Below are 54,612 nucleotides of genomic sequence, written 5' to 3' on the forward strand. Positions count from 1 at the left end.
CGCCGCCCTCGACAATGACGGCGTGAACACGGACTTTTCCTTCGCCGACACGGACATTCCCTTCGCCGGCCGCGAGGTCGTCGTCGCCCTGGACTTCGACGACCGGCGGGCCGCCGAGGAGCTCGTCGAGCGCCTCGGCGACGCGTGCGGTTTCTACAAGATCGGTCTGGAGCTGCTGACCGCGGCGGGGCCCGGACTCGCACGGGACCTCGTCGAGCGCGGGCACGAGGTCTTCCTCGACCTGAAGCTCTTCGAGATTCCGAACTCCGTCGCGGGCGCCGTCCGGGCCGCCGGCGCCCTGGGCGCGTCCATGGTGACCGTGCACGGCATGGGCGGTACGGGGATCATGGCGGCGGCGGTGGAGGCGGCGCGGGAGTTCCCGCGGCTGCGGGTGCTCGCGCTGACGGTGGTCACCAGCATGACCGCCGGCGACCTCGCCGACATCGGCGTCGAGGCGGACATGGAGGAGCAGGTGCTGCGGCTGGCCCGGCTGGCGGTCGGCGCCGGCTGCGACGGGGTCGTCGCCGCGCCGGGCGAGGCCGGGGTGCTGCGTGCGCTGCTGGGGCCGGAGCGGCTGATCGTCACGCCGGGCGTGACCCTGGGACCGGACGAGGGACTGGGCGAAGGACCGGGCGGCGGGGCGGGCGGCGGGGCGGGCGGCGGGGCGGGCGGGCACGCGCGGCCGGGGACTGCGCAGGCCGCCTTCGCGGCCGGGGCGTCGCACGTCGTGGTGGGCCGGTCGATCGCCCGGGCCGCGGACCCGGTGGCCGCGCTGAGGCGGGCCCGGGCCGCCTGGTAACCCTTGCGGGTGAGGGGGTTGTCCACAGGCTGGGGATCGTCCACAGGCTCCGGCGGGATTCCGCGCGAGGCCGGATCGTGAGGGGTGTCCGGGCGGTGGGTCCGGGCCACAGCAACTCACTCGGTCTGGTGGTGTTCGTCATGTCCCCTTGTTCCACGGCCTCTACGGCTTCCAGGGCTTCCACGGCCTCTTCGACGTCCTCCGCGTGTCCCCCCGCACGTCCGGTCCCGCCGTTCCCGCCGCTTCGTGTGGGGCGGGGCGGGGACCGGCTGCGCCGGGCCGTGCGGCGCAGGCGGCGGGTGGCCTCGGCCGGACTGGCCGTCGTGGCGGCGGCCCTGGCGGTGGGCGGTACGGAGGCGCAGGCCTCCCGGGGCGCCGCGCCACCGCCGGCCCGGGCCGCGCAGGGTGCCGCAGCTCCCGCGGCGGTGCGGATGGTGTCGGCCCCGGTGCGCATCGCGGACGCCGCGACGGTGCGGCTGCTGCGGCCCGGGGACCGGGTGGACGTGGTCGCGGCGGAGCGCGCCGGACCGACCAGGGTGGTGGCCGCGGGAGCCCGGGTCGCCGAAGTCCCGCGTGCCGAGGAGGGGGTCGGGGACGGTGGGGCGCTGGTGGTCCTGTCCGTGCCCCGGGACACCGCGCGGGATCTCGTGGGGGCGGGCGCAGTGACGCGACTGGCGGTGACGTTGTGTTGATTCGCACACGAGGCCGGTCAATTCACCTTGACCTGGGGGGCGATTGGACACGGCGTGCCCGGACTGCCGTAGCTTTCGGAACCGTTGGCTCCGTGTTCGGCAGATGTGAAGAGAGGCTCAGTCGTGAGCGAGAAGAAGGAGAGCGTGCTGGCAGGCTTCAAGGCCTTCCTGATGCGCGGCAACGTGGTCGACCTGGCGGTGGCCGTGGTCATCGGCGCCGCGTTCACGAACATCGTGAACTCGGTGGTCAAGGGGCTCATCAGCCCGATCATCGGCGCGGTGGGCACGCAGAGCCTGGACGGTTACAAGTCCTGCCTCAAGAGCCCGTGCGGCGTCGGCCCGAACGGCCAGCCGACGGGTGTCGAGATCCTCTGGGGCTCGGTGCTGAATGCCACGCTGACCTTCGTGATCACGGCGGCGGTCGTCTACTTCCTCATGGTCCTGCCCATGGCGAAGTACCTCGCGCGGCAGGAGGCCCGCCGCAAGGCGCGGGAGGGCGTGCAGGAGGTCGTCGAGATCACCGAGCTGGAGGTCCTCAAGGAGATCCGGGACGAGCTGGTCGCGCAGCGCGCCAATGGCGGCGGCAGCCGGTCGGGGTCGCGCGACGGGTTCTGACCGGTCCGGCCGGTGCGACGGCACCGGCGGCCCGGGCCGGTCAGATGTGGTGCGGGGGCTTCTCGTCGAGGAAGCGGGCCAGGTCGGCCGCGCTTCCGCCGGCGGGCGGCCGCTCGCCCCAGCCCCGGTCGGTGTCGTCCGAGGACTGCCGGTCCAGCGGGTCGTCGAAGTCCAGCTTCGGCCTCGGCCGGGGCCGGTCGGCGCCGGTGGCGGGGGCGGGACGCGAGGACTGCGGGTCGGAGGCGGGGGCGCTGCTCATGCCTCCAGGGTACGGCCGCCCCTGGCCGGGGCCCCGCTCAGCTGGGGGCCCCGGCGCCCTTGCGGGCGTAGAACCACCAGCACACCGCGAGGCAGCCGGCATAGAAGCCGATGAACAGCCACATCACGCTGGTGACGGCCATCGCGGCGAACATCGCCGGGATGAAGAAGAAGCCGTAGGCGGCGATGGCGGAGGAGAAGCCGGTGACGGCGCCCGCCTCCGTCTCCGACTGCTTCAGGGCCGCGGCCCGCGCCTCGGGCCCCTTGCCCTCGGCCTCCCGCATGTGCGGGTCCCGGAAGATCACCGGGATCTGCCGGAAGGTCGCCGTGATGCTCCCGACCTGCCCCACCACGAAGGCCGCCGGCAGGGCCGGCACCGCGATCCACAGGTTGCGGGTCGCGACCCTCTCGCCGGTGGAGCGCCGGAAGGCCGGATCCTCCGGCGACCACCGCGTGATGGCGCGGCCCGGCCGGTACTGCGCCGGATCGGCGATCGGCAGCTGGCTCGCTGCGTCCGGCGTGAGTTCCGGCGTGGCGGATCTCATGGCGTGGTCCTGGTCCTGAACTGCGAGAAGGGGGCTGACCCGTCCAGACTCCGGTCCCGGGGGCACCCGGCGGCAGAGGAGAGGGCACCGTCGGACCACGGGACAAGGTCCCGGGACACCCGGTGCGTTGGTCGCTGCCCCGGCCGCTCGCGCCGGCCGCCGCCCGGGGCACAGCGGCGCCGCAGGCAGCGCGTCCGGCCTGCCCCAGGGCGGTCCCTCTGGTCTCCTGGCCGGTATGGCCTACTCCCCCATGACCGCCCGCAGCCGCGACGAGGACCACCGCGCGGCCACCCCGCTGGAGCTGTTCTTCGACCTCTGCTTCGTCGTGGCGATCGCGCAGTGCGGGCAGCGGCTGGTGCACTCGCTGGCCGAGGGGCATCCCGTCACCGGGGTGATCGGCTACTTCTTCGTGTTCTTCGGCGTGTGGTGGGCGTGGATGAACTTCACGTGGTTCGCCTCCGCCTACGACTGCGACGACGTGCCGTACCGGATCGCGACCCTCGTGCAGATCGCCGGCGTCCTCGTCTACGCGGCCGGCGTGAGCCGCGCCTTCGACGAGAACGACTGGACCGTCGCCGTCGTCGGCTACATCATCATGCGCGTCGCGCTGACGGCGCAGTGGCTGCGGGCGGCCGCCGGGGAGACCGGCCCGGCCCGCACGGCGGCGCTGAAGTACGCGACCGGACTGGTGCTCTGCCAGCTCGGCTGGGTGGGGCTGCTGTTCGCCCCGACCGACTGGAAGCGGTGGCTGTTCCTGGTCGTGGCCGCCTGCGAGCTGCTCGTTCCGGTGATCGCCGAACGCGGCCACCAGACGCCCTGGCACGCCCACCACATCGTGGAGCGGTACGGCCTGTTCACCATCATCGTGCTCGGCGAGACGATCGCCGCGAGCACGGTCGCGGTCAAGTCCGCGCTCGACGAACACGAGGCCCTCGACCTGCTGCTGCCCATCGCCGCGGGCGGGCTGCTGATCGTGTTCGCCGCGTGGTGGATCTACTTCGCCGTACCGATGCACGAGCACCTGACCTCGAACCGCGAGGCGATCCCCTGGGGGTACGGCCACCTGCTGATCTTCGCCTCGGGTGCGGCGATCGGCGCGGGCATCGAGGTCGCGGTGGAGCACGCGGTCCACAAGGCGCACATCTCCCAGCTCGCCGCCAACGCGGCCGTGACCGTGCCGGCCGCGCTGTTCCTGCTGATGGTGTGGCTGCTGCACTCCCGCCACTTCAAGCGCGGCCTGACCGAGCAGCTCGTGCTGCCGGTCGCCGCCGTGGTGACGCTCGCGTGCGCGTGGACGGGTCCGTACGCGGTGCTGTGGGCGGGGCTGGTGTCGGCTGCCACGGTCGCCGTGGGCGTGATGCTGTCGACGCGCACGCACCTGTGACACCTGCGGCGCCGTTGCCGGGCCCCGCGCGGGTCCGGTGGCGCAGCCCCCGCAACCCCCGCGCCCCCGCCACCGTTTCCAGGCCATGACACTCCCCCCGCAACGCCCCGGCGAGGACCCCGGCAGGGAACTGGCCGAGCCCGGTTTCTGGCAGCAGCCCCCCGCCCATCGACTCGCCGCGTTCGCCCGCCTGCGGGCCGTCGGCCCGCCCGTCTTCGTCCCCGAAGGGAGCGGGCACTGGGCCCTCGTACGGCACTCCCAGGTGCAGGAGGCCAGTCGCCTCCCCAAGGTCTTCGCCAGTGCCCCCGGTGTGACCACCCCCGAGCCGGCCCGCTGGGTCCGTGCGCTGTTCGGCGACTCGATGGTCAATCTGGACGGCCCCGACCACGCCCAGCTCCGCAAGATCGTCCAGCGGGCGTTCACGCCCCGCCTGCTGGCCGCGGCCGAGGAGGACATCCACGCGGTGGCGGCCCGCATCGTGGACGACGTGCTCGCCGACGAACCGGACGAGTTCGTCTCGGCGGTGGCCTCCCGGCTCCCCCTGGACGTCATCTGCAACATGATGGGCATCCCGGAGCGCTACCGCGCGGAGATCGCCGACCGCGTCAACCACGCCTCGGAGAACATCGGCGTCGAAAGGGGCCTGACGGCCCGTCTGCGGATGCCCGGGCGCGGGCTGCGCGCGCTCGCCCGCATGCAGCGGATGGTGGCGGGCATCGGCCGGGAGCGGCGCAAGAACCCCACCGACGACCTGATCTCGGCGCTGGTCTGCGCGAACGTGGACGGCCAGGCCCTCGGGGCCCGGCAACTCGGTGCGTTCTTCTCCCTCTTGATGGTCGCCGGGGTGGAGACCACCCGCAATGCGATCACCCACGGGCTGACGCTGCTCACCGACCACCCGGACCAGCGGGACCTGCTGCTCTCGGACTTCGAGAAGTACGCGGACGGCGCGGTGGACGAGATGATCCGCCACTCGACGCCGATCATCCAGTTCCGCCGGACGGTGGCCGCCGAGCACACCATGGACGGGCACGTGTTCCGGCCGGGCGACAAGGTGGTGCTGTACTACGCGTCCGCCAACCGCGACGAGGCGGTCTTCCCCGATCCGGACGCCTTCGACATCACCCGCTCGCCCAATCCGCACCTGGGGTTCGGCGGCGGCGGCCCGCACTTCTGCCTGGGCGCGCACCTGGCCCGGGTGGAGATGAAGGCGCTCTTCCGCGAGCTGCTCACCCGGCCGGTCGGGCTGCGCGCGGTGGGTCTGCCGGATCTGGCGGGGTCGAACTTCGACAACCGGGTCCGTTCGCTCAAGTTCGCCTTCGAACGCCCCTGACGCCGCCCGGGACGGAGCGGGACCGGCCACCGGGCAGGCTGGGGGCCCGGCGGCCGGAGCGGGTGGTGGCGGCACCCGGGGTGCGGCTACTTCTGCAGGCGCCGCACGGCGAGGACGCAGTGGGCGCTGCCCGTGAGCACGGACTCGTCGCCCGCGAACGCCTGCAGGGTCTGCGCGTCGACCGGCTGCCCGGGGACCGCCTCGGGCCAGGCGCGCGTGGCGAAGAGGAAGTAGGCCTGCCCGCTCTCGTCCGCGGCGGCGACCCACTCGTCGGGGGCGGTGCACTGCGCGTTCATCCCCGGGAGGGTGAGCGCGATCTGGTTGCCCTCCAGCAGGATCTGCACCGGGAAGGCGGCCGGGTTGCGGGTGCCGTCCATGACGACGTCGCCGATGGGCAGGCCGATCTCCTCCAGCAGCCCGCGCGCCGCCGCCTCGCCGGCCTCCCGGCCCCCCGGGCCGTCGCCGAGGGTGTAGGCGAGGAGGTACGGGATGTCGTGCGCCTCGGAGGGGTCGCCGATCCAGGCGAGCACCGAAAGGGTGCCGAGCTGGGACCTGTCGATTTCGGCTTGAGTAGAAGTCATGCGCCGCACCCTAGTGGTCCTGCCCCCGGGCCTTTCACGGCCTTTCACCCGGGCGGGCTAGACCTCCCAGGATCCCCCTCCGGAATTCGCCTGCATGTTCGCGTCCTGGTACTGGAGACGCACAATGCGCGCGTTTTCCGGGATTTCGAACACCACCCATCCCTCGGCCCGCTCACCCACCTCGAGGGAATCGAAGACGAGTGGTTTGCCGGTGGTCAGCTCGCCGGTGGGCACCACCGGGTGGCGCCCGCCCGCGCTGTCGTGCGCCCACACGCGTCCGAGCGCCCCGTACGAGGCCCCGCCCACGTTGACGAAGGACATCCGGGCGGCCACCCAGCGCTTGCCCGCGGGCGGGGCGTAGTTCTTCTCGACGCTGATCGCCGGGTCCACGTACGCGGCGAGCTCGGCCTGGAGGTGCCGCCCGACCTGCGTACCGTCCACCCGTACGGAGTCACCCACATGGGCGGCCTTCGCAGCGGGCCCTGCGGGTGCCTCCCCGCCCGGCGCCCCGTCGTCGACCGGGACGGCGGGCGCCACGGCCGGGGCGAGCGCGGCTTCCCCGGGAGCGCTCTGGCAGGCCGTGGCACCGAAGAGGAGGAACGGGAGGAGGGTGGCGGCGAGGACGGGGATGTGGCGACGGACGGCGGACTGACGCATTCGGGATCCCTTCGGGGATGTATTTCGGTCAGTCTCACGCGCCCGAGCGGGCAATTGCACTCACCGACACGAGTGCGCCCGGGGGGTGCGTGCGTCCGGTTGCGGCCAACTGCCAGCACAATGCGTTCCGGCGGATTCCCGTCACCCCGATCCATCTGGAGGAAGAATGCGCATGTCCGGCCGCCGAATGACACTGGCAGCCCTCTCCGCACTGGCCGCCACGACGGTATTCACCGTCCCGGCCGGGGCCACCGTTTTCGATCAGGGCATTTCCGTGTACCCCGAGGCCCGCCTCACGCAGGACGGCGGCGTCGTCCTTTCCGGCACCTACCACTGCGAGCAGGCGTCACCCAGGGGGGCGATGCAGATCAAGGCGACCCTCGTACAGGACGGCACCCGGCTCAGCCTCGGTGCGGAAGAGGTCGTCTGCGACGGCGCGGAGCGCAGGTGGGTCGCCCACGCGCCGGGCTCCTTCGTGCACGTGCGCCCGGGTCACGCGACGGTCACCGGGGAGCTCCAGGAGATCCGGCTCTCCGGCCTCATGCCGCGGTCGGTCACCACCGTCGCCGAGGACAGTGCGGACGTCGACGTCCGCGAGGGGCACTGAGCGACCGCACGCCAGCGGGCCCGTCGCACGGCCCGCCCTCCGGTGGCCGCCGCTGCCGGGACCGGCCTCCCGGCCCGGCAGCGGCGGCCACCGTCAGCGGCACTCGCGTGCGACGTCCGTCATCGACATGAAGGCCACCGACCGGCACTCGGCGTCCGCGTGCGGACGCCCTGTCGTCCAGTCCACGACGGTCGGCGCTCCCGCCGCCAGCAGGACCAGCGCCAGGACTCCCGTCACGGCGGCCCTGCTCAGCCCGCGCACCACACGATCCGTTCCATGGACCGCATCATCCCCCCGCCCCCGGCACCCCACAACCCGGGGTGATCGGACGGTCACTCGGCGCTCCGGGGGCTGCCGCCGACGGAGAACTCGCACCACACCGCCTTGCCGTCGCCCCGCGACTCCACACCCCAGTGCGTGGCCAGCGCGTCCACCAGCAGCAGTCCCCGTCCCGTGGTGGCCGCCTCGCCCGGGGTGCGCCGGCGCGGCCACACGCTGGAGCGGTCCTTGACCCACAGCCGGATCCGCCGGACCGGCTCCGGCAGCACCTCCATGGTCAGCACCGCCCCGCCGTCGGTGTGCAGGAGGGCGTTGACCAGCAGCTCCCCGGCGGCCAGCTCCACGTCGTCGGCGAGCTCGGGCATCCCCCAGTCGCGCAGCGCCTGGCGCAGGGCGTACCGGGCCTCCGAGAGGCCTTCCGGGTCGGCCTGGTGGACGTACTGGTGGATGCGCGGCGCCCGGTGGGTGCCCGGGTCGGGGGCCCGGCGCAGCACCAGCAGGGCCACGTCGTCGCCGGAGCCCCAGCGCTCCCAGAGCCGGTCCGAGAGGTGGTCGGCGAGTGCCTCGGGCGCCTGCGGGCCGCTGCGCACCGCCTGCGCGAGGGCTTCCATGCCCTGGGTGATGGTCGTGCCCGGCTCCTCCACCAGGCCGTCCGTGCACAGCACGAGGGTCTCCCCGGGGACCAGGTCGAGCCGGGTCTCGGGGAACTCCTCCTGCGCGAAGGCCGAGGCCACCCCGAGCGGCAGGCCGCCGCGCACGTTGGGCCAGCCGGTTCGCCCGTCCGTGTGCCGGATCAGCGGTCCGAGATGGCCCGCGCGGACCGCCCGTACGCCTCCGGTCTCCAGGTCCACCTGCGCGTACATGCAGGTGGCGAAGCGCTCGGTGTCCAGCTCGGCGAGGAAGCGCGAGGCCCGGGCCAGCACCGTGGACGGCGGATGGCCCTCCCCCGCGTACGCCCGCAGCGCGATCCGCAGCTGGCCCATGATGGCCGCCGCGTGCGTGTCGTGGCCCTGTACGTCGCCCACCACGATGCCGACGCGGTCGCGGGGCAGCGCGATCACGTCGTACCAGTCGCCGCCGACCTCCCGCCCGCTCCAGGCGGCGTGGTAACGGACCGCGATCTCGCCGCCGGTGATGTCCGGGATCCGGCGGGGCAGCATGGCGGCCTGCAGGCCCGTGGCGAACTCCCGCTCCTGGTCGAAGAGGAGCGCCCGCTGGAGGGACTGGGCCACGATGCCGGCCAGGCCCAGGCAGAGGTTGCGCTCCTCCGGACTGAACTCGCTGCGCCGCCGGTAGAACAGGACCAGCCCGCCGATGGCCTTGGCCTGCGCGATCAGCGGCAGGTAGGCGGCCGCGTCGAACCGGATCCGGTTCAGGTAGTCCGCGAGGAGCGGGAACTCGGCGCCGAGCTCGGCCAGCGAGGTGACGAAACGTGCCTGCCGGGTGAGTACCGCGTGTGACAGCGGCAGCGAGCCGTCCAGCCGGGTGAACCGGCGCTCGCCGAGGATCTCCAGCGACTCCCCGCTCAACGCGATGATCTTGATGGTGCCGCCCTCGACCAGTCCCAGGGCCAGCCCGTCCGCACCCAGCCGCTCCAGCGCGCCCGCGCCCGTCAGCGCGGCCGTGACGTCGTCCACCGTCACCGCCCTCGACAGGGCCTCCGTGGTCCGCTGCACGATCGTCGTCTGCTGGGCGCGCGCCGCCTCCAGCTTGCGCAGCAGCGTCGCGTGGGCCAGCTCCGCCGTCGCGTCCCGGACGATCCCGACGATGCACTGCGGCTGCCCGTCGCCGTCCCGCAGGACCCGGCCCGAGGTGTGCGTCCACTGGTCGAGGCCGTCGCGCCGTTGCACCGTGAAGTACGCGCCGTACGTGTCCCCACCGCTCTCCAGGACCCCCGCGATGGCCTCGGTCAGCCGCACCCCGTCCTCGGGCCGGATGTGCAGCCCGACCCCCTCCGGGGTGCCGTCGAACTCCCCCGGCCCCAGGTCGAAGACGGCCATCGCGGCCTCGTCCAGCACCACCGTCCCGGAGTCGAGGTCCCACTCGAAGCTGCCCATGCCGTTCAGCGCGAGCCGCTCCCCCGGCGCGGTCACGGGGGGCCGCCGGACCGGCTCCGGTCCCTCGCGCTCCGCCGCTGCCACCTTCCCCACCACCTAACGGCCGGGCCAGCACGGCTGCGAGATCAGCCGCTCCCACTCCTCGTCAGGATGCCCCGGAAGGGTGCGCCCGGCCTCCCGCCAGCGCTTGACGACCGACAGGTAGATCGTGGCCGGGTCGGCGGCCGGGGCACTCGCGTACGGGCCCCCGTACGGGCCCGCGTACGGAGCCGCGTGGGGGGCGCGCTCGAACCCGCCGGCCCTGGCCGTCGTGGCGGGCTGTTCCGCGCGGCTGGCGGGAATGCGTACCCAGCCGCGGCCCTGTGCTCGCTCCGCGCTCATCACGGACCCCTCTCACCGCGGATCTCACCGCAGATATGTCGTCGGATGCCCTGGGGGTACCCCCGGAGGACGCCCGGGGTAAGCAGCCCTGTCGAACCGGGCGACACCGGTGGAGCCCGGCCGCGGACCCCGGGCGCCGAGGCGCTTGCGGACTCCTCTCACCAGTCTCCCCGCCGTGAAGCCCGCGCCGTGCACGAATCGCATGGAAGGGCCGAATGAGGGAGCCGTCAGCAGCCCCGCGAAGAACAGCCCGGGCCACGAGGACTCGAAGCAGGGGCTCAGCTCCGGCGCCCCGCTGTTCCCCACGGTCTCCAGGCCCGCCCGCAGCCCCGCGTCGAGCAGCTCCAGCCGGGCCAGGTCCGGCACGAAACCGGTGGCCGCGATGACGTGCGCGACGTCCAGGACCACGGACTCCCCCGCCCGGGTGGACAGCCCGAGCCGGGTGCGCTCGCCCACCGCGACCGCCCGGTGCAGCCGGTGCCCGAGCAGCGCGGGGACGCGCCGCTCGAAGCGGTCCCGCAGCCACCAGGCGCCGGCCGGGCCCAGCGCGGTCGCCGCGATCCGCTCCCGGGTGGCCGCGGGCAGCCGGCGCACCGCCCAGGGCAGCTCCGACCACACCCAGCTGCGCCAGCCGGTGCCGAGGCCGCTGTGCGGATCGCGCAGGGCGCGCAGCGCGGGCCGCTCCAGGGGCTGCGGGACGGTGTTCCAGTTCAGCCGGGAGCGCCGGGCGACCAGGCACGGCCGGGCGCCCTGCTCGGCCAGCAGGGCGGCGGTCTCCAGGGCGGCCTGCCCGGCGCCGAGCACGGCGACCTCGCGGCCGGCGAAGCGGGTCAGGTCGCGGTGGCCGCTGCTGTGCGAGTAGTGGGCGGGCGGGAGCTCGCGCAGCCCCTCGGGGTGGTGGACGAAGGGCATCACCCCGACCGCGAGGGCGACCGTGCGGGCGAGCAGGGGCGGTCCCTCGGCGGTGCGGACGCGGAAGCCGTCGCCCTGCGGGGTCACCTCCGTGACGGTCACCTCCTCCACCTCGGGTGCGGCCTGCCGGGCGAACCACATCCCGTACGCGCTGAACGTGTCGATCGGCAGCGGAGTGCCGTGTTCCGCGGTCATTCCGCGCGTGGCGCAGTAATCGGCGAGGGTGTGCCGCCCGTCCGGCGCCGACAGGTTGGAGGACCAGGGCTCCGACTTCAGGTACATGCCGTCGGGCATGTGGTCGCGCCACGAGGCCATGGGCCGGCCCAGCAGCCGTACGCCGAGCCCCGCGCCCGCCGCGTGGGCGGCGACGGACAGCCCGTACGGGCCCGCGCCGATCACCACGAGGTCGTCGATCCGCGTCACGCCCGCTCCTCCAGCTCGATGGTGACCGGCCCGGCCCGGTCCGCCGCGCCGGCCCTGGTCAACGCGTCACCAGCTCGTCCGGCTCGGCCGACGCCTCCGGCGGGACGGGCCGGGAGGCGGACCCGGAGGCCGGAGCCGAAGCGGGCGCGGAAGGGGGAGCGGCGGCGGGCTGCTCCCCGCGCTGGCGGGGCGTACGGACGACCGCGCGCGCCGTGCGGCGGCCCTGCGCCGGGACCCCGCGCAGGACCCGTACCCCCTTGCCCGCGCCGCGCCCGAGGAAGGCGCCGAGCATCGCCAGGAACGGCAGCAGGTCGTCGGCGGCGAACCAGGCCGTCTCGACCCCGCCGCCGCGCACCGGCCGCACGGGCCGGTCCGCCGGCGCCGGCTGCGCACCGGCCGCGGCGCCGGGGTGGTCCGGGCGGGCCTTCGTCTCCGGCTCGGGCCCCGTGGCCCGCCCCGGGCCGCCCCGCCGGCCGGGGACCATCGGCGGGACCTGCTCCCCGTCGCCGTCCGGCCGGCCGGCCGCCGCTGCCGGACCGGCGGAACCCACCACGTGCTCCGCCGCCCGGCGGCGCGGCAGCGCACCGCCCCGGACCGCCGCCAGCAGCGCGTAGTTCTCGGCGACGAACACCCGGCCCGGACCGCCCGAGGGCCGCGGGACCCGTTGGCCCGTCAGATCGAGGTACATCGCCTGGACCACGTCCAGCCCGGCCGCGTCCGTGAACAGCCGGAACTGCGCGCCCGGCCGCGGGTTGAAGTCCACCAGCCGGAAGCAGCCCTGCTCGTCCCGGCGGAAGTCCAGGTCCAGGATCCCCTGGTAGCCCAGCCGTTCGGCGAGCCGCAGCGCCGCCGCCTCCACCGCCGGATCAGGCAGCCAGCGCCCCACCGCCGTCAGCCCCGTCCGCACCGGCCAGGACAGCTCCTTGCGGCCCGATCCCGCGAGCAGCGGACGCCCGCCCCGGGCGAAGGCACCGTGGAAGAACCAGTCGGTGTCGGGACCGGCCGGCAGGAACCGCTGGAGCAGCAGCCGGCTGCCGGCCTCCGCGGAGCGCTCGTACAGCCGGCGCGCCTCGGCGGCGGTGTGCACCAGCGTGGTGCTCCGCAGCCCGTCGGCCCCGCTGGGCAGCAGCCAGGGCCGGCTCCACTTGGCGACCACCGGCAGGCCGAGCCGCCAGGCCGCCTCGGCCGCCTCGGCCCCGCTCGCCGGGATCACGGTCTCCGGGTGCGGGACGTCCCAGCGCGAACAGAGCCGCGACAGCTCGGCCTTGTCGGCCACCCGGGCGGGCAGGTTGTCGGGCTGATGGGGGATCCGGAACCGTTCGTGGAGCATGGGCGCGACCCGGGACACGGCGATGGCGCTCAGGTCGTCCATGGCGATGAGCACGGCCTGACGGCCGATCCGCTCCGACACCCCGGTCAGGCACTCCAGCAGCGCCTCGGGCGCCTCCGGGTCCAACCCGCCGGCCGGCCCGGCGTGCACGGCGCGCAGGTACCGCGAACGCCCCATGGGACCTCCCCCGGCCTCGACGACGGCATGGACCTCCACGCCCTTGCGGCCAAGGGATCTGACGGCGCCGAGGGTTCCGTGGTGGAACGGATTCCGATCGAGTCTGAGCACAACGGCGGGCACATGGTTGAGATACGCGTGCATGGCAACGGTGTCTTTCACCTAGTCGGACCAAGCGGGGGTGGTGTGCACCTGCTAATGGCCTACGCGGCGGTCACCGAACAGGCCATTCGTCAGATCTGATGCCTAACGTCTTGGGCAAGCACACCGATTCAGGAAAGCTCGGGAGACGCCATGCCCAGACCACGCCGCCGACTGGCGAGCACCTGCATCGGTACGGTCACGGCCGGACTGCTCGCCACCGGCGCCGCGCTCGCGGCTCCGGGTGAGGACCAGTCGAAGGGCTCCGACATCGCCATGGGCGCCTACCTCGACTTCGGGCCGCCGGGAGTGGCCCGGATCCCGCACCTGTCGAACTGGCTGGGCGGCAGGGAGATCCGGGTCGGACACACCTATCTCCCCGGTGACCAGTGGGCCGGCATCGAGGGCCGGGTCTCGTTCCTGGAGGACTGGGCCGAATGGCGCCAGGCCGAGGACGACCGGATGTTCGTCCTCAACGTGCCCATGCAGGAACGGAACGAGAGCCGCGTGCCCGACTACGAGGTGGCGCGGCTGATCAGGGCGGGCGCCCACGGGCGCTACGACGGGCACTTCCGCAGGCTCGCCGAGCGGCTGGTGGCGCTGGGCGTCCCGGACACGGTCATCGTGCTCGGCTGGGAGATGAACGGCGTCACCTACACCCACCGCTGCGCGCCCGACCCGGAGAACTGGAAGGCGTACTGGAAGCGCATCGTCACCACGATGCGCGCGGTGCCCGGAGCGGAGTTCAAGTTCGACTTCGCCCCGAACCGGGGTACGGACGCCATCGGCTGGACGAACTGCTACCCGGGTGACGACGTGGTCGACATCATCGGCATGGATTCGTACGACCAGGCTCCCGGCAGGACCTTCGACGACCAGATCACCCAGCCGTACGGGCTCCAGAAGCACGTCGACTTCGCGAAGGAACACGGGAAGGAGATCTCGTACCCGGAGTGGGGACTCTTCCGCCGCGGGGACAATCCGGAGTACGTACGCCGCATGCTGAAGTGGATCGAGCAGCACAAGCCGCTCTACCACACCATCACCGACTACTGCCCGCACGGCGTGTGGCAGTGCAAGCAGAACCCGGAGTCCTCGAAGGCCTTCCGCGACGCGCTGACGCCCGAGCGGCCCGGCCCGGTGATCCCGACCCCGGTGGTGCCCACGCCGGTGGTCCCGACCCCGGTGGTCCCGACCCCCGTGGTGCCCACGCCGGTCGTGCCCACGCCGTCGGTCCCGACGCCCCAGGTCCCGACCCCGCAGATCCCCACGCCCACGGTCCCCACTCCCGACGTCCCGACGCCGCAGGTCCCGACGCCGCAGGTCCCGACGCCCGAGGTCCCCAAGCCCTCGCCCGTGGCCCCCAGCCCGGTGACGCCGAGCCCGGTGACGCCGAGTCCGCTCGTCCCCACGCCGGTCAGCCCGAGCCCGGAGGTCCCGGCACCCGTCACCCCGAGCCCCGAGGTCCCGGCACCCGTCACCCCGAAGCCCGAGGTGCCGACGCCCGTCACGCCCAGCCCGCTCGTCCCGAGCCCCGAGGTCCCGACCCCCGAGGTGCCCGAGCCGTCGCCCGAGGTCCCGGCCCAGTCGCCCTCGCCCTCGCCCTCCGCTCCGCCCGTCGTGCCCACGCCCGCCGTGCCGAAGCCCGACCCCGACCCCACGCCGCCGAAGCCCCTGCCCCAGCCGCAGCCGCCGGTCAACAGCTCGCAGTGGTGCGTGCCGCTCAACTTCGGCGAGTGGCTCTCCAAGCTGGTCGGCAAGCAGTCGGTCTGCATCAGGCTCGACTGGCGCAAGGACGTCGGCTTCTGGCCCTTCTAGACGGGTCATCGCACCCGCAGTTCGTTGAGCCGCGCCCGCCAGTCCCTGGCGGCCGGCAACGCCTCCCGCAGCGCGTCCACCGCCCGCTCGCGCCCCGTCAGCTGCGACTCGTGCAGCCGCAGCAGGGGCGCGAGCGCGCTGGTGGCCAGCAGGAACCGCTGGTTCACGACCGTCTCGGGCCGCCAGTGGTTCTTGTACGGCTCGTTGCCGCGCAGGAAGCTCACCACCGGCCTGCCCTCGGCGAGGGCCCGCCCGGCCTCGTAGCGCAGCAGCAGCGTCGCCACGTCCACCTTCCGGGTCCGCAGGTCCGGGTCGGCGCCGTACAGGTAGCCGCCGCTGAGTCCGGCCGACAGCAGCGTGACGTTGGCCGCGACCACCTTCCCGTCCAGCCGGAACTCCGTCAGCCGGCCCTCCCCCGCCCGCACCATCCGCCGGGTGGCCCGGGTCAGGTGTTCGGCGAAGCGGGGCCTCAGGTGTTCGGGGGTCACCCCGCGGCCGCGCCACTGCTTCTCGTGCAGCCGCAGCAGGGTCCGTACGGCACGCGGCACTTCCTGCTCGGTGACCTCGTGTTCCTCGATCCCGGCCGCGTCGGTCTTGCGCAGCTTGGCCCGCACCCGTTGGGCGCCGGAGGCCGGCATGCGTTTGACCAGTTCGTCGAAGGGCAGCGTGGGCAGCTCCATGCACGTGGAGTCGGCGAGCCGGGCGCGGACCCCGGGCCACTGCCGGTACAGCTCCTCGGCGGCCGCACCGGGACGCACCTCGCGCAGGTCGACGACGGCCCGGCGGGCGGCCCGGTGCAGCCCGTGGGCCAGCGCCGGGACGACCTGCCCGGCGTGCTCCGCGGCCACGAGCACGTCGAAGTAGTCGGTGATGGGGCCGCCGAGCGGCACCAGCAGCGGCATCGGCCGGTGGACGAGCATCAGCGCGGCCGCGCCGACCAGTTCCTCGCCGCGCCGGACGAGGACGATCCGGAGCCGGCCGTCCTTCCCGTACGACAGCCACCAGGAGTGCAGCCAGGCGTGGCTCTGGAAGGGGGTGGCGGTGGGACAGCCGCGGAAGAGCCGGTTCCACGACTCCTCCAGCGCGGCGAACTGCCGGGGGTCGCGGCACAGCGTCACCGACAGGGCCCCGGCGGAGCCCGAACTCATCGCACGGACTCCTTCTCCTTGGCCGAGGTGGGCTCACCCTGGGCGGGGAGCGAGGCGTACTCCTCCACCGGGGAAGCCACCGCGGGCTCGGCCGGCGCCGCGGCCACGGCCCGGGCCGGGGCCTGGACCGCGGGCCGGTCCCCGGGCTCCTCGGAGCGCCGCGCCCGGCCCGGCCGGGCGAGCAGCCACAGCCCGCCGAGCAGCCCGCCGGCGCACATCCCGACGGCGCCGCTGATGGCGGCGGACGGGGAGGCCGGCTCGGTCGGCGCCACGGCCTGGTTGAAGAGGAGCAGCTGGACCCCGGTGTTCTTGGCGGCCTGGTTGCTGCTCAGCGACAGGGCGTCGGCCACGGCGTTCGCGATGTCGGCGGCTTCGGACGGGCTCTTCGAGGTGCCCGTGATGGCGATCATCGGGGACTCGGGCGAGGTCTCGGCCCGTACCTGGGTCCGCAGCTGGCGGGCGGTGACGCCCGCGCGGGGCTGGGCGTAGCCGAGGGTGGAACTGCTGGTGGCGATCCGAGCGTACGCCTGCGCGAAGCCGAGGGCGGTGGCCGGCTCCGTGGTCTCGTCGGGCACGGCGACGACGTAGCTGGTGGCGGCGTACTCGGGGGTCTTGAGCACCCCGTACGCCCCGCCCGCGGCCAGCCCCAGCGCGGCGCACACGGGCAGCGGCCACCAGGCGGGCGGCTTCGGCAGCCGCCGCCTCGACCTCCGCTCGGAGCGGTGGTCCGGCTTGCGCTCGGCGGTCTTCCTCTCGGCCTTCTGCTCCGGCTTCTGCTCGGGCTTCTTGTCGGACTTCTTCTGATCGGCCGTCTCGGCCATGAGCGTGCTCGCTTCCTGGGTGGAGGGTGGTTCGGGGAGGGGACGGTTCAGCCGGTTCCGGTCGGATCCGCCGGTCCGGGGCCGGCCGGCTTGCGCCGGGCCCCGACGACGGTTCCGGTGGCGGCCGCGGCGCCGGGCCCCCGCCCGGGCACGGCGGCGCCCGGGACCGACGGCTCCGGCAGCGCCGGCTCGGGCACCGAGGGGTCCGGGCCGGCCTGGCCCGGGCCCGGCGGACCCGACGGGTTCGCAGCGCCCGGAACGCCCGGAACGGGCTGCGCGCCCTGGCCGCCCGGACTCCGGGCGGCCCCGGCGGTGCCCGGCGCGGCCGAGAGGGCGAGGTCGTACACGTCCAGCAGCTGCCGCGCGCTGCGGGCGATGTCGTAGCGGCGGACCACCGGCGGCGGGGGCAGCCGGCGCGCTCCCGCCTCCATGTGCCCGCGCAGCGCCGCGACCAGTTCCTCCGTGCCGGTGCCGATGCGGCGGGCTCCGGGGGCCTGGGCGGCGGGCAGGTCGTCGATGGCCGGGCAGGTCACGTGCAGGACGGGGAGTCCGGCGGCCAGCGCCTCCACGACCGCGAGCCCGAAGGCCTCCTCCCGCGAGGGGGAGACGAAGACGTCCATGGCGGCCAGCAGCGCCGGGATGCCCGGGGTGCGGCCGTCCGCGCTGTCGCCCAGCGGGTCGCGCTCCCCCAGCAGGTGGATCCGGCTCTGCGCGCCGAGCTCGGCGGCCAGCCGGCGCAGCCCCGCCCGCTCCGGCCCGTCCCCGGCCAGCAGCAGGTGCGCCCCCGGCAGCGCGGCCACGGCCCGCACCAGGACGTCGAACCGCTTGCCCGGCACCAGCCGCCCGACCCCGCCGACGACGAAGGCGCGTTCGGGCAGGCCGGTCCGGGCCCGGGTGGAGCGCCGGACGCCCTCCTCGAAGCGGAAGCGGACGGCCTCGATGCCGTTCGGCACGACGTGCACCCGCGCGGCCGGCACCCCCCACCCCTCCAGCCGGGCGGCGACGGTGTCGGACACGGCCACGGTCGCCGCGCCGAGGCGTTCGGAGGCCAGGTACAGGGCCCGCACCCCGCCGGACAGCGGCCGGCCCTCGATCTCGCCCTCGCCGAGGGAGTGTTCGGTGGCCACGGTCGCCCGGACGCCCGCGAGCCGGGCCGCGAGGCGCCCGTAGACGCAGGCCCGGTACAGGTGGGTGTGCACGAGGTCGTACTCGCCGCGCCGGATGAACCGCACCAGCCGCGGCAGCGCCCCCAGGTCCCGGTTGCCCCGCATCCCCAGGTGCACGACCCGCACCCCGTCGGCGCGCAGCCCCTCGGCCACCGGCCCGGGGTTGGTCAGCGTCAGCACGTCGCACTGCATCGGCATGTGCCTCAGCAGCAGCCGCAGTTGCTGCTCGGCGCCGCCGACCCCGAGGCCGGTGATGATGTGCAGGGCCTTCACCGGCGCACCGCCCGGCGACGCAGCTCCTGCGCCTGGTGGCGCAGCTGCTTGATCCGCAGCCGGGCGCCGCCGTCGGCCTGGCTGACGTGGGTGCGGGGCAGGGCGTGCGGGCCGGCGAGCCGGCCGGGATCGATCGCGCAGGCGTACGCGTAGCCTGCCGCGCGGGTGGCGTCGACGACCCGGGCGTCGAGGTGCCCGTAGGGGTAGCAGAACCCCTCGGGCAGGGTTCCGGTCAGCTCGCGCAGCAGGTCGCGGCTGCCGCGGAGCTCCTGCTGGAGGACGTCGTCGGGGGCCGCGGTGAGGTCCTGGTGGAGCAGACCGTGCGAGCCGATCTCCTGTCCGGCGTCGGCGACTTCGCGGATGCCCTCGGCGGTGAGCAGGGACTTGCGCGGGCCCAGCGGGTCCCACACGTTGTCCACGCCGAGCCGCCCGGGCAGCACGAAGAGGGTGGAGGTGAACTCGTGGCGGCGCAGCAGCGGCAGCGCGTGCGTGAGGAAGTCGGTGTAGCCGTCGTCGAAGGTCAGCCCGACCAGCCCGGCGCCGCGGCCGGCCGCCCGGGCCCGGAGGAGTTCGCCGACCGAGACCCCGCGCAGGCCGCGGGAGTCCAGCCACAGCAGCTGTGCCTCCAGCGTCTGCGGGGTGACGGTGATGCCGTACGGGTCCTCGGCGGGGTCGGTGAACTCGGCGACCGAGTGGTACATCAGGACCCACGGCGAAGCGGTCCGGCGGGCGGGGACCAGCACGGCGGCGGGGGCCGTGTCGGTGTCAGCGGACATTGCGGAACCTCTGCGTGAACTGGGAGATCTGACCGGGCAGGGCGGTGACTTCGAGGGCGCGTATGGCCATGCCGGTGGCTCCGAACATGGCCGGGACCAGCAGGCAGCCGAGGGCGGCGCTGAGCATCGGGTCGGGGATCATCGGCCCGGCGATCCAGCCGGTGGCGCAGGCCGCGACGGCGGCGACGGCGAGCCGTCCGATGCTGACGGCGACCCGGCGGACCTGGATGGCGATGATCCGCGAGCCGAGCCCGGTGAGCAGCAGGGCGGCGGTGGTGGTGATGCCGGCGGCGTTGGCGGCGGCGATCCCGTAGGTCCCCCACCAGCCGACGGCGAAGGCTCCGGCCACGATGTTGACGAGCAGTCCGGCGCCCATCGCGAACGCCGGGAACCAGGTGGGCCGGGCGGTCGAGAAGAAGGGCCGGGACAGTGCCCCGACGAGGCAGTGGCCGAGGAGTCCGAGCCCGTAGACCCGCATGACGGAGGCGGTGGCGAGGGTGTCCTGGTGGGTGAAGGCGCCGCGTTCGAAGAGGACCTGGATGATCTGGGGCGCGTAGCCGATGACGAGGGCGGTGCCCACGAGGACGGCGAGCGAGGCCAGCGCGAGGTCCTGCTCCACGCGGCGCCGCGCCTTCTCCAGCTCTCCGCCGGCCATGGCCTGGGCGACGACGGGGAAGGTGACGGTGCAGATCATCAGGGAGAGCACCATCGGCATCTGCGCGACCTTCTGCGCGTAGTTGAGGTGCGAGATCGCCCCGGGCGGCAGCGAGGCGGCCAGGAACCGCTCGACGAGCACCTGCGACTGCCGGAAGACGGCGAAGAAGATCACCGGGGCGATGACCCCGAAGGCGATGAGGGTGGGGCGGTCGCGGTCGCGCTGGCTGCGCGGGGCCCTCCTGGCGCGGGGCGGGCCGAAGCCCACGTTGCGGATGAAGGCGGGCAGCTGGACGAGGACCATCAGCAGCCCGCCGACGGCGACTCCCGCGGCGGCCGCCCGCACCCCCCACAGGGCGTGGAGGGCGACCATGGTGCCGATGATCCCGACGTTGTACGAGACGTAGATCGCGGCGGGCGGCACGAAGGAGCGGTGGGCTCGCAGCGCGGCGCTGAAGTATCCGGCGATGCCGAAGGAGATGACGGTCAGGGCCGTCATCCGGGTGCACTGAACGGCCAGTTCGGGGTCGGGCAGGCCGGGCGCGAGCACGGCGACGACCGCCGGCGCGGCCACGATGAGCAGCGAGGCGACGGCGGCCACGAACACGGCGAGCCGGGGCAGGGTGGCCCCCACGAGCAGCCGTACGGGGTCCTGCGCGCGGGCCTCCTTGCGGGTGAGGCCGGCCCGGCTGGCGGCCCGCCGGGCCAGGGCGTGGCTGAACGCGGGCACCATCAGCAGCGCCATGGCGTCCTCGATGAGCAGCGTCGAGGCCATCTCGGGCACGGTCCAGGCGATCAGGAAGGCGTCGCTGTCGTGCCCGGCCCCGAAGAGGTGCGCGATGGTCTGGTCGCGCACGAGCCCGAACACCGCGCCGGCGGCGGTGAGCCCGGCGGTGACCGCGGCGGCCTTCGCCAGGAACCGTCCGAGCGGCGGACTCCCGCCGGGGGTGGCGGGATCGGGGAGCTCGCCGCCCCCGACGGTCCGGCTGCCGCCGGGGCTGCCGGGGGCGCCGGCCGCGCCGGGCCGGCCCGCGCGACGGGCGCGACTCGGCCGGCCGGCCGCCTGCGTCGGGGCTTCGGGCGCGTCGGCCGGCGTGCCCGTGGCGTGCGCCGGTACCCGTACGCTGCGCCGTCCCGACGCGCCGCCCGGATAGCCGGCGGAGCCGAACACGGGCTGCCGCACGGCCGGCTCGCCGCCCGGCGCGGCACCGGCGACGAAGCCGGGATCCACCGGACCCCGCGCACGCGCACCCGGCGCCACTGGCGTTCCGGCCGAACGGGACACCCCCGCGCCAACGTCACGCCCCGGCACGGCGCGGGCGACGGGCCGCGGGGTCGCCGGAACGGGTACGGCCGGATCGGCCGCGGTGGCCGGACGGGGCGCCGGCCCGTGGCCGCCCTGGCCCGGCCGCGCGACGGCCGGACCGGGGGTGGCCGGGTCCGCCCCGGCGCCGGGTGACCCGGCCACGGGGACGTTCCGGGCGTGGCCGGCGGAGCCGAGCAGGCCCTCCCGCACGGCCGGCTCGCCGCCCGGCACGGCACCGGCCGGGTCCTGCCCGGCCCGGCGTCCGGCCGCGCGGCCGGGGACCGTCCGCGGGGTACGGGAGTCCGGGGCACCCGGGACACGGGCGTGGCCCGCCCCGGCCGGGGGGCCGGAGGCGGGCCGCCAAGGCGTGGTGTCCGTCACGGGCGAGCCGCAACCCCGGGGGCCCTACCCCGTGCACCCGCACCGTCGGCCGCCGCGCGCGGTGGACCCGCGTCCTGCGGCGAGGGCAGCGCCCACCAGGCCGCCAGGCCGATGATCACCCCGGTGAGGACCGTGGACGGCCCCCCGATGTCCGCGTAGAGGAAGTCGGTGAGCTGCCACACGAACAGCCCGATCGCGATCAGCCCGCAGTCCCGCATGCCCTCGCGGGCCGCGAGCCGCCGGAGCCCCGCCACCAGCAGCGCGGCCCAGCCGCCCGCCAGCGCGATCAGCCCGATCAGCCCCTGCTCGCTCAGGACCAGCAGGTACATGTTGTGCGGGGAGAGCAGCGGCTGGCGCAGGTACGCCTGTCCCGCACCCGCGGTGTCACTGCCGGAGGAGAGCCCCAGCGAGGAGTGCCCGTCGCGGTGGGCCGGGAAGCCCTTCAGCCCCACCCCCACCGCGGGCCGCTCGCGCCACATGGACTCGGCCGCCGCCCACATCGTGTAGCGGTCGGTCACCGACTGGTCGGGGGCGCTGGAGACCTGGGTGATGGACGTCAGCCGCTCGGCGACCATGTCGGAGCCGACACCGAGCCCGCCCACCAGGACCACACCCGCCGCGGCGAGCGCGAGGAGCACCTTCAGCGCCCGCCGGATCCCGGCCAGCACCATGACGAGCACCGCCGCGCCGGCGGTGGCGATCCACACGCCCCGGCTGAACGACAGCACCAGCGGCAGCACCAGCACCAGGGCCGCGGCCCCGCCGATCCGCCGGACCCGCCGCGGCAGCCCGGGCGCCAGCCCGACCGCCGTGGCCACGATCAGCCCGTACGCCACCACGGTGGCCATGCCCATGACGTCACCGGGGCCGAAGGTGCCCACGGCGCGGACGTCCTGGCCCTGGTAGGAGGCCCCGGTGTGGGTGGCGTACTGGACGACCCCCACCGCGCCCTGCACCAGCGCCAGGACCACGAAGCACCCGGCGGCCAGCCGGAACTCCGCGGCGTCGCGCACCAGCAGCACCACGGCCGCCGGGACGAGCACGAAGACCTGGAGGTAGCGGACGAAGCCCGGCAGGGCGGCGTACGGGTCCCCCGCGGTCATCGTCGCGATGGCGAGGCCCACGGCCGGCGTGCCCAGCACGAGCACGCCGAGCGGGGTCAACGCCCGCACCCGGCCGCGCAGCGCCTGCACCGCGCAGACGAACGCCAGCAGCAGCGAGGCGGCGTCGGCCGGGCCGACCTTCCCCGAGGCGGTCGCGTCCCCCGCCGGGAGCGGGGCGAGCAGGAACAGCACGGTCGCGGCGAGCGGCAGCAGCGGCCAGTGCCGGCGCAGCAGGTCCGGCAGTCCGGGCAGGGCCCGGTGACCGGGGACGACGAGGCTCATCAGCTGCCCCCCAGCCGGAAGCGGAAGAAGGAGGCCGCCGTGCGGGCGAGGATCCACAGGTCCTGCCACAGCGACCAGGTGTCGATGTAGTGGTTGTCGAAGCGGGCGCGGTCCTCGATGGAGGTGTCCCCGCGCAGGCCGTTGATCTGGGCGAGGCCGGTGATGCCGACGGGCATCCGGTGGCGGGCCTCGTAGCCGGGGTGGACGGTGGAGAACTTCGCGACGAAGAAGGGCCGTTCGGGGCGGGGTCCGACCAGGCTCATGTCGCCGCGCACGACGTTCCACAGCTGCGGCAGCTCGTCCAGCGAGGACTTGCGCAGGAAGGAGCCCACCGGGCTCATCCCGCGGTCGCCCGCGACGGTCCAGCGGGTGGCGGCCTCGTGCTCGTCGGCGCGCAGGGTACGGAACTTCAGCAGGGTGAAGGGGCGTCCGTAGAGGCCGACCCGCTCCTGCCGGAAGATCACCCCCGGCCCGTCCCAGAGCCGTACGGCCAGCGCGCACAGCCCCATCACCGGTGCGGCGGCGACCAGCGCGACCAGCGCGAGCACCGAGTCGATGCCCCGCTTGGCCCAGCGCTCCAGCGGCCGGGCCGGGCGCGGCAGCAGCGGCTGCACGGCGTACCCCCACAACTGGTCGGCGGGGTGCGCGAGGCGCATCCCGGTGACCTTGGCGGTGCCGGCCGGGTCGGCGAGCCACAGCCGGCAGCCGTGGTCGTGGAAGAGCCGGACGAGGGAGGCGGTGCGCTCGTCCGCCTCCGGCGGGCGGGTGAACACCGCGTGCCGGACGGAGTTCTGGATGACCGCGCGCCGGATGTCCTCGTGGGTGGCGAGGTGGGGCAGGGCGCCGCTGTCGGCCTCGGCGCCGGCCGAGGTGTCGGCGAGGCCGACCGGGCGCAGCCCGAACTCGGGGCGGCCGTGGAGGGCGGCGGCCACCGCGGCCGCCCCGGCGCCGGGTCCGACGACGAGGGCGGAGGCGGGCCGACGGACGGCCGCGCGGCGCTGGAGCTGGTTGACGAGGCCGCGTCCGGCGCAGGCCAGGACGACCTGGAGGCAGACGGCGGTGAAGAGGAGGTTCCAGCCGAGCGCCCGCGCCGGGTCCACGGCGGCCAGTACGGCGGCCGCCCCGCACCACAGGACGGCGGACCGGCCGGCCAGGGCGGGCAGTTCCAGGAGCGCGGAGGGCGCGAGCCGCGGCCGGTACAGCCCCGCCTGCGCGTGCAGCGCGGCGAGCAGCAGGGGGAGGGCGGCGACGGCCGGGACCGCCACCGGGGCCGGCAGCGCCGGTGCGGGCAGGGTGGTCGCGGTGAGTACGGCGGCCAGCGCGTCGGCGGTGAGCAGCGGCAGCACCCGGCCGCGGCGACGGACCCGCTGCGGGCGCACGGCGGACCTGGCCTGGTCCGTCCTGGGCCCGCGCGGGGGGTGGATGGCGGTCGCGGAGCGGCGGCCCGCCGCGTGTGGCGCGGGCGCGAAGGCGCTACCGCCGGCGGGCCCCTTGCCGCCCTGCCCGGTGTGCCGGGCGGGTGCGCTGTCCATCGTCATCGGCTGATGCGCTCCTGGTTCAAGGGCCGGGGCCTGCCCAGCAGTTCGTGGTACAGGCCGGTGACCGCTTCGGTGGTCCGCCGCACGTCGAAGTCGGTCCGGGCGTGCTGCCGGGCCTGCTCCCCCAGTTCGGCGAGGAGCCGCGGCTCGGCGAGCAGCCGCCCCAGGGCCTTGGCCAGCGCCGTCGGGTCCTCCGGCGGCACCAGGCACTGGCGTCCCTGACCGGGCGGCAGGCTCTCCCGGGCGCCGCTGACGTCGGAGACCAGGACCGGCCGACCACAGGCCATGGCTTCGAGCGGGGCGAGCGCCATGCCTTCCCACCGCGACGGCAGTACAACGAGATCGGCGGCCCGAAGCCACGGTCGGATGTCGGCGGCGGCGCCCGCGAAGAGCACGCCGGGTGGGGACGTTCGACGCAGCCGTTCGGCGTCGGGGCCGTCGCCGACGAGGGCGAGACGGGCTCCGGGGACGGTGCCCAGCAGCTCCGGCCAGGCCCGCAGCAGGATGTCCTGCCCCTTCTGGAGGCAGATCCGGCCCACGCAGACGGCGAGCGGACCCCCGGCCGTCAGGCTCTCCAGGAAGGCGGCGGGCAGCGACAGTTCGGCGCGCGCCCGGGCCCGGTCCTCTCCGGGGTCCGGTCCGCCGGGGCGGAAGTGGTCCAGGTCCACGCCGTTGCGGATCACCGACCAGCGGGCGGTGATGCCCTCGGTCTCGCCCGCGCGGCGTTCGGCCTCGCTGACGCAGAGCACCCGGTCGGCCCAGCGGGCCCCGTACCGCTCCCAGCGCAGGGCGAGCGCGCCGGTGGCCCCGCCGACCGCGTCGAAGGACCAGGCGTGGGGCTGGAAGACGGTGGGCACGGTGCCGCGCGCGGCGAGCCGCCCGGCGAGTCCGGCCTTGGCGCTGTGGGCGTGCAGCAGGTCGGGCCGCACCCGGCGGAGCAGCTGCCGGGCGCCGAGCACCTCGGCGGGCAGCCCGGGTCCCGGAGCCCGCCCGGCCCGCCAGGTGAGCACCTCGGCGCCGGCGGAACGGGCGGAGCCGCCGAGGGTGCCGCCGGGCGGGCAGCCGACGACGGCACGGAGGCCGTCGGCGGTCTGGGCGCGGACGAGGTCGGTGACGACCCTGGCCACACCGCCGTCGACGGGCTGGACGAGATGGAGGACGGTCGTGGGCTGTGCGGCACGAGGTTGTGTGGGCACGTGGAGCGGTCTCCTACGTTCAGCGGCGCGCGTCTGTCTGAACGAAGAGCACACCGAGGAAATGACCCTGACTTTCACCCGTGAACCTGAAGTTCAGGCTGCGGGCGCCACCGGACAGGGCGGGACTCAGGTCGAACACGTCCGCGTCATATCCGAGATTGTTCACGTGTTCGGGCTGTCGCACGAACGACTGGTCGCCGAATTCCGTGATCGTGGAATTCATAACATCATTAAAAGGATTTTCTCCGTCGCTGAGGCTCACCCGGCGCCCACTGTCGGCCGTCACGGTGAGTGAGTCCCCGAGGGTGCCGCGGTCCCCGTCGTAGGCGACCACCCCGACCCGGCCCGCGGACCCGGCCGGCGCGTTCAGGCCCTCGATCTCGACCGTCCCGTCCCCGGCGCGGGCGGCGATCCCCTCGAAGCCGTCCCACAGCGAGATCCGGCGCAGCGGCTCCTGCGGGTGCTCGTAGGCGACGACCAGCGTCCAGCCGCCCCAGGCGCCCACTTCGGAGTGGCCCATGGCGATGTTGAGCTGGGCCACCGTCCACAGGCCCGCGCCGCCCTTGCGGACCAGCGGGGTCACGTCGGCGGAGGCCTGGTAGGCATCGCTGCCCGCGTCCGAGCGGTGACCCATCACCGTGTCGGCCAGGACCTCCTTGTACGCGCCGCCGGGCTCGGCGACCAGCACCCGGCCGTTGTCCTCCGGCGGCTTCTGCTCGCCGACCCGCAGGTTCCCACCCCAGTAGAGGCGGGCGTACGAGACCTTCGCGCCCTGCGGGACCTTGAGCTCGGCGCGGGTGGAGTTGTAGGTGTCCGGGTCCTTGTCGACCTCGCTGTAGAACATCTCGAAGTCGCTGTTGACCCCGGCCGCGCCGCGCTTCACCTCGGCGCAGGGCTCGGCCTGCGGGGACTCCTCCCTGCGGCAGCTGATGCCGGAGTTGGAGGCCCGCACCAGCCCGCCGTGCTGCACGGCATGGTAACGCTGGGTGAACGGAACCCGGGGCAGCTCCTTGGGACCGGGCGCCGCCCACGCCATCGGGGCGGTCACGGAAAGGGTGAGGCAGGACAGCAGACCGAGCGTGCCGAGGATTCTGCGGGAGGAACCCATGACCCTGTCTCCATTTTCGATCAAGGGGACAAAACAGGAGTGAACTTTGGCAGAAATCGGGCCGGAAATCACGCCGGACTCGCTCGTACGGCCTTTTGGGCGATGGCACGCACCCTCGCAACGGGCGGGTCGTTATCCGAGCACCATTGTTCGAACCGAAAGGAAATGCGGAGATGAAGAAGGGGCTGGTGCGCGGCGCCACCGTCGCCCTCGCGGGCGCCGCCGCGCTCGTGGGCGGCGCGGGCCTCGCCTCCGCAAACGGCGGGGACGGTGCGACGGCCGACGGCTTCACCGGCGGCTCCCCCGGCGTCCTCTCCGGCAACCTGCTCCAGGTGCCCGTCGACGTTCCGGTGAACGCCTGCGGCCTGACCGTGAACGTGATCGCCCTGCTGAACCCCGCCTTCGGCAACACCTGCGTGAACGCCTGACCGTCAACCGCGCCGCCCGAAACGGCTGCATCCGGGTGAATGCACGCAACCCGAGCCGGGGCAGGTCCGTTGATCCGGGTGCTCCACTACCGGGCAATCCTGCAAAAAAGGGACGACAATGATCAAGAAGATGATGGCCTCGGCCGCGGTTGCCGCCTCGGTCGTGGGCATCGGTGCCGCCATGGCGCCGCAGGCGATGGCGATCGGGAACGACAACGGCGTCACCACGGTCCAGGGCAACGGCGCCGCGCAGATCTACGGCAACCAGGCCACCTACGGCAACATGAGCCCGCAGATGGCGCTGATCCAGGGCTCGTTCAACAAGCCCTGCATCGCGCTCCCCGCGAAGGCCAACGTCCAGTCCGTCCTGGCCCTGGTCAACGTCGGCGTCCAGGACATCCCGGTCCTGTCCAGCCCGCAGAACCAGCAGTGCACCGAGAACTCCACCCAGGCCAAGGGCGACGAGGCCCTCTCGCACATCCTGGACAACATCCCGGTCCTGTCCGGCAACATCTCCCAGGGCAGCTGACCGAGGGCCGCGCCAGCGAGGCCGTCGCACCTTCGGGTCGCGGCGGCCTCGCCGCATGTGAAGCCGGGCTTCGCGCTTCGCCGCCCCGGGAATTCGCGACACATATCCGCCGGCACCCCGAATTCACGCCGAGCATCGGAGTGAATTGCCGGCCCCCCGCCGAAAATCTGCGGTTTCTTTTCCCCTCGCCACTCGTTGTTAATTCTGCAGTGGATACGCCTCTGCGGGAAGGATCGAAAACAAAATGACGTACAAGAAGGCAGTGGTGCTGGCCGCCGGCGCCCTGATGGCAGTCGGTGCAGCCTCCCCCGCCATGGCCGACGCGGACGCCGTGGGCCAGGCCGTGGGCTCCCCCGGCGTCCTGTCCGGCAACCTGCTGCAGGTACCGGTGCACATCCCGGTCAACGTCTGCGGCAACACCGTGAACATCATCGCGCTGCTGAACCCCGCGTTCGGCAACACCTGCGTCAACGCCTGACGAAGCGCCTGCCCGCAAGGGCAAACCTCCTCGGGGTGGCCTCGGAGTGCACGGCGGTGCACTCCGAGGCCACCTTCGATTCAGCACCGGCCGTAGCGCCGGTAGACAGGGAAGGACCCATGCGACAGGTACTGAGCCGACAGGTACTGGGCAAGGGGATGCTCACGGCGGCCGCGGCGTCGAGTCTGCTGTCGATCGCGACCGGCGCGGCGTACGCGTACCCCGGGGCGACGGCCGAGGTCTCGCATTCGCCGGGCGTGCTGGCCGGCAACAGCGTCTCGGTACCCGTGACCTTCGCGCCGAACGTGTGCGGCAACAGCGTGGACGGCGGTGCGGCGCTCAACCCTGCGATGGGCAACACGTGCGCCACCTCCACCGGCTCGCACGCCCACGACGGCCACGACTACGGGCGCTACCTCAGCCCCGAGAACGCCGAGGCCTTCGAGCGCTACCTCGAGGAGCGCGGTGGCCGGCACACGGTGCCGGAGCAGCGCCAGGAGCCGCGGCGCCACGAGGAAGCGCGCCACGAGGAAGCCCGGCACGAGGCGTCCCGGCCCGACGAGCCCCGCCCGGCGGGCCCCCGGCACGCGAAGCCGCGCCACGAGGAGCCCCGCCACGAGGGCGGCTACGGCGGCCCCGGCGAGGAGGAGGGCAAGGAGGAGGGCAAGGAGGAGTGCGACGACCACGACGCGTCCGCGCCGCCTCCGCCCGAGCACCACGCGCCCGCGCCCGAAGCGCCGCACCCGATGCCGGAGCCCGTGGAGGAGCAGCCCCCACCGCTGCCCGCCCCGGAGCCGGTCCAGGAGGCACCGCCCGCCGAGGAGGCCCCCGCCCCCGAGGCCCCGGCGCCGCAGCCTCCCGCCGAGGAGGCCCCGCACACGCTCCCGGCGCCGGCGCCCGGCCCGGCGCCCGTCGTGGACGAAGCTCCCGAGCCGCGGCCGCCGCACGGGAGCCAGCCCGTGGAGCACCCGGCTCCGGCGCCCGAGGTCGTACCTCCCGCGGACCAGCCGCCGGCCGCCCCCGGCGGTGACGCCCCCGTCCACCTGCCCCCGGCGCCTGCCCCGGCACCTGCTCCGGCTCCGGCCCCCGCGCCGGTCCCGGCGCACGCTCCCGTCCCCGCTCCGGCGCACGTGACCGCGCCCGTGCTGGCCGAGACCGGCGCGGGTCAGCCCGCGGCCGCGGCGGCCCTCGCCACGGCCCTCGTCCTGGGCGGCGCCATTCTGTACCGGCGGTCCCGTATCGCCTGACGGGCAATACCGGTAATCAGAAGAAATATCGGCCGGAGAATCCCTCGTCGGATTCTCCGGCCGCTGTCATGCATCCGTTCCGGACCGCGCACGCGTTCGCGTTTCCGCAGCGGCGGGGAATCGTTACCCAGGGCGAAAGCGGTGCGACGGTCGCCGCTGACGCCGCTGCCCACGAAAAAGAAGAGGATTTCGATAATGAAGCTCACGAAGGTCGCCGCTGTCGTCGCCGGCTCTGTCGCCGCCCTCGGCGCCTCCGCCACCGCCTTCGCCGCCGAGCCGCCGGCCGCGATGCCCCCCATGAGCCTGACCAGCGGGGCGACGGAGGCGCTGAACGCCGTCGGGCCGTTCACCGAGTCGGCCCCGCAGACGGTGGGCAACGCGCTGGCCGAGCAGGGCGAGGGCGTGAACAAGGTCGTGGACACGGTCCAGCGGGTCAACAGGGTCCGCAACGAAGTGCCCGGCACGGTGCTCGGCCTCGCGAACGGCGCCACCCAGGCGTCCCCGCTGCTCGGCGGAGTGAAGCTCAACGGCGGCCAGGGCTGAACCGCCCCGGCTGAAACGCGTACCGACACGACTGTGGGCGCCACCGGCGAGGCCGGGGCGCCCACAGTCGGTCGTGCGGTGAACGTCAGTCGTTGAAGCAGTGGTTGCCGAACGCGGGGTTCAGCGCACCGATGATGTTCACGGTGTTGCCGCAGACGTTGACCGGGATGTGCACCGGCACCTGCAGCAGGTTGCCGGACAGGACGCCGGGGGAGCCCACGGCCGCGCCCTCGGCCTGCGCGTCGGCGGCGGCGGAGCCGGCGGCACCGGCCGCAGCGAGACCAGCGGTGGCCAGGACCAGGGCGGCCTTCTTGGCAGAGTTCATGGGAAGTGCACCTTCTGTTCGATGTTCTGCCCCGATTCCGGGGCTCACATCAAGCGAAACGGTCCACCCTCCCATGACGACACGGCCTCGCGCACGATCAGACCTGTTCGGCTCAATTGTCGTAACCATGCGGCAGGTTCCCGGTCGGTTCCGCGCCCTACGGCAGGGCGGGAAGGTCCGGAATCTCCGGAATCTCGGGGATGGCGGGGAGCTCCGGGACCGCCGGGGTTGCCGGAACCGCCGGGGTGGCGGGCACTGCGGGCACTGCGGGCAGCGCGGGCAGCGCGGGGATGAGACCGGACAGGTCGGGAAGCTCCAGGTCCGGGAGTTCCGGGAGCTTCGGCAGCTCGATCGGCGGCAGTGTCACCCCCGGCGGCAGCAGGCCTCCCACGGACTTGAGGAGGTCCTGGAGGGTCTTGGTGAGACCGGCGAGCAGGTCGTCGATCGGACCGGCGGCCGCGGCGCGCCGCTCGATCTTCTCGGCCTGCTGCCGGACGGAGGCCACCTTCCTGTCCAGCGCCGCGGAACCGCCACCGTCCGCGGCGCCCGCGGGGGCGGCCGCGCCGGACAGTATGACGACGGCGAGGGCCGACGGGACGAGGAGGCGGGCGCGGGACGGCTTCGTGCGGTGCATGAGCGTTCCTTCTGGTGGGGGCACACAAACGGACCCGAGCGATCCGCTTCCTCACCCACCGTGCGAACACCTCCTACAGAGCGCAACCGGAACCTGGGCCCATGCGGGGTGCGTACGGGCTTCGCGCACGCGTCCGCAGGCCACTCACCCGGGCCGGGGAAAAATTCGACAGGCGCAGGCCGTTTGAGTGAAGGAGCGGAACCAACCCCCTGGTAGGGCAGTTGACCAGGGCGCTCCATCAGCGGGCACTCGTGCGAAAAAAGGATCAAAATGTTCAAGAAGTTCATGACCGCAGCCGCGGTCTCCGCCGTTGCCGTCGGTGCGGGCGCTGCCGCTGCGGCTCCGGCCATGGCCATCGGCAACGACGGCGGGGTCACCACCGTCAACGGCAACGGTGCCCAGCAGATCTACGGCAACCAGAAGACCCACGGCGACCTGAGCCCGCAGCTCAGCCTGGTCCAGGGCACCCTGAACAAGCCCTGCATCGGCCTGCCGGCGAAGGTCAACGCCCAGTCGCTGATCGCCGCGCTCAACATCGGCGTCCAGGACATCCCGATCCTGTCGAACCCGCAGAACCAGCAGTGCACCGAGAACTCCACCCAGGCCAAGGGCGACGAGCCGCTCTCGCACATCCTGGACAACATCCCGGTCCTGTCGGGCAACCTCTCCGCCGGCAGCTGATCCCAGCTCGCGGAAACCGACGAGGGCCCCGGCGGCGTCCAGCCGCCGGGGCCCTCGTGCGTGCCGCGGCGCGGCACGGCGTTCCGGCCGCGTTCAGCCGGTCCAGAAGTCCCACCACCGGGTGAGGACCAGCATCCCGATCACTCCGATGTGCAGGGCGGGCGGAGCCCAGCCGAATTCGGCGAAGAAGCCCCGCAGCGGGCCGGGGGCGGGCAGGACGCGCGTACGGACGTTGTGCGCGGTGACCGCCCAGAACATCAGCAGGGTCGCCAGCCAGGCCAGGCAGCACCACAGGCACAGTGCGTTGATCTCGTAGAGCGACTGGACCATCAACCAGGTGCAGAAGCCGACGCCGAAGGCGGTGCCGGCGTTCAGTCCGAGCCAGAACCAGCCGCGGTAGCGGGCGCCGGCCAGCAGGCCCGCGCCGACGCAGACCACGACGGCGTACCCGACCAGCCCCAGCATCGGGTTGGGGAAGCCGAAGGCGGCCGCCTGCTCGCTCTGCATCACGCTGCCGCACGAGACGACCGGGTTGAGGCTGCACGCGGGCTTGAAGTCCGGGTCCTCCAGCAGGAGGAACTTGTCGAGGGTGATCACCCAGGAGGCCAGCAACCCGGCCGCCCCGGTGAGGGCCAGCAGCCAGGCCAACCCCCCGGACGGGGTGTCCTGTTCGCCCTCGTGTCCACTGCGGGGCCGTCCCTGCTGGCGCGGGACGCCCACTGTATTCGTTGCCATGTGGCCCATAGTCCCGCGCTCCCGCACAGATCGGGCCCAACCATGCCCATCCGTACGCAAGTTGACCTGAAGGGGTGGCGGGAACCTCCGATGCTTCCCGGACGTTTTACCGAACCCCGGACGTGATGTCAGAGCCAGGGGTTACGTTGAGCTTCCGCGAAGTGACAAGCTGCGACGGCCTGGAGACCCACCTTGAGCGATCCGTACGAGACAACCGAGGCGCACCTCGACCGACTCCTCGGCCGCGCCCTCAACTCCTTCGACCTGCCCGACAGGTTGGTCGAGCGCCTCGGCACGGCGCTCGCCCACAGCTCTTCGCTGTACACGACCCACCACAGCCCGGCGACGGGGGTCTGGCGGGAGACCCACCGGCACACCTATCTGCTGGCCGACGGCGGTTCGGTCTCCCTGTGGGAGCTGACGTACCTGCCGGAGGGCGCCCGCAGGGTCCGCCACGAGGTCTTCGCGAGCAAGGCGGAGACCTGCCTGGCGGTGTCCCGGCTGTTCGGCGAGTCCTCCGCCGGCGCCGCCCCGGATCCGGTGCTGCTGCCGGGCGACGAGGAGCCGGAGAACGACGTCGCGGCGCTGAGCGCGCTGTTCGCGGCCTCGGCTCCGGCCCGGCGGCACCGGGAGTACGCGGTGGAGCAGTCCGCCGACCACGCCCGGCGGGTGCTGCGCCGCGCGGAGAACGGCGACCGGCCCGGCGAACCGGTGGCGGCGTTACTGAAAACGGCGTACGCGCACCAGATCACGCAGGCGTTCGGCGGCCGGCAGTCCCTCACGGACGGGCGCGACGCCGGCTTCAGCCTGTACGAGCACGCCTTCGTGCTCCTGGACGGGACCGAGGTCAGCCTCTGGGAGGTCGAACACACGGCGACGCCCGACGGACGGCACATGTGCGAGGTGTACGACAGCGAGGCGGCCGCGCGCGGAGCCATGGAGCACCGCGCCCGCGTGCGGTGACGTCCGTCTGCGGACGTGCCCGCCCATGAGGGGCGGGCACGTCCGTGGTGTCCCTTGCCGAGGGACGGACGGGGCCTAGGCGACCGGGATCTTCTCGGCGGCGGGGCCGCCCTGCTCGGCGGCGTGCTCGGCGGCGCCCTCGCGCTGGTCGATCGGGATCGGCTTGCGCGGCAGCAGGAACATCACCGCGAAGATCACGAGCAGCACGGCCGCGACCCACCACAGCGCGCCGCGGAAGGCCTCGACGTACGGCGGGCCGTAGACCTTGTCGTCGTCCATCAGCCCGAAGAAGACGACGGAGGTCAGGGCGAGGCCCAGCGCGTTGCCCATCTGGCCGGTGGTGTTGATCAGCCCGGAGGCCGAGCCGGCGTCCTGGCGCGGCACCTCGGACAGCGTGGTGTCGTTGAGCGGGGCCACGATCAGGCCCATGCCGATGCCCATGAGGACCAGCGGAGCGGCCATCTGCCAGGAGGCGATCTCCATGCCGTAGCGCTCCGACTCCCAGATGTAGAGGAGCAGACCGCAGGCCATGATCAGCGCGCCCGCCTGGAGCACCTTGCGGCCGAACCGCGGGACGAGCTTGCCGACGGAGATGCCCGCGGCGGCCGAGACCGCGATCGAGAACGGGATGCCGGTGGTGCCGGCGCGCAGGGCGCTCCAGCCGAGGCCCATCTGCATGTACATCGTCCAGACCAGGAAGAAGATGCCGGTCGCGATGCCGAAGGTGAGCTGGACGGCGATGCCGCCGGCGAAGCTCTTGACCTTGAAGAGGGAGAGCTCGACGAGCGGGGAGCCGTCCTTCTTGATCTTGTACTTCTCGTAGACGATGAAGCCGGCGAAGACGAACGGCGCCGCACTCATGCAGACGAAGCCCCACAGTGGCCAGCCGTTCTCGCGGCCCTCCGTCAGCGGAAAGATCAGCATGACCATGGCGAGGGTGGCGAGGACGACGCCCACGAGGTCCAGGCGCAGGGCCTTGGGGGCCTTGGACTCGCTGATGAACTTGCGGCCCAGGATCACACCCGCGATGCCGACGGGCAGGTTGATCAGGAAGATCGGGCGCCATTCGAGGCCGAAGAGGTTCCACTCGGTGAGCAGCGCGCCGAGCATGGGGCCCGAGACGGCGCCGAGGCCCACGATCGCGCCGAACATGCCGAAGACCTTGCCGCGTTCCTGGGGCGGGAAGGTGACGTGGATGATCGCCAGCACCTGCGGGACCATCAGCGCGGCCATGCCGCCCTGGAGGATGCGGGAGGCGACGAGCATCCCCGGGTTCGCGGCGATGCCGCAGAGCAGCGAGGCGGCGGTGAAGCCGGCGATGCCGAGGAGGAAGAGGCGCTTGCGGCCGTAGATGTCACCGAGACGGCCGCCGGTGATCAGGCCGGCGGCGAAGGCGAGGGCGTAGCCGGCGGTGATCCACTGGATCGCGCTGGGGGACGCGCCGAAGTTCTCGCGCATGCTGGGTATCGCTATGTTGACGATCGTGACGTCGACCAGGTCCATGAAGGCCGCGGTCATCACGATGGCGAGCGCCAGCCAGCGGCGGCGGTCGGCGGGTGAACTGGGTGCGTCGTGGGCTACGTCGTTCCGCTCTTCTCGTACGGGCCCGTTCTCTCTTTCGGGCGATGCCTTGGGCGTCTCGGTGGTCATGGAGAGAAACCTAGACGCCATGTAGGTCAGTCGGTGTCCTATTTCGCTGGCAACCTGGATCGCATGACCGACACCCCGGCACGGCTGCTGTCCCTGCTGTCCCTCCTCCAGACCCCGCGCGAATGGCCCGGGAGCGAGCTGGCGCAGCGGCTGCGGGTCAGCGCGCGGACCATCCGGCGCGACATCGAGCGGCTCCGGGACCTCGGCTACCCGGTGGAGGCCACGCTGGGTTCGGAGGGCGGCTACCGGCTGGTGGCGGGCGCGGCGATGCCGCCGCTGCTGCTCGACGACGAGGAGGCGGTGGCGATCGCCGTGGGGCTGCGGGCCGGGGCCGGGCACGCGATCGAGGGGGTCGAGGAGGCCTCCGTACGGGCCCTGGCCAAGCTGGAGCAGGTCCTGCCGTCACGGCTGCGGCACCGGGTCAGCGCACTGCAGTCGGCCACCATCGCGCTGACCCGGGGGGACGGGGCGAGCGTGGACCCGCGGACGCTGACGGTGATGGCGTCGGCGGTGGCGGGGCCGGAGCGGCTGCGGTTCGCCTACCGGGCGGGGGACGGGGCCGAGTCGAGGCGGCTGGTGGAACCGTACCGGCTGGTGAGCACGGGGAGCCGGTGGTACCTCGTCGCCTACGACCTGGAGCGCGAGGACTGGCGGACCTTCCGGGTGGACCGGGTGTCCGAGGCCTTCGCGACGGGGGCGCGGTTCGCGGCGCGGGCCCTGCCGGTGGACGCGGAGGAGTTCGTGCGGCGGGGGCTCGGGCCGCGGGGCGCGGAGCGGTACGTGGTGGAGGTCGCCTTCGCCGCGGGGGCGACGGAGCTGCCGGAGTGGCTGCGCAACGGTGCCCTCCCGGGAGATGGCGGGGAGCCCGTGGTGACCGTGGTGCGCTTCGAGAGCGCGGATGCCCCGGAGTGGGTGGCGGCGCGGCTGGCGCTGACGGGGGTGCCGTTCACCGTGCGGGAGCCTGCGGCGCTTCGGGCCGCGGCCGGTGCGCTGGCCGCGCGGCTCACGTCGGCGACGGCCCCGTCCTAGCCGGGACCGCCCCGGTATGAGGGAGCCCCGGCGCCTGGGGGGGATAGGCACCGGGGCTCGTACAGGGGGCTTCGCTGCGGGCCGTGCTAGGCCACGGCGTCAAAGCCGGTGTCGCGCGCCATCCGCTTCAGTTCCAGCAGGGCGTGCTTCTCGATCTGGCGGATCCGCTCGCGGGTCAGGCCGTGCTGCTTGCCGACCTCCGTCAGCGTCCGCTCGCGGCCGTCGTCGATGCCGTACCGCATCTTGATGATCGACGCGGTGCGCTGGTCGAGCTTGCCGAGGAGCTCCTCCAGCTCCTCGCTGCGCAGCAGCGAGAGCACGGACTGCTCGGGCGAGATCGCGGACGTGTCCTCCAGGAGGTCGCCGAACTGCGTGTCCCCTTCGTCGTCGACCGACATGTTGAGGCTGACCGGGTCGCGCGCCCAGTCCAGTACGTCGCCGACGCGCTTCTCCGTCGTGTCGAGCTCGGCGGCGATCTCGGCGTGCTCCGGGTCCCGGCCGTTCTCGCGGTTGAACTCGCGCTGGACCCGGCGGATCCGGCCCAGCTCCTCGACCAGGTGGACGGGGAGACGGATGGTGCGGGACTGGTCGGCGATGGAGCGGGTGATGGCCTGGCGGATCCACCACGTGGCGTACGTGGAGAACTTGAAGCCCTTGGCGTAGTCGAACTTCTCGACCGCGCGGACCAGGCCGGCGTTGCCCTCCTGGATCAGGTCGAGGAGGGGCAGGCCACTGCGCGGGTAGCGCCGGGCTACGGCCACGACGAGGCGGAGGTTGGAGCGGATGAAGATTTCCTTGGCGCGCTCGCCTTCGGCGGCGAGCGCCTCCAGCTCCTCGCGTGCCGGGGAGTCGCCCTCTCGGTCTATCTCGCCGTCGAGGATCTGCCGGGCGTAGACGCCCGCCTCGATGATCTGCGAGAGCTCCACTTCCTTGGCGGCGTCGAGCAGCGGGGTGCGCGCGATCTCGTCCAGGTACATGCCGACCAGGTCGCGGTCTGCGATCTCCCCGCCCACAGCGCGGGCGCTGCTCGTGGACTGACGACGGGCGACGGCGCGGGTTGCCATGCGTGCTCCCTTGCGATGAAGTTCGGTCGCGGTGCGGCTGCCGGACGGCCACCGTGACGGGGTGGTACGTCCTCGGACACTCTCCCGAGTGCCCGCTTCTCAAGGAAACAACGACTGGAATCGGGACAGAATTCCCACGCCGCTCCCTCTCTTTCGAGATCTTGCAGTATCCTGCCCCGCCCCCAGACGGGGCCGGATACCGCGGAAACCCGAAGAGGTGCAGGTCAGGCCGGAACCGAGGTCGGTCCGGTGGCGCCCACGGACCTCCACGACCTCTCCGTCCGTGAGACGGCCGTCACTCCGGGACAACGCCGCCCCTTGCTGCACTCCCACCCTGAAGACGGTCCCCGACGACCTCTGGTTGCCTGCGCCGCCAGGAAATGGCCGGATACGCCACAAGTGACGCGTTCCGCCCGAAACCGGCCTCGAAACCAACTCCGAACCAGCTCCGAAACCGGCTGGAAGGGGTTCGCCGTCGACGGGGCTAGCCGAACTGGAGGGAACGCTTCGAGAGGCCCATCCAGAAGCCGTCCACCGGGTCACGGCGGGTGGCGAGGTCGCCGGTGGCCTCGGCCGCGCCGAGGGTGACGAAGAGCGGGGCGAAGTGTTCCGTGCGGGGGTGGGCGAGGCGGCCCGAAGGGGACTTGCTCTCGAAGTCGAGCAGGGAGTCGATGTCGCCGGAGGCCAGCGCCTCGTGCCCCCACGCGTCGAACTCCTTGGACCAGCCGGGGACGCCGCCGTGCCGCAGGGCGGCCAGGTTGTGGGTGAAGAAGCCGCTGCCGACGATGAGGACGCCCTCGTCGCGCAGGGGCGCCAGCTTGCGGCCGATGTCCATCAGGCGGCGCGGGTCCAGCGTGGGCAGCGAGATCTGGAGCACCGGTATGTCGGCCTCCGGGAACATCTCCACCAGCGGGACGTACGCGCCGTGGTCGAGGCCGCGGTCCGGTACGTCCTGGACCGGGGTGCCGGGGGCCTTGAGCAGCGCCCGGACCGAGGCGGCGAGCCGCGGGGCGCCCGGGGCCTCGTAGCGCACCCGGTAGTAGTGCTCGGGGAAGCCCCAGAAGTCGTGGACGAGCGGCACCTGCTCGGTGGCGCCGAGGGCGAGCGGGGCCTCCTCCCAGTGGGCGGAGACCATCAGGATCGCCGTGGGTCGGGGCAGCTGCGCGGACCAGGCGGCCAGCTCGCCCGGCCAGACCGGGTCGTCGGCGAGCGGCGGCGCCCCGTGGCTGAGGTACAGCGCCGGCATGCGGGTCCCCCGCGCCGTGGGGGGCTGGGCTGCAGTGGCCGGGGTCATGGGGCGCTCCTCCGTCGTCGGTACAGGGCTGCCCGAAAAGACTAACCCCGCTTGGTTCAAATTTGAACCAAGCGGGGTCGTCAGTCATTCCCGTGCGGGCACCGCCGTCAGTGGGCGATCACCGGAACCTTGAACTCGGCGTCCGCACCCTCGCCGGCGCCGGAGGCCACCGGACCGCCGACGTTCGGACGGCCGGTGTTGATCAGCGTCAGGGCGATGGCCGAGCTGGCGACCAGGATGCCGACCGCCCACCAGATGGCGGAGGCGTAGCCCTCGACCATGGCCTGCGCCTGGATCAGCTGCCCGGCCGGACCGCCCGCCGCGGCCTCGGCCGCGTGGTCGGTCAGGTACGCGGTCGTCGCCGAGGCGGCGATCGTGTTCAGCAGCGCGGTGCCGATGGCGCCGCCGACCTGCTGCGAGGTGTTGACCATGGCGGAGGCGACTCCGGCGTCGGCCGGGTTCACCCCGTGCGTGGCCAGGGACATGGCCGGCATGAACGCCGTGCCCATGCCGAGGCCGAGGAGCAACTGCGCCGGCAGGATCAGCGCCGGGTACGAAGACCCGACCTCCAGCTGGGTGAGCAGCAGCATGCCGACGGCGGCGAGCAGGAAGCCCGGCCCCATGAGCAGGCGCGGCGCGACCCGCGTCATCAGGCGGGCGCCGATCTGGGTGGAGCCCGTGATCATGCCCGCGATCATCGGCAGGAAGGCGAAGCCGGTCTTGACCGGCGAGAAGCCCTTCACGACCTGGAGGTAGTAGGTCAGGAAGAGGAACAGGCCGAACATGGCGATGACGGCCAGGCCGAGCGAGAGGTAGACACCGCCGCGGTTGCGCTCCAGCAGGACGCGCAGCGGCAGCAGCGGCGACTTCACCTTGGACTCGACGAGGACGAAGGCCGCCAGCAGCACCACCGAGGCGACGAACATCGTCACGGTGAGGGCGTCCGACCAGCCGGCCGACTCGGCGCGGGTGAAGCCGTAGACCAGGGCGACGAGGCCGGTGGTCGACAGGATCACGCCGGGGATGTCGAGCGGCGCGCGGTTGCGGCCGCCGGCGGGCTCGCGGATGACCATCCAGGCACCCACGGCCGCGACGATCGCGAAGGGGATGTTGACGAAGAAGGTCCAGCGCCAGTTGAGGTACTCGGTGAGGAAGCCGCCGAGGATCAGGCCGACGGCGCCGCCGCCGCCCGCGATCGCGCCGTAGATGCCGAAGGCCTTGGCGCGCTCCTTGGCGTCGGTGAACATCACCGCCAGCAGGGACAGGGCCGCCGGTGCGAGCAGTGCGCCGAAGGCGCCCTGGAGGGCGCGGGCGCCGAGCATCATGGCCTCGCCGTTCGCGGCGCCGCCGAGCGCGGAGGCCAGGGCGAAGCCGATGAGGCCGACGACGAAGGCGTTCTTACGGCCCCACTTGTCGGCGATGCGGCCGCCGAAGAGGAGCAGTCCGCCGAATGCCAGCGCGTACGCGGTGATGACCCACTGGCGGTTGCCGTCCGAGATCCCGAGATCGGTCTGGGCGGAGGGCAGGGCGATGTTCACGATGGTCGCGTCGAGGACGACCATCAGCTGGGCCAGGGCTATGAAGACGAGTGCCTTCCAGCGGCTGGGATCGGCAGCCAGCGGCGGTGTCGCGGCTGTTTTTGACATGGAGGTACCCACTTCACTGTGCGGAATGACTGAAAGAGGCTAGTTGGCGAGGTTTGCGCGCGTCACATGGTTTTTTGCCGGAGGTCGTCGAAAGTGGCCGCCGAACCCGGCAGTTCGGAGCGGGCCGGAGCCCTCAACCCGTCGAGGAAGAGCTGGAGGTGACGGTGGGCGAAGCGGTCGGTGTCGAGGCAGGCGGTGCCGGGCAGCGGTCGGCTGAGCTGGGACAGGGCGACCATCAGGTCGCCGACGCCGATGTCCGTACGGATCACTCCGGCGTCCTGGCCGGTGGCCAGCAGCGTCTCGACGGCCGCCTGCAAGGCGGTCTGGGCCGCGAGGAGTTCGGGGTGTTCACGGTCGAAGTCCTCGGCGAGCATCGGGCACAGGGCGCCGATCCGCTCGTCGGCCGCGGCGTGCGTGAAGCGGCACAGCGCGGCGAAGGCGTCCGGTTCCTCGGCGAGGGAGGCCTCGGCCGAGGCGGTGACCCGGTCCATCACGAAGAGCACGACCTGCCGGACGAGGGTGGGGCGGTCGGGGAAGTGCCGGTAGAGGGTGGCGTTGCCGATGCCGGCCCGCCGGGCCACCTCGTCGAAGGGGGCCGCGGAGCCGAACTCCACGAAGACCTCGCGGGCCGCCGTCAGGATCCGCTCGCGGTTGCGCACGGCGTCGGCGCGAGGGCGCGGGACGCCGCCGGCGCGGGACGCGCCCGTCCCGCGGGCGCCGGCCCCCTCCCGTGCGCGCGCCGGCTTCGAGGTCCCGGCCGGGGCCGGGTCCACGACCAGGTCCACGGCCGGGTCCGGGGCCAGGTCCATGGCCGCCGCGCGGGCGGACGGGGCCGCCGGAGCGGTGGCGGTGGGGCGCTTCATTCCGGGGCCTCCCTGGCACGGTGACACGCGGTACGGACGGTTCGCTGTACGGACAGCTCGTTCGGCCCACCCAAACGGGGAGCCGGTCCCCGCTTTGCGGGACTCACGTACAAACGGGGAACCCGTCCCCGGTTATTTCACTCCCCCGCGTGACCTGAGTCACAGCACCTTGCACGTTCGGCCTCTCCCGACGCGCGGGCGCGCCGCGCCCGTCGGAGGGTGATCGCACAGAGCGCAGTCCGGGACAGGGCCGGCTGCCGCGGACCCGAAGGCGATCTCCATGCCGCAGACCCGCCACCGGATACGCAAGCCTCGCCGCACCAGCGCGTTCATCGGCCTGACCGCGCTGGCCCTCGGCGTCTCCGCGACCGCGAGCACCGGGATATCCAGTCGCGGGCACTCGGCGGCCGGTCCGGTGGCCACGACCGTCGAATCGGCTCTCGCGCCCTGCCGGATCGCCGGCACCATGGGCGTGCAGATGTCCGAGGGCCTGCCGACCCCGCCCGGGTACTCGCGCTCCACCGGCGAGGTCCGCGCCCTGAACCTGATGGTCGACTTCCCCGACGCCAAGGGCGAGGGCGCGGCCGCGGACCGGCTGGCGGAGTTCTTCCCGCAGACCGCCGACTGGTTCCGCACCAGCTCGTACGGTCGGCTCACCTACCGGCCCGAGGCCCCGATAAGCACCTGGCTGCGGATGCCGATGCCCTTCGCGGCGTACGGGATCGAGCGCGGGTCCCCGTACGAGCCCGGCTACCGGCAGCTCGTCGAGCACATCGCGAAGGCCGCCGACCCCGAGGTGGACTTCAGCCGGTACGACCTGATCAACATCCTGATCACGCCGAACGCCGGGCCGTCCGCCCTGGACACCGTCCTGTCGGTGACCTTCTCGGGCAACGGCGAGGCACCCGTCGCCGACGGGGTGCCGCTGGCCAACACGTCCTTCGTCTACAGCCGGCAGGACGACGGCTCCGGGACCTACCGGGAGACGGGCTACCGGGTGCTCCCGCACGAGAACGGGCACGTCTTCGGGCTGCCCGACCTCTACACCGCCGACGGCGGGAGCACGGTCGGGCACTGGGACATCATGAGCGAGGACTGGGGCGCCAACAACGACCTGATGGGCTGGCACAAGTGGAAGCTGGGCTGGCTGGACAGCACGCAGATCAGCTGCGCGTCCAAGCCGGGCACCAGTGACCACACCCTGTCCCCGCTGGGTGTGCGGGGCGGTACGAAACTGGCCTTCATCCCGCTCTCGGAGAGCGCCGGGTACGCGGTGGAGGTGCGGACCCGGGCCGGGAACGACGAGGCCGTCTGCAAGCCCGGGGTCCTCGTCTACAAGGTGGACTCCGACGTGGACACCGGGCACGGCCCGATCACGGTGTCGGACAGCGCGAGCGCGAGCGGCGGCTGCACGCGCCGGCCCAACGTGCACGCGGAGCTGTCGGACGCCCCGTTCCGGCCGGGCGAGACCTTCACCGACGAGAAGGCGGGCGTCAGCGTCTCGGTGGTGGGCCAGCTGCGCAACGGCAGTTACCAGGTCCGCATCACGCGGCCGTAGGCCGTGGGCCGCCGGGGCGTCTGTCGTCCTGCGCGCTCGCCATCATCGGCCCCCCTCGCGCCGCGCGACGCCCCCGACACCAACGCGCCGAACCCGATCGCCCTGGCGCTGGGTCCGGCGCTCGTCGGCGTGCTGGCGGCGGGGCTGGTCGCCGTCGGCATCGACTAGGGCCACGGTTCGACCGGGCTATGGCCCTCGGCCGGAAGCGGTCTGGCCACATCGGCGTGTCCCGCACGCGGAGGCGGCGGCGCCGGCAGGTCGTCAGAATTCCGCGTCGAGGGCCCGGCGCAGGATCTCCCCGACCTCGCCCTTGTTCTCCTGGGCCAGCAGGAAGAAGTGGTCTCCGGCGAAACGGCGTACCCGGCACGGCCCCGTCGTGTGCGCGGCCCAGCCGTCGAGCGGCTCGTGCGGGACCAGCGGGTCCGCCGTGCCGCCCAGCACGTGGAGCGGCACGTCGAGGCGTACGTCCCCGAATCCCACGGCGGCCTCCCGGCTGAGCGCGATGTCGGCCCGCAGCACCCCGGTGACGTGCGCCAGCATGTCCGGATCCTGGAGCACCCACTCCGGCGTGCCCCCGCCCTCGCGCAGCAGCCGTACGGCGTCCTCCTGAGTGGCCGTCGCATGGGCCCGGCGCGTGGCCCCGCCGGGGACCTGGCCGCTGACGACGGCCGCCCGGCACTGCCCGCCGAGGAGGAGGGCCGCACGCGTCGCGAGGAGCGCGCCCAGGCTGTGCCCGAAGACCACCGTGGGCAGCGGGTCGCGTCCGAGCACCTCGTCGGAGACGGACTCCATCACCTGGTCGAGCCGGCAGCCCGGCGGTTCGCCGAAGCGGCGCTCCCGCCCGGGGAGCGACAGCCCGAGCACTTCCACGTGCGCGGGCAGCGCCTCGACGACGGGGTAGAGCGTGCCGGGGCCGGACCCGGAGTGCGGGAACACCAGGAGCCGTACGCGGGGCGCGACATCCCCGTGGGGCCGCAGCAGCGGCCACCAGGAGACGGCGCGGGAATCCGCAGCGGCACGCGACCCGACCATCAGTGGTTCTCCTCGTTCCTCGAGTCCTCGACCCCGACCGCTCCTGGCCGTTGCGGGTCCCCCGCGGTCAGCCTATGCGGCGGTCCGGGCCCCTTCACGCGGCGGTGACGCCGACCAACTGTTCCGCGCCACAGTCCGGCGCACGCCGGTCACCGGCCCGCGCCGCGTCGACTTGTCGCCGTCCGCGCCACGGCGGGCGGCTGTCACGAGAGCCACGAGCCCGACAGCCTGGGCGAGGATGCGGGGATGAGCCAAGAGACCGATGCGGTGAGCGAAGCCATCGCGTGCGAGCTGCGCCTGATGGACCCGCGCGTGCGCGCGTCGCAGTCGCTGACGCGGCCCCTCCTCGACCCGCAGTTCGTGGAAGTCGGCGCCTCCGGCCGCCGGTGGACGTACGAGGAAATCCTCGCCGCGCTGCCCGAGATGGACGGAGCGGCGCCGGACGGACCGCGCTACGAGCCCTCGGACTTCACCGGCGTCCTGCTGGCACCCGGGCTGGTGCACCTCACGTACGAGACCACGATCGACGGGGCCCGGGCCCGACGGAGTTCCCTCTGGCGCAGGCAGCAGCCGGACGCCGAGTGGCAGATGTACTACCACCAGGCCACCCCCGTCCCACCCGCCGACGCCTGACCCCGGCGGCCCGGCCTCACCACCAGGTCTCCGCACCTTGCCTTCATGGGGCTTGGCCGCCCGCCCGAGGACACCGGGCGGAGCGGCACCCGTACGGACGTCGGCCGAATTCGGCCGCCCGGCGATCCGGGCACGACGCCCGGGCCGCGCCCCGGCGCTCCCAGTGGCAGCGGTGCTGCTCGGCGCGCTCGCCGCCGGATGCTCCGGGACGTCCGGCGGTGGCGGCAGGGAAGGCAGCCGCTCGGCGGACCCGAGGACGTCCGACTGGGCCGAGGGGGCCACCACCGAGTCCGTCGCCCGGACCCTGCACGCGGAGGTCCCCCCGGCAGCGTCCTTCGTCCTGCCTACGGAAGCCGGGGATCCCTTCCTCGCCCAGCTGCATGCGCTGATCGACGAACGCAGTGCCCGCATCTACCTGAGAGGGTCGACTGCCACCCAACCGTTCGCGGAGGCAGCGGTGTTGCAAGCGCGCCAGCCCTGTCGTGCCCGCCAGCTCAGCACATCACCTCAGCTCAGAGGCCTATCGGCGGCACCGTCGACACCCGAGCTCACTGGATGGCCGAAACGGCCCTGTCAGCCTGTCTCGGGCATCGGCCATTCAGGGCACCAGGGACAGGGCACGGCGAGCTTCCGTCGCGGGCCGCTGGCCGTCGCCGTCGCCCATCGTCATGGTCATAGCGAAGAGCATCTGTTCATGTGTGAAAGCTGGCTCGCATCGCTCCTACCTCGCCTGTCCAAACATGATCAAATAGCGCCATGGTGTGGGATGAGTGGGACAAGGCGAAGGCAGATGTCTCTGGCGAGCGCCAGGTGTCGATGCGCCTCAACCAAGTGACGAGCGGACCTGGTGGTGGTCAGGCCGACCTGGTCGTACAGCAGGATGACCTGGGCGAAGTGGGTCATGAGGCTTTCCTGCTGCACGACCAACTCCAGAAGCAGGCGGACATCGCCGGCGCCGGTGCCGATGGTTCAGGAAGCGGCTCCACGATGCAGGCCGCAGCGTCTTTGAAGACGGCCGGCTTCTCCCTCGGCGGCGAGCTGGAGACCACCGTGTCCGTGTGGACCTCTCAGGTGAAGACGGTCCTGCAGGCATGCGCCCACATCTCGAACCACCTGGACTACTCCAAAAAGGCGCATGCCGCGGACGACGAGGCCATCGCGGCCTCGCTCCGCAACCGCGACGGCTCGGCCGTGTCCGTCTCCCGTATCGACGAGTACCTCAAGTAGGGGAGCACGGCATGGACTACTCGGACCTCATGGAACTCGACCTCACGAAGCTGGGATCCGCCGTTCAGGACTGGAAGCGCACGACCGACGCTCTTCAGCGCCTGGGGGGACAGGCGCGCGACGGGGCAAAGGCCAAAGCCGAGAAGGCCCGCTGGGAAGGCGTGAACGCCGGTGTGACCCGCGCCTTCGTCGGCAAGACGGTCAAGGAGATAGAGGACCTCCACTCGGAGGCCAAGAGCATCTTCAGCATCCTCCAGGACGCCCACTCCGAACTGGTGACCATCCAGCAGCAGGCGAAGAACGTGACCGCCGATGCCAAGGAGGCAGGCTTCAACGTCCGTGTGGGGCAAGGCGGAGCCGTGACGATCGAGGATGCCCTGGTCTGCGAGGTGGACGGTCCCGGCCAGCGCAAGCAGGACCTGATGCGCTGGTACGCCGACACCCTGAGCGGAGTGGTGAGCCATGCGGCCGAGGTGGATGCCGCTGCCGTACGCGCTTTGCGCGGCAGCCACGGCGCGGATCCGCACAACGCGGGCCACGCGACATACACCTCCCTCGACCAGGAAATGCTCCCCCGAGCACTGAAACTGGCCGGGCTCGGCGAAGACGCCAACGCCAAACAGCGGAAGGAGCTGCAGCGGCTCTGGCAGTCCCTCGGGCCCGAGGCCCGGGCCCAGCTGTGGACCCAGCACCGGGACGACCTTCTTGCTGCCGGCCTGCTCCGGCCTCAGGTCAAGCAGGTCGCCGCGGACGACGGCGCTGGACCGTACGACGTCGAAGCGCCAGGAATATCGGACTACTGGAAAGAGATCCAGGCCAACGGCATTTCGAACTCCGGCGACTTCATGGGCAAGACCGACGCGGCCCGTCACATGGATCACTACCTCAACGGCAGCGGCAAGACGCTCGATCTGGACGTCGACCGCATGCTGGCCGACGACCCGGCGCTCCGGGACGAGGTGGCACGGATCCGGGCCACAGAGCAGGACGAGTGGCGGCAGCAGGCGCTGGATGCCTTCGAGAAGTCAGGTGGCAAGCCTGTCGCCATCCCCGTGGAATCCGGCAGCAGCGGATACGAACACGAAAAGGGCCCGGACGGGACGAACAACTGGTACCTGGCCGTAGGCAGCGGCATGACCAACACGACCGGGGTGGTCACCGCCGTCCCCGGACCCGACGGGAAACCGCAGGTCAGCATCGACTACCAGGTCAATGTGTGGGACCGCTACAACTGGGACGAAACCAAGGCCACGCCGATCGGACCGACCACCGTCACCGATGCCGACATGGCCCGCATGCACACGACGGGACTGGCCAGGGAGTTCGACATGCGAGGAAGCAGCTCGGTACAGCGACACGACCTGACGGCAGGAGGGTCCTGGCCCGCGCCCGAGGACACCGGGCGGAGCGGCACCCGCACGGACATCGGCCGCAATTCGGCCGCCCGGTGATCCGCGCACAACGACCGGGACGCGCCCCGGCACTCGCAGTGGCAACGGTGCTGCTCGGCGCACTCGCCACCGGATGCTCCGGAGCGTCCGGTGGTAGCGGCAGGGAAACCGGCCGGTCCGCAGACCCGGGGACGTCCGACTGGGTCGAGGGAACCACCGCCGAGTCCGTCGCCCGGACCCTGCACGTGGAGGTCCCCGCGACAGCGACCCAGACCGCGGCGGCGCACCGCAAGGGGTTCCAGGACGACGGGTTGATCCTGTCCTTCGTCCTCCCCGCAGAAGCCGTGGACCCCTTCCTCACTCAGCTGCATCCGGAGCAGCCCCTCAGACAGCGCGAGCAGCCCTTCAGTGCAGAGGCAACACCGGCCACACCGTTCGCACGCCTGGGACTCCCGGAACCTGATTCACTTCCCAAGGTCCGGGAGGGGCAGGTCTGTGCTCCCTGCAAGGGCGACCTGAACTGGCTCAAGGTCGCGGTGGCGCAGATCGACGAACGGAGCAGCCGCGTCTACCTGAGAGGGGTTGACTGACGCCCCCGGCGAGGCCGGGATCCTGCAACACCGGAACGCACTGCGGCGGCACCCGTCCGACGGCCCCCTGGAGCAGCGACACACTCCGGTGCTGCCGGTCAGGGAACCAGCGACAAGGCCCGCCGCGACGCTGTGGCGGAAACGCTGACCACCGCCCGCCGTCGACCATCGTGATGGTGAGTCCGAAGAGCATCTTGTTCATCTCGTCCGAGGTGAGACCGAGCTCGGCTGCGACCGCCGCCGGCTTCATTCCTGTGGACCGCAGGCCCTGGAAAACCTTGGTGAGCACCTGAGAGGTCTCCCGCTTCTTCATGCCTTCGGGCTCCGCTTGCGGTAGCCCCGCTGGCTCAGCTCGGTGCAGGCGGAACGGTACTGCCAGTCGGTGAGGTGTCCGAGGTCGTGCATGCGGTAGGTCAGAGCCATCGCGGACACGTTCCAGATGGCCTTGCCCTTGAGGATCTGATCGACGTGTGCCCCGGCCGGCATGTTGCCCAGCACGCTCGAAGCGGGCATGAGGAAGGCGCTGGCGAAGTCGTTCGCCTGCCTCTCGGCCTCAGGACCAGCACACTCTCGGTCGCTGCCGTGCATGACGAGGTGCCCAAGTTCGTGGGTGGCGTCGAAGCGGCTGCGCTCGGCGGATTTCATCGTGTTCAGGAAGACGAACGGGGTTCTCCCGCGCCAGAGGGCGAAGGCGTCGACCTCCGCGTAGTCGGGTGCGAGCGAGAAGACTCGGACGCCGTGCGCCTCCAGTAGGTGCACCATGTTGGGTACCGGGGAGTTCCCCAGCCCCCACGTCGTGCGGACCATCTCGGCCGCGGTCTCAGGGTCGGGCTTGCCGAGAGAGGGGAGGTCGGCGACCGGCAAACGGAAGCGTTCCTCTATCCAGTCGTAGAGGAGCGCGGCCAGCGTTCCAGCCGCGCGCGGCGTCGAGAGTGCGGGCCGGGGTCTTGCTTCGAGCACGCCACGAGATGCCCTCGGCGGGCAGCTCGTCGATCTCCGGACCTGTGAAGAAGTCATCCGCCTCGACGACGGTACCCGCGTCTTCGAACCCGTCCTGATCATCAAACTCGAGCACCGGGCCGGCAGCACCAAGAGCCGCTGGTACCACCGCCTGCGGATTCCCTGCCGGCACGGGGCCCACGACTACCGCGTCCCCGTCGGCATCACCACCACCACCCAGGACCGCACCCTGCGGTGCGTGGACAACGGCCGACCCCTCAAGAGCGACAGCGAGCGCGGCTTCCACCGGGCCGAGCACCTCCAGCAGATCCCGCAAGACACCCTGGCCCACCAACTCGTCTACCCGTACCGCGCCGACTCCGAGTCGGTCCACAGCCAGTTCGACCTCAGCCTCTGGAATCGCCGCGTGATCGCCTACGGCGTCGAACGCCAGAAGCTGTTCGTGCTGGGCTTCGCCCTCTCCCAGAACGCCACCAGCCACCAGCTCCACCTCAGCAAGGCCGCGTAGACCGAGTTCCACAGACCCCGCAGACACCGCGCCGGCCGTGCCCCCCGAGGGCGCGGCCGTCTTTCGTGCCCCGGGTCCCCAGCCGACCAGAGCCACCCAGGACGCGAAACGGACATCCGAAAGCGCTTCGGCAACGCCACCACCGTCCCGACAGAGGCCCCACGCACCCGACATCGCCGAAACACGCAGGTCACAGGGCCCGAGATGGACGTGGCCAAGGCGCACGCCAATCGAGGCGACCTCGGCCAGCACGATCCGCTAGGCTGTCAGCGGTCAGACGACTACCAGGCGTGTGCCGGGGAAAGTGTCCGCGAGGGCAGCTCCACCCGGGCGGGCGCACGTCATCCGACCAGCACGCTTGCCGAAGCGGCTCTGGCAATCCCTCTGGGGTTTCCGGCAACGTTTCCGACAAGCCCCCGCCTTCGTAGCTCAGGGGATAGAGCACGGCTCTCCTAAAGCCGGTGTCGCAGGTTCGAATCCTGCCGAGGGCACACTTCGAGGACCTCCAGCCGGGAACGGTTGGGGGTCCTTCGTCGCTCTGTGGTTACATAGGACGCGTGTCGCGTGACGCCGCCTACTGAGATGTGGGCCGGGCGGTGGTTGGGCAGGCACCTGTTTTCGAAGGACCGGGCCCATGGGCATTCTCGCCACCGGCTACGGGTGATCTCCCTCGGTTTTGCCGCTGCCATCGCACGCACACACCGTGAGGACGTTCACACCCCGTGTCATTTTCGTTCAATCAGACTGTCATTGACGAGTTCAGGGCCCATGCCGGCCGCGTCGGCGGGCCCTTCGAAGGGTCCGAGCTGATCCTGCTCACCACCACCGGAGCCAGGTCCGGGAAGCCGCACACCGTCCCGCTCGGGTTCCTGCGCGACGCGGGCCGCGACGGCGGGGACCTGCTCGTCGTCGGATCCGCCGCCGGGGCGGACCGGCATCCCGCCTGGTACCACAACCTGCTCGCGCGTCCCCTCGTACGGGTCGAGACCGGGACCGAGGAGTACGAGGCCGTCGCCGTGCCCGCCGAAGGGGCGCGGCGGGACGAGCTGTTCGCGCGCGTGGTGCGCGAGGCGCCCGGGTACGGCGAGTACCAGGCGCGCACCCGGCGGGTGATCCCCGTCGTGGCGCTCCAGCGGACGCACGAGGCGGCTGCGGGCGAGGGCGGGATCGCCGGGAAGCTGCTCGACGTGCACGGCTGGCTGCGGGCGCAGCTGGCCCTCGTACGGGAGCTCGTACGGGAACGCGCCCGCGAGGAGCCGAGCGGCGGCCCGCTACCGCTCGGGCTGCAACTGCGCCAGCACTGCCTGGCGTTCTGCCACTCGCTGGAGTTCCACCACAAGAGCGAGGACGCCGGGCTCTTCCCGTACCTGGAGCAACAGAACCCCCACATGCGGGAGTTGTTCCGTAGGCTCGACGCCGAGCACCGCGACATCGCACGGCTCCAGCAGGAGCTGGTGGGGGCCCTGGACGCGCCGGGCGGCGCCGGGTTCGGTGAGCGCGTCGAGCGGCTCAGCCGCGAGCTGGAGGCTCATCTCGACGCCGAGGAGGCGCAGTTGCTTCCGGTGCTGCGGGCCCTGGGAGCGTGACCCGGGCCTCGGCGCCGCCCGTCTCCCGGTTGCGGAAGGCGAGGGTGGCGCCGAGGGTCCTGGCCTGGCCCACGGCGATCGTCAGGCCCAGCCCGTGGCCCTTGTTGGTGCCCTCCGTACGGAACCGCTGCGGGCCGCTGGCCAGCAGGTACTCCGGATAGCCGGGACCCTCGTCGGTCACGGTCAGGGTGCGGCCGTCCACGGTGACCGTGACCGGGGCCGCGCCGTGGCTGTGCGCGTTGGCCACGAGGTTGCCCAGGATCCGCTCCAGGCGGCGCCGGTCCGTCTCCACCCGCGGCGAGGAGAGCACCTCCAGGACCGTGTCCGTGCCCGAGGCGCGGATGGTGCGCGCCGCCAGGTCGGCCAGGTCGTGCGAGTCCAGCTCCACGCGCTCGCTGCGCGTGTCCAGCCGGGAGATCTCCAGCAGGTCCTCGGTCAGCGAGCGCATCGCCTGCACCCGGTCCCGTACGAGCTCGGCCGGACGGCCCGGCGGCAGCAGTTCGGCGGCGGCGTTCAGGCCCGTGAGCGGGGTGCGGAGCTCGTGGGCGACGTCCGCCGTGAACCGCTGTTCCGCTTCGAGCTTGCCCTGGAGCGAGGCGGCCATGCTGTCCAGGGCGCGGGAGACCGCCGCCACCTCGTCCTTGTTGCGCGCGCTGTCGTCGACCCGCGCGTCCAGGTCTCCGGCGGTGATCCGGCGGGCCACCTGCGCGGTCAGGTGCAGCCGCCGGGTGATCCGGGTGACGCCGAACGCGCCGATGAGGAGCGTGACGCCGATGGCGAGCCCCGAGGAGCCGAGGATGGCCCGGTCCAGGTCGGCGATGGTCTGCTCGCTGGCGCGGAAGTCCACGGAGACGGCTATCGCGGTGCCCTCCTCGGCGGGCGCGGCCGCCCACATGGCGGCGCGGCCGCGCTGCTCGCCGAGCGCGGTGCCGCGTTTGCCGGCGACGGCCAGGGCGCGCAGCTCGGGGGGCAGGCCGACGGGGTCGATGCCCTCGCCGCGGGGCAGGCGCGCGCCCGTCTCGTAGGCCTTGATGGTCCGCTCCAGCTTGGTCAGCGCCTTCTCGCGGGCGGTGCCGACGGTCTGGTGGGTCATGGCGCGGTGCACGAGGACGCCGAGCAGCGCCGCGAGGCCGCAGCACATGAGGGTGATGAAGACCGCGGCCTTCCAGATCAGGGTGGAGGTCCAGGCGGGCAGCCGCGGGCGCGGCGGCCGCGCCCTCATCGGCGGGGCTCCGCCGGGGTGCCGGTGCCGGTCCCCACGCCGGTGCCCACGCCGGTGTCCACGCCGGTTCCCGCACCGCTGCCGGTGCGCGTGGCTGTGCCCCTGCCGGTGCGCGTGGCTGTGCCGCTGCCGGCGCGCACGGCTGTACGGCGGCGCCTGGCCGTGCCGCTGCCGGTGGTGTTGCCCGTGCGCACGCCGGTGGTGCCGCGCTCGTCGTCGTTCATGGTCCCCGTCCCCCGTTCCCCGTCCCCTGTTCCGCGTCCCCCGTTCACGGTTCCCCGGTCAGCTCACGGTAGTGCGCCCTTCTCCGGGCACGGTCGGCGGGATCGGGCGGAATCGGGCGGGGCCGCGCCCGAGGCCCGATCAGGCCACGAGGTCGCCGTGGAAGATGACGTTGTCGGTGCGGCGCCCGTCCTTCAGCGGGCCGCCACAGGTCGGCGGGCGCAGCGCCCCGGTGGCCGCTCCGGCCCGGCGGGGGCGACGGGCTCCGACGGAAAAGGCCCTCCCGGCCGGAACCGGAAGGGCACGTCCGGAGGCGGGTCGACCCGGTCGGCCCGGGTCGGTCAGCTCAGGCCACTGGTGCGTTCGCCGATGCGGTCCCCCTGCGGGGTGCCGGCCCGCTTGAGCGCGGCCTTCGTGTGCGACCCGCCCTTGACCTTGCTCCGTACCGGACCGTCGAAGCCGTGACCCGGCGTACGCGGCGGCAGCGCCTGCTCCTGCGCCTTCGCGATGGCTGTCCGGACGTCGCGCTTCTGCTCTTTGTTCATCCCGTCGTCAACTCCCTCGGGAAGCACCCAATCGGACTACTGGGATCGTATGCACATATAACGACCGACGCACCCGGGCCGGAACGTAAAGGATTCCGGCCCGGATCACCGGCGCGGCGGAGCCGGCAGCTTCGGCTGCCCCAGCGTCTGGTGGACCAGGTCCTCCGGGCAGGGCGTCCCCCGCGGCAGCTGGTACTTCGCCGCCACCCGGTACTCCCCCGGCGCCGGAGCCAGCAGCTCCGTCCACACGTCGCCGCTGTCGTCCGGGGCCGCCTTGAAGAGGCATCCGGCCGTGTTCGCGTACTCCTTGCGGAGCGCGCCGCCCGCCGCGTTCCCGCCGCGGGCCTTCGACGCGAAGGTCTCCTGCGGCGGCGGTACCGGCTTGCCCGCCCCGTCCACCAGTCCCAGCCACGGGGAGTGCGGGATCCGCACCAGCACCCGCCCGGGCTTCTTCACGTCGATGACCAGCCGGTCCGCGCTCGCCCGCACCACGGTCGCCGGTCCCGCCACCAGGTCCGTCGGCTCGTGGACCTTGAAGAGCTGCCAGTTCGCGTCGCCCCACACCTGCTGGAGGTACGGGAGCCCCTCGCGCACCAGCTTCGCCTCGTCCTCGCCGCCCGAGTCGGGTTTGTCGGCCGGCAGCACCACGTAGTGCACGGCCCAGCGCTCCAGCCAGGCCCGGTAGCTCTCGGCGGTGAGGGTGTCGTCGTAGAAAAGCGGGTTGCGCTCCAGGTCGGCCTGCCGGTTCCAGCCGCGCGCGAGGTTCACGTACGAGGGGAAGGCGGAGGACTCGCGGTGGCTGCTGGCGGGCACCACCTCGACCCGGCCCCGGTCGGCGCCCGCCTTCTGCAGCCGGTCGACGAGCGGGGCCAGCTCACGGTTCCAGGCGGCCACCGGGGTGGTCCGGATGATGTCCGTGACGCTGTTGGCGGTGATCCAGGCGTTCAGCCCGACGAAGGCGAGCAGCACCCCGTACCAGCGGCGCGAGCGCGGGAGCTCGTACGCGAGGGCGGCGAACAGCACGGCCCCGCCGAACAGCATCACCATCCGGGTGACGTTCGAGCCGACCTGGGAGTCGATCACCCAGGTCAGGAAGACCCCGAGGGCGTAGACGGCGGCGGCGATCCGGACCGTCTTCCACCGCTTCGGCACGAGGAACACGATCAGCAACGCGAACACGAACGGCAGCCCGGCCGAACCGATCTTCATCGGCTGCGTCCCGGAGAACGGGAAGAGCCAGGCCGACAGTCCGACCACGGCCACCGGAGCCAGCCCCAGCGCGTACGCACCCGGGCGCCGCCGGCTCAGGAACAGCGCGGCCGCGATCACCCCGAGGAACAGGCCCGCGACGGGGCTGGCGGCGGTCGCGAGGCCCGCCAGGGGGGCCGCCACCGCGGCCTTGGCCCAGCGACGGCGCGCCCACTTGCGGGGCCAGCAGAACACCGCGGCGACGGCGGCGAGCGCGAACATGGCGCCGAGGCCGAAGGTGACACGGCCCGACAGGGCGTTGCAGAACAGCCCGTACGCCCCGGCCAGGGCGGGCCACAGCGGCTCGCGCACGGCGCCGCGGCAGCGGGTGAGGATCAGCGCGAGCAGGCCGGCCGAGACCGTGCCCGCGACCATCATCGTGGTGCGGACACCGAGCATGTGCATGAGGTACGGCGAGACCACGCTGTACGAGACGGGGTGCATGCCGCCGTACCAGGCGAGGTTGTACGCGGAGTCGGGATGGCGGCCGACGAACTCGGCCCAGGCGTCCTGCGCGGCGAGGTCGCCGCCGCTGCTGGCGAAGGTGAAGAACCAGACCACGTGCAGCACGGCGGCGAGGGCGGTGGTGACGGCCACCGGGTGGCGCCGGGCCCAGCCGAGGGCGGCGCGGAACGGGCCGCGGGGCCGTATGGCGTCGGGCGCGGCACCGGGAACGGCGGGCGCGGCCCCGGTAACGGCCGGAGCGGCACCGGCACCCGCGGGAGCGGCATGGAGGAGGGCTGGAGCGGCGCCGGAAACGGCTGGAGCGGCACCGGGCACGGCACCCGCGGGAGCGGTATGCGAAACGGCTGGAGCGGCACCGGGCGCGGCGGGACCGGCACCGGGCGCGGCGGGACCGGCACCGGGCGCGGCGGCGTGGCCGGCGGACGGCTCGGGTACCCCGGAGCCCCCTTCGGCATCCCCGCCGTCGGCCGCCGGGATGGCTTCCGGGCGCCTGCCCTGCTGCTCAGCAGTGGTCACTGCCGCTCTCCCCAACACATGAGTCCACACCCGCACACGTCCCGGGTGCCAAGACGCGC

Annotated in this window: 54 protein-coding genes and 1 tRNA gene; 23 read left to right on the plus strand and 32 right to left on the minus strand. The window is 73.1% G+C overall.

Annotation, left to right across the window (positions count from 1 at the left end; translation table 11 throughout):
* Positions 1–22: 22 nt before the first annotated feature.
* From pyrF to mscL, 3 genes are all read left to right on the plus strand, one after another.
* Entirely contained in the window at positions 23–799 is a 777-nt protein-coding gene (pyrF, locus tag ACZ6JT_RS24230; protein WP_469212775.1) for an orotidine-5'-phosphate decarboxylase, read from the plus strand.
* Positions 800–1,098: 299 nt separating this feature from the next.
* A complete protein-coding gene (locus tag ACZ6JT_RS24235) occupies positions 1,099–1,491 on the plus strand; it encodes a hypothetical protein (RefSeq protein WP_469212777.1) in 393 nt (130 codons plus the stop codon).
* Between the two features lie 123 nt (positions 1,492–1,614).
* A complete protein-coding gene (mscL, locus tag ACZ6JT_RS24240) occupies positions 1,615–2,106 on the plus strand; it encodes a large conductance mechanosensitive channel protein MscL (RefSeq protein ID WP_469212780.1) in 492 nt (163 codons plus the stop codon).
* A gap of 40 nt (positions 2,107–2,146) precedes the next feature.
* Here mscL and ACZ6JT_RS24245 read toward each other — a convergent pair whose 3' ends face one another.
* Positions 2,147–2,365: a hypothetical protein gene (locus tag ACZ6JT_RS24245; RefSeq protein WP_469212782.1), complete on the minus strand. Its 219-nt coding sequence runs from the start codon at positions 2,363–2,365 to the stop codon at positions 2,147–2,149.
* 37 nt (positions 2,366–2,402) lie between these two features.
* Entirely contained in the window at positions 2,403–2,909 is a 507-nt protein-coding gene (locus ACZ6JT_RS24250; protein WP_469212783.1) for a hypothetical protein, read from the minus strand.
* Positions 2,910–3,144: 235 nt separating this feature from the next.
* On the opposite strand from ACZ6JT_RS24250, the gene ACZ6JT_RS24255 reads away from it, so the two are divergent.
* Together ACZ6JT_RS24255 and ACZ6JT_RS24260 are read left to right on the plus strand one after the other, a co-directional pair.
* Positions 3,145–4,293, plus strand: a complete 1,149-nt coding sequence (locus tag ACZ6JT_RS24255; protein WP_469212785.1) for a low temperature requirement protein A — start codon at positions 3,145–3,147, stop codon at positions 4,291–4,293.
* An 85-nt stretch (positions 4,294–4,378) separates the two neighbouring features.
* Positions 4,379–5,626: a cytochrome P450 gene (locus ACZ6JT_RS24260; protein WP_469212787.1), complete on the plus strand. Its 1,248-nt coding sequence runs from the start codon at positions 4,379–4,381 to the stop codon at positions 5,624–5,626.
* 86 nt (positions 5,627–5,712) lie between these two features.
* Here the strand turns inward: ACZ6JT_RS24260 and ACZ6JT_RS24265 are convergent, their stop codons facing one another.
* Complete coding sequence (locus ACZ6JT_RS24265) at positions 5,713–6,207, minus strand: DUF5949 family protein (RefSeq protein ID WP_469212789.1); 495 nt, start codon at positions 6,205–6,207, stop codon at positions 5,713–5,715.
* Positions 6,208–6,264: 57 nt separating this feature from the next.
* Positions 6,265–6,864 (minus strand): DUF4352 domain-containing protein, encoded by a 600-nt coding sequence (locus tag ACZ6JT_RS24270; protein WP_469212790.1) that lies wholly within the window; start codon positions 6,862–6,864, stop codon positions 6,265–6,267.
* A gap of 172 nt (positions 6,865–7,036) precedes the next feature.
* On the opposite strand from ACZ6JT_RS24270, the gene ACZ6JT_RS24275 reads away from it, so the two are divergent.
* Positions 7,037–7,471, plus strand: a complete 435-nt coding sequence (locus ACZ6JT_RS24275) for a DUF6299 family protein (RefSeq protein WP_469212792.1) — start codon at positions 7,037–7,039, stop codon at positions 7,469–7,471.
* Between the two features lie 93 nt (positions 7,472–7,564).
* On the opposite strand, the gene ACZ6JT_RS24280 is transcribed toward ACZ6JT_RS24275, so the two are convergent.
* The 5 genes from ACZ6JT_RS24280 to ACZ6JT_RS24300 form a co-directional block, all read right to left on the minus strand.
* Positions 7,565–7,732, minus strand: a complete 168-nt coding sequence (locus ACZ6JT_RS24280) for a hypothetical protein (RefSeq protein ID WP_469212794.1) — start codon at positions 7,730–7,732, stop codon at positions 7,565–7,567.
* 71 nt (positions 7,733–7,803) lie between these two features.
* Positions 7,804–9,891, minus strand: coding sequence for a SpoIIE family protein phosphatase (locus ACZ6JT_RS24285; RefSeq protein ID WP_469212795.1), 2,088 nt, complete (start codon positions 9,889–9,891; stop codon positions 7,804–7,806).
* Between the two features lie 12 nt (positions 9,892–9,903).
* Positions 9,904–10,188: a hypothetical protein gene (locus tag ACZ6JT_RS24290; RefSeq protein WP_362855849.1), complete on the minus strand. Its 285-nt coding sequence runs from the start codon at positions 10,186–10,188 to the stop codon at positions 9,904–9,906.
* A gap of 24 nt (positions 10,189–10,212) precedes the next feature.
* Entirely contained in the window at positions 10,213–11,514 is a 1,302-nt protein-coding gene (locus tag ACZ6JT_RS24295) for an NAD(P)-binding domain-containing protein (protein WP_469213272.1), read from the minus strand.
* A 67-nt stretch (positions 11,515–11,581) separates the two neighbouring features.
* On the minus strand, positions 11,582–13,030 hold the full coding sequence (locus ACZ6JT_RS24300) for a carboxylate--amine ligase (protein ID WP_469212797.1): 1,449 nt from the start codon (positions 13,028–13,030) through the stop codon (positions 11,582–11,584).
* 294 nt (positions 13,031–13,324) lie between these two features.
* Between ACZ6JT_RS24300 and ACZ6JT_RS24305 the strand changes: the two genes are divergently transcribed.
* Positions 13,325–14,989, plus strand: coding sequence for a glycoside hydrolase family 26 protein (locus ACZ6JT_RS24305; RefSeq protein ID WP_469212799.1), 1,665 nt, complete (start codon positions 13,325–13,327; stop codon positions 14,987–14,989).
* Between the two features lie 5 nt (positions 14,990–14,994).
* Here ACZ6JT_RS24305 and ACZ6JT_RS24310 read toward each other — a convergent pair whose 3' ends face one another.
* The 9 genes from ACZ6JT_RS24310 to ACZ6JT_RS24350 form a co-directional block, all read right to left on the minus strand.
* The gene (locus ACZ6JT_RS24310) at positions 14,995–16,137 is read right to left on the minus strand and encodes a GNAT family N-acetyltransferase (protein WP_469212801.1); all 1,143 of its coding nucleotides are present in this window, start codon (positions 16,135–16,137) and stop codon (positions 14,995–14,997) included.
* The gene (locus tag ACZ6JT_RS24315) at positions 16,134–16,958 is read right to left on the minus strand and encodes a YveK family protein (protein WP_469212803.1); all 825 of its coding nucleotides are present in this window, start codon (positions 16,956–16,958) and stop codon (positions 16,134–16,136) included. The genes ACZ6JT_RS24310 and ACZ6JT_RS24315 overlap by 4 nt, the downstream gene beginning before the upstream one ends.
* Positions 16,959–17,005: 47 nt before the next feature.
* Positions 17,006–18,397, minus strand: a complete 1,392-nt coding sequence (locus ACZ6JT_RS24320; protein ID WP_469212804.1) for a glycosyltransferase — start codon at positions 18,395–18,397, stop codon at positions 17,006–17,008.
* Positions 18,394–19,173 (minus strand): polysaccharide deacetylase family protein, encoded by a 780-nt coding sequence (locus ACZ6JT_RS24325; protein ID WP_376616517.1) that lies wholly within the window; start codon positions 19,171–19,173, stop codon positions 18,394–18,396. The genes ACZ6JT_RS24320 and ACZ6JT_RS24325 overlap by 4 nt, the downstream gene beginning before the upstream one ends.
* On the minus strand, positions 19,163–20,998 hold the full coding sequence (murJ, locus tag ACZ6JT_RS24330; RefSeq protein WP_469213274.1) for a murein biosynthesis integral membrane protein MurJ: 1,836 nt from the start codon (positions 20,996–20,998) through the stop codon (positions 19,163–19,165). Before murJ ends, ACZ6JT_RS24325 begins: the two co-directional genes overlap by 11 nt.
* Before the next feature lie 512 nt (positions 20,999–21,510).
* Positions 21,511–22,899, minus strand: a complete 1,389-nt coding sequence (locus tag ACZ6JT_RS24335) for an O-antigen ligase family protein (RefSeq protein ID WP_469212807.1) — start codon at positions 22,897–22,899, stop codon at positions 21,511–21,513.
* Entirely contained in the window at positions 22,899–24,437 is a 1,539-nt protein-coding gene (locus ACZ6JT_RS24340) for an exopolysaccharide biosynthesis polyprenyl glycosylphosphotransferase (protein ID WP_469212809.1), read from the minus strand. The genes ACZ6JT_RS24335 and ACZ6JT_RS24340 overlap by 1 nt, the downstream gene beginning before the upstream one ends.
* A complete protein-coding gene (locus ACZ6JT_RS24345) occupies positions 24,434–25,633 on the minus strand; it encodes a glycosyltransferase (protein WP_469212811.1) in 1,200 nt (399 codons plus the stop codon). The genes ACZ6JT_RS24340 and ACZ6JT_RS24345 overlap by 4 nt, the downstream gene beginning before the upstream one ends.
* A 19-nt stretch (positions 25,634–25,652) precedes the next feature.
* Positions 25,653–26,741, minus strand: a complete 1,089-nt coding sequence (locus tag ACZ6JT_RS24350) for a DUF3344 domain-containing protein (protein ID WP_469212813.1) — start codon at positions 26,739–26,741, stop codon at positions 25,653–25,655.
* Between the two features lie 173 nt (positions 26,742–26,914).
* Here ACZ6JT_RS24350 and ACZ6JT_RS24355 point away from each other — a divergent pair, with 173 nt between their 5' ends.
* From ACZ6JT_RS24355 to ACZ6JT_RS24375, 5 genes are all read left to right on the plus strand, one after another.
* Positions 26,915–27,169 carry a chaplin gene (locus tag ACZ6JT_RS24355; protein WP_469212815.1) on the plus strand — a complete coding sequence of 85 codons (255 nt, stop codon included), beginning with the start codon at positions 26,915–26,917 and terminating at the stop codon, positions 27,167–27,169.
* A 118-nt stretch (positions 27,170–27,287) separates the two neighbouring features.
* Positions 27,288–27,698, plus strand: coding sequence for a rodlin (locus tag ACZ6JT_RS24360; RefSeq protein WP_469212817.1), 411 nt, complete (start codon positions 27,288–27,290; stop codon positions 27,696–27,698).
* A 244-nt stretch (positions 27,699–27,942) separates the two neighbouring features.
* The gene (locus tag ACZ6JT_RS24365; RefSeq protein WP_469212819.1) at positions 27,943–28,176 is read left to right on the plus strand and encodes a chaplin; all 234 of its coding nucleotides are present in this window, start codon (positions 27,943–27,945) and stop codon (positions 28,174–28,176) included.
* 119 nt (positions 28,177–28,295) lie between these two features.
* Positions 28,296–29,423, plus strand: coding sequence for a chaplin (locus tag ACZ6JT_RS24370; protein ID WP_469212821.1), 1,128 nt, complete (start codon positions 28,296–28,298; stop codon positions 29,421–29,423).
* A gap of 195 nt (positions 29,424–29,618) precedes the next feature.
* Positions 29,619–29,966, plus strand: a complete 348-nt coding sequence (locus tag ACZ6JT_RS24375) for a hypothetical protein (RefSeq protein WP_469212823.1) — start codon at positions 29,619–29,621, stop codon at positions 29,964–29,966.
* 85 nt (positions 29,967–30,051) lie between these two features.
* Here ACZ6JT_RS24375 and ACZ6JT_RS24380 read toward each other — a convergent pair whose 3' ends face one another.
* Positions 30,052–30,291, minus strand: coding sequence for a chaplin (locus ACZ6JT_RS24380; protein WP_030706915.1), 240 nt, complete (start codon positions 30,289–30,291; stop codon positions 30,052–30,054).
* Positions 30,292–30,448: 157 nt separating this feature from the next.
* Complete coding sequence (locus tag ACZ6JT_RS24385) at positions 30,449–30,925, minus strand: hypothetical protein (RefSeq protein WP_469212825.1); 477 nt, start codon at positions 30,923–30,925, stop codon at positions 30,449–30,451.
* A 270-nt stretch (positions 30,926–31,195) separates the two neighbouring features.
* On the opposite strand from ACZ6JT_RS24385, the gene ACZ6JT_RS24390 reads away from it, so the two are divergent.
* Positions 31,196–31,606 (plus strand): rodlin, encoded by a 411-nt coding sequence (locus ACZ6JT_RS24390; RefSeq protein ID WP_469212827.1) that lies wholly within the window; start codon positions 31,196–31,198, stop codon positions 31,604–31,606.
* A gap of 93 nt (positions 31,607–31,699) precedes the next feature.
* Here ACZ6JT_RS24390 and ACZ6JT_RS24395 read toward each other — a convergent pair whose 3' ends face one another.
* Positions 31,700–32,341: a vitamin K epoxide reductase family protein gene (locus tag ACZ6JT_RS24395; RefSeq protein WP_469212829.1), complete on the minus strand. Its 642-nt coding sequence runs from the start codon at positions 32,339–32,341 to the stop codon at positions 31,700–31,702.
* 192 nt (positions 32,342–32,533) lie between these two features.
* On the opposite strand from ACZ6JT_RS24395, the gene ACZ6JT_RS24400 reads away from it, so the two are divergent.
* The gene (locus ACZ6JT_RS24400; RefSeq protein ID WP_469212830.1) at positions 32,534–33,304 is read left to right on the plus strand and encodes a DUF6227 family protein; all 771 of its coding nucleotides are present in this window, start codon (positions 32,534–32,536) and stop codon (positions 33,302–33,304) included.
* A 75-nt stretch (positions 33,305–33,379) separates the two neighbouring features.
* Here the strand turns inward: ACZ6JT_RS24400 and ACZ6JT_RS24405 are convergent, their stop codons facing one another.
* Positions 33,380–34,954: an MFS transporter gene (locus ACZ6JT_RS24405; protein WP_469212832.1), complete on the minus strand. Its 1,575-nt coding sequence runs from the start codon at positions 34,952–34,954 to the stop codon at positions 33,380–33,382.
* 63 nt (positions 34,955–35,017) lie between these two features.
* Here ACZ6JT_RS24405 and ACZ6JT_RS24410 point away from each other — a divergent pair, with 63 nt between their 5' ends.
* On the plus strand, positions 35,018–35,983 hold the full coding sequence (locus ACZ6JT_RS24410; RefSeq protein ID WP_469212833.1) for a helix-turn-helix transcriptional regulator: 966 nt from the start codon (positions 35,018–35,020) through the stop codon (positions 35,981–35,983).
* Between the two features lie 86 nt (positions 35,984–36,069).
* Here the strand turns inward: ACZ6JT_RS24410 and ACZ6JT_RS24415 are convergent, their stop codons facing one another.
* The 4 genes from ACZ6JT_RS24415 to ACZ6JT_RS24430 all read right to left on the minus strand — a co-directional run bounded on the left by ACZ6JT_RS24415 (position 36,070) and on the right by ACZ6JT_RS24430 (position 40,850).
* Positions 36,070–37,047: a sigma-70 family RNA polymerase sigma factor gene (locus ACZ6JT_RS24415; RefSeq protein ID WP_469212834.1), complete on the minus strand. Its 978-nt coding sequence runs from the start codon at positions 37,045–37,047 to the stop codon at positions 36,070–36,072.
* 484 nt (positions 37,048–37,531) lie between these two features.
* Entirely contained in the window at positions 37,532–38,341 is an 810-nt protein-coding gene (locus tag ACZ6JT_RS24420; protein WP_469212835.1) for a dioxygenase family protein, read from the minus strand.
* A 107-nt stretch (positions 38,342–38,448) separates the two neighbouring features.
* Positions 38,449–39,987: an MFS transporter gene (locus tag ACZ6JT_RS24425; RefSeq protein WP_469212836.1), complete on the minus strand. Its 1,539-nt coding sequence runs from the start codon at positions 39,985–39,987 to the stop codon at positions 38,449–38,451.
* A 62-nt stretch (positions 39,988–40,049) separates the two neighbouring features.
* A complete protein-coding gene (locus tag ACZ6JT_RS24430) occupies positions 40,050–40,850 on the minus strand; it encodes a TetR/AcrR family transcriptional regulator (protein WP_469212837.1) in 801 nt (266 codons plus the stop codon).
* A 280-nt stretch (positions 40,851–41,130) separates the two neighbouring features.
* Here ACZ6JT_RS24430 and ACZ6JT_RS24435 point away from each other — a divergent pair, with 280 nt between their 5' ends.
* The gene (locus tag ACZ6JT_RS24435; RefSeq protein ID WP_469212838.1) at positions 41,131–42,408 is read left to right on the plus strand and encodes a M6 family metalloprotease domain-containing protein; all 1,278 of its coding nucleotides are present in this window, start codon (positions 41,131–41,133) and stop codon (positions 42,406–42,408) included.
* 261 nt (positions 42,409–42,669) lie between these two features.
* Here ACZ6JT_RS24435 and ACZ6JT_RS24440 read toward each other — a convergent pair whose 3' ends face one another.
* The gene (locus ACZ6JT_RS24440; protein WP_469212839.1) at positions 42,670–43,440 is read right to left on the minus strand and encodes a thioesterase II family protein; all 771 of its coding nucleotides are present in this window, start codon (positions 43,438–43,440) and stop codon (positions 42,670–42,672) included.
* A gap of 246 nt (positions 43,441–43,686) precedes the next feature.
* Here ACZ6JT_RS24440 and ACZ6JT_RS24445 point away from each other — a divergent pair, with 246 nt between their 5' ends.
* The 4 genes from ACZ6JT_RS24445 to ACZ6JT_RS24460 all read left to right on the plus strand — a co-directional run bounded on the left by ACZ6JT_RS24445 (position 43,687) and on the right by ACZ6JT_RS24460 (position 47,281).
* Complete coding sequence (locus ACZ6JT_RS24445; RefSeq protein WP_469212841.1) at positions 43,687–44,073, plus strand: nuclear transport factor 2 family protein; 387 nt, start codon at positions 43,687–43,689, stop codon at positions 44,071–44,073.
* A 756-nt stretch (positions 44,074–44,829) separates the two neighbouring features.
* The gene (locus ACZ6JT_RS24450) at positions 44,830–45,300 is read left to right on the plus strand and encodes a hypothetical protein (RefSeq protein ID WP_469212843.1); all 471 of its coding nucleotides are present in this window, start codon (positions 44,830–44,832) and stop codon (positions 45,298–45,300) included.
* An 11-nt stretch (positions 45,301–45,311) separates the two neighbouring features.
* Positions 45,312–46,751, plus strand: coding sequence for a hypothetical protein (locus ACZ6JT_RS24455; protein WP_469212846.1), 1,440 nt, complete (start codon positions 45,312–45,314; stop codon positions 46,749–46,751).
* Between the two features lie 38 nt (positions 46,752–46,789).
* Positions 46,790–47,281 carry a hypothetical protein gene (locus tag ACZ6JT_RS24460; RefSeq protein WP_469212848.1) on the plus strand — a complete coding sequence of 164 codons (492 nt, stop codon included), beginning with the start codon at positions 46,790–46,792 and terminating at the stop codon, positions 47,279–47,281.
* A 309-nt stretch (positions 47,282–47,590) separates the two neighbouring features.
* Here ACZ6JT_RS24460 and ACZ6JT_RS24465 read toward each other — a convergent pair whose 3' ends face one another.
* Complete coding sequence (locus ACZ6JT_RS24465; protein WP_469212850.1) at positions 47,591–48,241, minus strand: ImmA/IrrE family metallo-endopeptidase; 651 nt, start codon at positions 48,239–48,241, stop codon at positions 47,591–47,593.
* Between the two features lie 238 nt (positions 48,242–48,479).
* On the opposite strand from ACZ6JT_RS24465, the gene ACZ6JT_RS24470 reads away from it, so the two are divergent.
* From ACZ6JT_RS24470 to ACZ6JT_RS24480, 3 genes are all read left to right on the plus strand, one after another.
* Entirely contained in the window at positions 48,480–48,749 is a 270-nt protein-coding gene (locus ACZ6JT_RS24470) for a hypothetical protein (RefSeq protein WP_469212852.1), read from the plus strand.
* A 418-nt stretch (positions 48,750–49,167) separates the two neighbouring features.
* Positions 49,168–49,240: transfer RNA gene (locus tag ACZ6JT_RS24475), tRNA-Arg, on the plus strand.
* A 231-nt stretch (positions 49,241–49,471) separates the two neighbouring features.
* On the plus strand, positions 49,472–50,335 hold the full coding sequence (locus tag ACZ6JT_RS24480; RefSeq protein WP_469212854.1) for a nitroreductase/quinone reductase family protein: 864 nt from the start codon (positions 49,472–49,474) through the stop codon (positions 50,333–50,335).
* Here ACZ6JT_RS24480 and ACZ6JT_RS24485 read toward each other — a convergent pair.
* The 4 genes from ACZ6JT_RS24485 to ACZ6JT_RS24500 all read right to left on the minus strand — a co-directional run bounded on the left by ACZ6JT_RS24485 (position 50,259) and on the right by ACZ6JT_RS24500 (position 54,169).
* Positions 50,259–51,557 carry an ATP-binding protein gene (locus ACZ6JT_RS24485; protein ID WP_469212856.1) on the minus strand — a complete coding sequence of 433 codons (1,299 nt, stop codon included), beginning with the start codon at positions 51,555–51,557 and terminating at the stop codon, positions 50,259–50,261. The two genes, ACZ6JT_RS24480 and ACZ6JT_RS24485, sit on opposite strands and share 77 nt — an antisense overlap.
* Positions 51,554–51,781 carry a hypothetical protein gene (locus ACZ6JT_RS24490; RefSeq protein ID WP_469212858.1) on the minus strand — a complete coding sequence of 76 codons (228 nt, stop codon included), beginning with the start codon at positions 51,779–51,781 and terminating at the stop codon, positions 51,554–51,556. Before ACZ6JT_RS24490 ends, ACZ6JT_RS24485 begins: the two co-directional genes overlap by 4 nt.
* 339 nt (positions 51,782–52,120) lie before the next feature.
* Positions 52,121–52,324 (minus strand): hypothetical protein, encoded by a 204-nt coding sequence (locus ACZ6JT_RS24495; RefSeq protein ID WP_469212859.1) that lies wholly within the window; start codon positions 52,322–52,324, stop codon positions 52,121–52,123.
* 105 nt (positions 52,325–52,429) lie between these two features.
* Positions 52,430–54,169, minus strand: a complete 1,740-nt coding sequence (locus ACZ6JT_RS24500) for an MFS transporter (protein WP_469212860.1) — start codon at positions 54,167–54,169, stop codon at positions 52,430–52,432.
* Between the last annotated feature and the right edge of the window lie 443 nt (positions 54,170–54,612).

The organism is Streptomyces sp. NPDC046308 (assembly GCF_055588065.1).

Excerpts from the sequence above, each read along its gene's own strand:
- ACZ6JT_RS24245 (WP_469212782.1), bottom strand. The coding sequence starts at position 2,365 with ATGAGCAGCGCCCCCGCCTCCGACCCGCAGTCCTCGCGTCCCGCCCCC.
- ACZ6JT_RS24250 (WP_469212783.1), bottom strand. The coding sequence starts at position 2,909 with ATGAGATCCGCCACGCCGGAACTCACGCCGGACGCAGCGAGCCAGCTG.
- ACZ6JT_RS24255 (WP_469212785.1), top strand. The coding sequence starts at position 3,145 with ATGGCCTACTCCCCCATGACCGCCCGCAGCCGCGACGAGGACCACCGC.
- ACZ6JT_RS24260 (WP_469212787.1), top strand. The coding sequence starts at position 4,379 with ATGACACTCCCCCCGCAACGCCCCGGCGAGGACCCCGGCAGGGAACTG.
- ACZ6JT_RS24265 (WP_469212789.1), bottom strand. The coding sequence starts at position 6,207 with ATGACTTCTACTCAAGCCGAAATCGACAGGTCCCAGCTCGGCACCCTT.
- ACZ6JT_RS24270 (WP_469212790.1), bottom strand. The coding sequence starts at position 6,864 with ATGCGTCAGTCCGCCGTCCGTCGCCACATCCCCGTCCTCGCCGCCACC.
- ACZ6JT_RS24275 (WP_469212792.1), top strand. The coding sequence starts at position 7,037 with ATGTCCGGCCGCCGAATGACACTGGCAGCCCTCTCCGCACTGGCCGCC.
- ACZ6JT_RS24290 (WP_362855849.1), bottom strand. The coding sequence starts at position 10,188 with ATGAGCGCGGAGCGAGCACAGGGCCGCGGCTGGGTACGCATTCCCGCC.
- ACZ6JT_RS24300 (WP_469212797.1), bottom strand. The coding sequence starts at position 13,030 with ATGGGGCGTTCGCGGTACCTGCGCGCCGTGCACGCCGGGCCGGCCGGC.
- ACZ6JT_RS24305 (WP_469212799.1), top strand. The coding sequence starts at position 13,325 with ATGCCCAGACCACGCCGCCGACTGGCGAGCACCTGCATCGGTACGGTC.
- ACZ6JT_RS24310 (WP_469212801.1), bottom strand. The coding sequence starts at position 16,137 with ATGAGTTCGGGCTCCGCCGGGGCCCTGTCGGTGACGCTGTGCCGCGAC.
- ACZ6JT_RS24315 (WP_469212803.1), bottom strand. The coding sequence starts at position 16,958 with ATGGCCGAGACGGCCGATCAGAAGAAGTCCGACAAGAAGCCCGAGCAG.
- ACZ6JT_RS24325 (WP_376616517.1), bottom strand. The coding sequence starts at position 19,173 with ATGTCCGCTGACACCGACACGGCCCCCGCCGCCGTGCTGGTCCCCGCC.
- ACZ6JT_RS24335 (WP_469212807.1), bottom strand. The coding sequence starts at position 22,899 with ATGAGCCTCGTCGTCCCCGGTCACCGGGCCCTGCCCGGACTGCCGGAC.
- ACZ6JT_RS24340 (WP_469212809.1), bottom strand. The coding sequence starts at position 24,437 with ATGACGATGGACAGCGCACCCGCCCGGCACACCGGGCAGGGCGGCAAG.
- ACZ6JT_RS24350 (WP_469212813.1), bottom strand. The coding sequence starts at position 26,741 with ATGGGTTCCTCCCGCAGAATCCTCGGCACGCTCGGTCTGCTGTCCTGC.
- ACZ6JT_RS24355 (WP_469212815.1), top strand. The coding sequence starts at position 26,915 with ATGAAGAAGGGGCTGGTGCGCGGCGCCACCGTCGCCCTCGCGGGCGCC.
- ACZ6JT_RS24360 (WP_469212817.1), top strand. The coding sequence starts at position 27,288 with ATGATCAAGAAGATGATGGCCTCGGCCGCGGTTGCCGCCTCGGTCGTG.
- ACZ6JT_RS24365 (WP_469212819.1), top strand. The coding sequence starts at position 27,943 with ATGACGTACAAGAAGGCAGTGGTGCTGGCCGCCGGCGCCCTGATGGCA.
- ACZ6JT_RS24370 (WP_469212821.1), top strand. The coding sequence starts at position 28,296 with ATGCGACAGGTACTGAGCCGACAGGTACTGGGCAAGGGGATGCTCACG.
- ACZ6JT_RS24375 (WP_469212823.1), top strand. The coding sequence starts at position 29,619 with ATGAAGCTCACGAAGGTCGCCGCTGTCGTCGCCGGCTCTGTCGCCGCC.
- ACZ6JT_RS24380 (WP_030706915.1), bottom strand. The coding sequence starts at position 30,291 with ATGAACTCTGCCAAGAAGGCCGCCCTGGTCCTGGCCACCGCTGGTCTC.
- ACZ6JT_RS24385 (WP_469212825.1), bottom strand. The coding sequence starts at position 30,925 with ATGCACCGCACGAAGCCGTCCCGCGCCCGCCTCCTCGTCCCGTCGGCC.
- ACZ6JT_RS24390 (WP_469212827.1), top strand. The coding sequence starts at position 31,196 with ATGTTCAAGAAGTTCATGACCGCAGCCGCGGTCTCCGCCGTTGCCGTC.
- ACZ6JT_RS24395 (WP_469212829.1), bottom strand. The coding sequence starts at position 32,341 with ATGGCAACGAATACAGTGGGCGTCCCGCGCCAGCAGGGACGGCCCCGC.
- ACZ6JT_RS24405 (WP_469212832.1), bottom strand. The coding sequence starts at position 34,954 with ATGACCACCGAGACGCCCAAGGCATCGCCCGAAAGAGAGAACGGGCCC.
- ACZ6JT_RS24410 (WP_469212833.1), top strand. The coding sequence starts at position 35,018 with ATGACCGACACCCCGGCACGGCTGCTGTCCCTGCTGTCCCTCCTCCAG.
- ACZ6JT_RS24415 (WP_469212834.1), bottom strand. The coding sequence starts at position 37,047 with ATGGCAACCCGCGCCGTCGCCCGTCGTCAGTCCACGAGCAGCGCCCGC.
- ACZ6JT_RS24420 (WP_469212835.1), bottom strand. The coding sequence starts at position 38,341 with ATGACCCCGGCCACTGCAGCCCAGCCCCCCACGGCGCGGGGGACCCGC.
- ACZ6JT_RS24425 (WP_469212836.1), bottom strand. The coding sequence starts at position 39,987 with ATGTCAAAAACAGCCGCGACACCGCCGCTGGCTGCCGATCCCAGCCGC.
- ACZ6JT_RS24430 (WP_469212837.1), bottom strand. The coding sequence starts at position 40,850 with ATGAAGCGCCCCACCGCCACCGCTCCGGCGGCCCCGTCCGCCCGCGCG.
- ACZ6JT_RS24435 (WP_469212838.1), top strand. The coding sequence starts at position 41,131 with ATGCCGCAGACCCGCCACCGGATACGCAAGCCTCGCCGCACCAGCGCG.
- ACZ6JT_RS24440 (WP_469212839.1), bottom strand. The coding sequence starts at position 43,440 with ATGGTCGGGTCGCGTGCCGCTGCGGATTCCCGCGCCGTCTCCTGGTGG.
- ACZ6JT_RS24445 (WP_469212841.1), top strand. The coding sequence starts at position 43,687 with ATGAGCCAAGAGACCGATGCGGTGAGCGAAGCCATCGCGTGCGAGCTG.
- ACZ6JT_RS24450 (WP_469212843.1), top strand. The coding sequence starts at position 44,830 with ATGGTGTGGGATGAGTGGGACAAGGCGAAGGCAGATGTCTCTGGCGAG.
- ACZ6JT_RS24455 (WP_469212846.1), top strand. The coding sequence starts at position 45,312 with ATGGACTACTCGGACCTCATGGAACTCGACCTCACGAAGCTGGGATCC.
- ACZ6JT_RS24485 (WP_469212856.1), bottom strand. The coding sequence starts at position 51,557 with ATGAGGGCGCGGCCGCCGCGCCCGCGGCTGCCCGCCTGGACCTCCACC.
- ACZ6JT_RS24490 (WP_469212858.1), bottom strand. The coding sequence starts at position 51,781 with ATGAACGACGACGAGCGCGGCACCACCGGCGTGCGCACGGGCAACACC.
- ACZ6JT_RS24495 (WP_469212859.1), bottom strand. The coding sequence starts at position 52,324 with ATGAACAAAGAGCAGAAGCGCGACGTCCGGACAGCCATCGCGAAGGCG.